Annotated in this window: 53 protein-coding genes (2 of these 53 running past the window's edge); 13 read left to right on the forward strand and 40 right to left on the reverse strand. The window is 66.6% G+C overall.

Going from position 1 to position 56353, the window contains the following annotated elements; translation table 11 throughout:
• Positions 1-1330, reverse strand: the 5' portion of a protein-coding gene (locus AC1DDO_RS15875) for an NAD(P)/FAD-dependent oxidoreductase (protein ID WP_476867218.1). The gene continues 461 nt to the left of window position 1, outside the view; only the first 1330 of its 1791 coding nucleotides appear in the window; the start codon lies at positions 1328-1330; its stop codon lies beyond the left edge, outside the window.
• Positions 1331-1533: 203 nt separating this feature from the next.
• On the opposite strand from AC1DDO_RS15875, the gene AC1DDO_RS15880 reads away from it, so the two are divergent.
• Complete coding sequence (locus AC1DDO_RS15880; RefSeq protein ID WP_476867219.1) at positions 1534-2871, forward strand: GAF domain-containing protein; 1338 nt, start codon at positions 1534-1536, stop codon at positions 2869-2871.
• A gap of 80 nt (positions 2872-2951) precedes the next feature.
• On the opposite strand, the gene AC1DDO_RS15885 is transcribed toward AC1DDO_RS15880, so the two are convergent.
• Both AC1DDO_RS15885 and AC1DDO_RS15890 read right to left on the reverse strand, forming a co-directional pair.
• A complete protein-coding gene (locus AC1DDO_RS15885) occupies positions 2952-3479 on the reverse strand; it encodes a PKD domain-containing protein (protein ID WP_476972234.1) in 528 nt (175 codons plus the stop codon).
• A gap of 395 nt (positions 3480-3874) precedes the next feature.
• A complete protein-coding gene (locus AC1DDO_RS15890) occupies positions 3875-4528 on the reverse strand; it encodes a DUF6318 family protein (protein ID WP_476867221.1) in 654 nt (217 codons plus the stop codon).
• A gap of 200 nt (positions 4529-4728) precedes the next feature.
• Between AC1DDO_RS15890 and AC1DDO_RS15895 the strand changes: the two genes are divergently transcribed.
• The 3 genes from AC1DDO_RS15895 to AC1DDO_RS15905 all read left to right on the forward strand — a co-directional run bounded on the left by AC1DDO_RS15895 (position 4729) and on the right by AC1DDO_RS15905 (position 6215).
• Positions 4729-5163: a pyridoxamine 5'-phosphate oxidase family protein gene (locus AC1DDO_RS15895; RefSeq protein ID WP_476867222.1), complete on the forward strand. Its 435-nt coding sequence runs from the start codon at positions 4729-4731 to the stop codon at positions 5161-5163.
• Positions 5164-5240: 77 nt separating this feature from the next.
• Positions 5241-5693 (forward strand): very short patch repair endonuclease, encoded by a 453-nt coding sequence (locus AC1DDO_RS15900; protein WP_476867223.1) that lies wholly within the window; start codon positions 5241-5243, stop codon positions 5691-5693.
• 147 nt (positions 5694-5840) lie between these two features.
• Positions 5841-6215, forward strand: a complete 375-nt coding sequence (locus AC1DDO_RS15905; RefSeq protein WP_476972235.1) for a hypothetical protein — start codon at positions 5841-5843, stop codon at positions 6213-6215.
• A 39-nt stretch (positions 6216-6254) separates the two neighbouring features.
• On the opposite strand, the gene AC1DDO_RS15910 is transcribed toward AC1DDO_RS15905, so the two are convergent.
• From AC1DDO_RS15910 to AC1DDO_RS15975, 14 genes are all read right to left on the reverse strand, one after another.
• A complete protein-coding gene (locus AC1DDO_RS15910; protein ID WP_476867225.1) occupies positions 6255-7661 on the reverse strand; it encodes a 5-methylcytosine restriction system specificity protein McrC in 1407 nt (468 codons plus the stop codon).
• Complete coding sequence (locus AC1DDO_RS15915; protein WP_476867226.1) at positions 7654-9885, reverse strand: McrB family protein; 2232 nt, start codon at positions 9883-9885, stop codon at positions 7654-7656. The genes AC1DDO_RS15910 and AC1DDO_RS15915 overlap by 8 nt, the downstream gene beginning before the upstream one ends.
• A 92-nt stretch (positions 9886-9977) precedes the next feature.
• Positions 9978-10235, reverse strand: a complete 258-nt coding sequence (locus AC1DDO_RS15920; protein WP_441410078.1) for a hypothetical protein — start codon at positions 10233-10235, stop codon at positions 9978-9980.
• Between the two features lie 73 nt (positions 10236-10308).
• Complete coding sequence (locus AC1DDO_RS15925) at positions 10309-10740, reverse strand: acyl-CoA thioesterase (RefSeq protein ID WP_476867227.1); 432 nt, start codon at positions 10738-10740, stop codon at positions 10309-10311.
• 98 nt (positions 10741-10838) lie between these two features.
• Complete coding sequence (locus AC1DDO_RS15930) at positions 10839-12911, reverse strand: ABC transporter ATP-binding protein (protein WP_476867228.1); 2073 nt, start codon at positions 12909-12911, stop codon at positions 10839-10841.
• Positions 12908-14641, reverse strand: coding sequence for an ABC transporter ATP-binding protein (locus AC1DDO_RS15935; RefSeq protein WP_476867229.1), 1734 nt, complete (start codon positions 14639-14641; stop codon positions 12908-12910). Before AC1DDO_RS15935 ends, AC1DDO_RS15930 begins: the two co-directional genes overlap by 4 nt.
• 340 nt (positions 14642-14981) lie before the next feature.
• Complete coding sequence (locus AC1DDO_RS15940; RefSeq protein ID WP_476867301.1) at positions 14982-16994, reverse strand: MDR family MFS transporter; 2013 nt, start codon at positions 16992-16994, stop codon at positions 14982-14984.
• Positions 16995-17124: 130 nt separating this feature from the next.
• Positions 17125-17610 carry a MarR family winged helix-turn-helix transcriptional regulator gene (locus tag AC1DDO_RS15945; RefSeq protein WP_476867230.1) on the reverse strand — a complete coding sequence of 162 codons (486 nt, stop codon included), beginning with the start codon at positions 17608-17610 and terminating at the stop codon, positions 17125-17127.
• Between the two features lie 223 nt (positions 17611-17833).
• Positions 17834-19537 (reverse strand): thiamine pyrophosphate-binding protein, encoded by a 1704-nt coding sequence (locus tag AC1DDO_RS15950; RefSeq protein WP_476867231.1) that lies wholly within the window; start codon positions 19535-19537, stop codon positions 17834-17836.
• Entirely contained in the window at positions 19534-20661 is a 1128-nt protein-coding gene (gene speB, locus AC1DDO_RS15955; RefSeq protein WP_441409972.1) for an agmatinase, read from the reverse strand. The genes AC1DDO_RS15950 and speB overlap by 4 nt, the downstream gene beginning before the upstream one ends.
• 118 nt (positions 20662-20779) lie before the next feature.
• Positions 20780-21121 (reverse strand): P-II family nitrogen regulator, encoded by a 342-nt coding sequence (locus AC1DDO_RS15960; RefSeq protein WP_441409971.1) that lies wholly within the window; start codon positions 21119-21121, stop codon positions 20780-20782.
• Positions 21118-22521, reverse strand: coding sequence for an ammonium transporter (locus tag AC1DDO_RS15965; protein ID WP_476867232.1), 1404 nt, complete (start codon positions 22519-22521; stop codon positions 21118-21120). The genes AC1DDO_RS15960 and AC1DDO_RS15965 overlap by 4 nt, the downstream gene beginning before the upstream one ends.
• Before the next feature lie 239 nt (positions 22522-22760).
• A complete protein-coding gene (locus AC1DDO_RS15970) occupies positions 22761-23540 on the reverse strand; it encodes a hypothetical protein (RefSeq protein WP_476972236.1) in 780 nt (259 codons plus the stop codon).
• An 88-nt stretch (positions 23541-23628) separates the two neighbouring features.
• The gene (locus tag AC1DDO_RS15975) at positions 23629-24204 is read right to left on the reverse strand and encodes a helix-turn-helix domain-containing protein (RefSeq protein ID WP_028275626.1); all 576 of its coding nucleotides are present in this window, start codon (positions 24202-24204) and stop codon (positions 23629-23631) included.
• Between the two features lie 285 nt (positions 24205-24489).
• Between AC1DDO_RS15975 and AC1DDO_RS15980 the strand changes: the two genes are divergently transcribed.
• A complete protein-coding gene (locus AC1DDO_RS15980) occupies positions 24490-26013 on the forward strand; it encodes a sodium:solute symporter family protein (RefSeq protein WP_476867234.1) in 1524 nt (507 codons plus the stop codon).
• Between the two features lie 91 nt (positions 26014-26104).
• Here the strand turns inward: AC1DDO_RS15980 and AC1DDO_RS15985 are convergent, their stop codons facing one another.
• Positions 26105-26341: a hypothetical protein gene (locus AC1DDO_RS15985; protein WP_476867235.1), complete on the reverse strand. Its 237-nt coding sequence runs from the start codon at positions 26339-26341 to the stop codon at positions 26105-26107.
• Positions 26342-26600: 259 nt separating this feature from the next.
• Between AC1DDO_RS15985 and AC1DDO_RS15990 the strand changes: the two genes are divergently transcribed.
• Both AC1DDO_RS15990 and AC1DDO_RS15995 read left to right on the forward strand, forming a co-directional pair.
• Entirely contained in the window at positions 26601-27788 is a 1188-nt protein-coding gene (locus tag AC1DDO_RS15990; RefSeq protein ID WP_476867236.1) for a VIT1/CCC1 transporter family protein, read from the forward strand.
• Entirely contained in the window at positions 27788-28723 is a 936-nt protein-coding gene (locus AC1DDO_RS15995) for a matrixin family metalloprotease (RefSeq protein WP_476972237.1), read from the forward strand. Before AC1DDO_RS15990 ends, AC1DDO_RS15995 begins: the two co-directional genes overlap by 1 nt.
• 121 nt (positions 28724-28844) lie before the next feature.
• Here the strand turns inward: AC1DDO_RS15995 and AC1DDO_RS16000 are convergent, their stop codons facing one another.
• From AC1DDO_RS16000 to AC1DDO_RS16015, 4 genes are all read right to left on the reverse strand, one after another.
• On the reverse strand, positions 28845-29621 hold the full coding sequence (locus AC1DDO_RS16000; RefSeq protein WP_476972238.1) for an SDR family NAD(P)-dependent oxidoreductase: 777 nt from the start codon (positions 29619-29621) through the stop codon (positions 28845-28847).
• Between the two features lie 28 nt (positions 29622-29649).
• Complete coding sequence (locus AC1DDO_RS16005; protein WP_476867239.1) at positions 29650-31026, reverse strand: MFS transporter; 1377 nt, start codon at positions 31024-31026, stop codon at positions 29650-29652.
• Between the two features lie 192 nt (positions 31027-31218).
• The gene (locus AC1DDO_RS16010; protein ID WP_476867240.1) at positions 31219-31926 is read right to left on the reverse strand and encodes a FadR/GntR family transcriptional regulator; all 708 of its coding nucleotides are present in this window, start codon (positions 31924-31926) and stop codon (positions 31219-31221) included.
• Positions 31927-31968: 42 nt separating this feature from the next.
• Positions 31969-32436: an SRPBCC family protein gene (locus AC1DDO_RS16015; protein WP_476867241.1), complete on the reverse strand. Its 468-nt coding sequence runs from the start codon at positions 32434-32436 to the stop codon at positions 31969-31971.
• Between the two features lie 39 nt (positions 32437-32475).
• Between AC1DDO_RS16015 and AC1DDO_RS16020 the strand changes: the two genes are divergently transcribed.
• Positions 32476-33249 carry a gamma-glutamyl-gamma-aminobutyrate hydrolase family protein gene (locus tag AC1DDO_RS16020; protein ID WP_476867242.1) on the forward strand — a complete coding sequence of 258 codons (774 nt, stop codon included), beginning with the start codon at positions 32476-32478 and terminating at the stop codon, positions 33247-33249.
• A 104-nt stretch (positions 33250-33353) separates the two neighbouring features.
• On the opposite strand, the gene AC1DDO_RS16025 is transcribed toward AC1DDO_RS16020, so the two are convergent.
• From AC1DDO_RS16025 to AC1DDO_RS16050, 6 genes are read right to left on the reverse strand one after another with little or no spacing between them, the layout of a single operon-like run.
• Positions 33354-34388, reverse strand: a complete 1035-nt coding sequence (locus AC1DDO_RS16025; protein ID WP_476867243.1) for a Gfo/Idh/MocA family oxidoreductase — start codon at positions 34386-34388, stop codon at positions 33354-33356.
• A complete protein-coding gene (locus AC1DDO_RS16030) occupies positions 34385-35170 on the reverse strand; it encodes a TIM barrel protein (protein WP_476867244.1) in 786 nt (261 codons plus the stop codon). Before AC1DDO_RS16030 ends, AC1DDO_RS16025 begins: the two co-directional genes overlap by 4 nt.
• Complete coding sequence (locus AC1DDO_RS16035) at positions 35170-36273, reverse strand: Gfo/Idh/MocA family oxidoreductase (RefSeq protein ID WP_476867245.1); 1104 nt, start codon at positions 36271-36273, stop codon at positions 35170-35172. The genes AC1DDO_RS16030 and AC1DDO_RS16035 overlap by 1 nt, the downstream gene beginning before the upstream one ends.
• Before the next feature lie 32 nt (positions 36274-36305).
• On the reverse strand, positions 36306-37223 hold the full coding sequence (locus AC1DDO_RS16040; RefSeq protein ID WP_441409957.1) for an ATP-binding cassette domain-containing protein: 918 nt from the start codon (positions 37221-37223) through the stop codon (positions 36306-36308).
• Positions 37224-37236: 13 nt separating this feature from the next.
• Positions 37237-38286, reverse strand: coding sequence for an ABC transporter permease (locus AC1DDO_RS16045; RefSeq protein WP_441409956.1), 1050 nt, complete (start codon positions 38284-38286; stop codon positions 37237-37239).
• 53 nt (positions 38287-38339) lie between these two features.
• Positions 38340-39338: a substrate-binding domain-containing protein gene (locus AC1DDO_RS16050; RefSeq protein WP_441409955.1), complete on the reverse strand. Its 999-nt coding sequence runs from the start codon at positions 39336-39338 to the stop codon at positions 38340-38342.
• A gap of 346 nt (positions 39339-39684) precedes the next feature.
• Between AC1DDO_RS16050 and AC1DDO_RS16055 the strand changes: the two genes are divergently transcribed.
• Together AC1DDO_RS16055 and iolB are read left to right on the forward strand one after the other, a co-directional pair.
• A complete protein-coding gene (locus AC1DDO_RS16055; protein ID WP_476867246.1) occupies positions 39685-40425 on the forward strand; it encodes a GntR family transcriptional regulator in 741 nt (246 codons plus the stop codon).
• 163 nt (positions 40426-40588) lie between these two features.
• Positions 40589-41485, forward strand: coding sequence for a 5-deoxy-glucuronate isomerase (gene iolB, locus AC1DDO_RS16060; RefSeq protein ID WP_476867247.1), 897 nt, complete (start codon positions 40589-40591; stop codon positions 41483-41485).
• Between the two features lie 27 nt (positions 41486-41512).
• Here the strand turns inward: iolB and AC1DDO_RS16065 are convergent, their stop codons facing one another.
• A complete protein-coding gene (locus tag AC1DDO_RS16065) occupies positions 41513-42742 on the reverse strand; it encodes an MFS transporter (RefSeq protein WP_476867248.1) in 1230 nt (409 codons plus the stop codon).
• Between the two features lie 179 nt (positions 42743-42921).
• Here AC1DDO_RS16065 and AC1DDO_RS16070 point away from each other — a divergent pair, with 179 nt between their 5' ends.
• Complete coding sequence (locus tag AC1DDO_RS16070) at positions 42922-43371, forward strand: MarR family winged helix-turn-helix transcriptional regulator (RefSeq protein ID WP_441409951.1); 450 nt, start codon at positions 42922-42924, stop codon at positions 43369-43371.
• Between the two features lie 106 nt (positions 43372-43477).
• Here AC1DDO_RS16070 and AC1DDO_RS16075 read toward each other — a convergent pair whose 3' ends face one another.
• The 9 genes from AC1DDO_RS16075 to AC1DDO_RS16115 all read right to left on the reverse strand — a co-directional run bounded on the left by AC1DDO_RS16075 (position 43478) and on the right by AC1DDO_RS16115 (position 54110).
• Positions 43478-44956, reverse strand: a complete 1479-nt coding sequence (locus AC1DDO_RS16075) for a sugar porter family MFS transporter (RefSeq protein WP_476867249.1) — start codon at positions 44954-44956, stop codon at positions 43478-43480.
• Positions 44953-45828: a sugar phosphate isomerase/epimerase family protein gene (locus tag AC1DDO_RS16080; RefSeq protein ID WP_476867250.1), complete on the reverse strand. Its 876-nt coding sequence runs from the start codon at positions 45826-45828 to the stop codon at positions 44953-44955. The genes AC1DDO_RS16075 and AC1DDO_RS16080 overlap by 4 nt, the downstream gene beginning before the upstream one ends.
• 81 nt (positions 45829-45909) lie before the next feature.
• On the reverse strand, positions 45910-46923 hold the full coding sequence (locus tag AC1DDO_RS16085; protein WP_476867251.1) for a Gfo/Idh/MocA family protein: 1014 nt from the start codon (positions 46921-46923) through the stop codon (positions 45910-45912).
• 16 nt (positions 46924-46939) lie between these two features.
• Positions 46940-47851: a sugar phosphate isomerase/epimerase family protein gene (locus AC1DDO_RS16090; RefSeq protein ID WP_476867252.1), complete on the reverse strand. Its 912-nt coding sequence runs from the start codon at positions 47849-47851 to the stop codon at positions 46940-46942.
• 89 nt (positions 47852-47940) lie between these two features.
• Positions 47941-49473 carry a CoA-acylating methylmalonate-semialdehyde dehydrogenase gene (locus tag AC1DDO_RS16095; RefSeq protein ID WP_441409946.1) on the reverse strand — a complete coding sequence of 511 codons (1533 nt, stop codon included), beginning with the start codon at positions 49471-49473 and terminating at the stop codon, positions 47941-47943.
• 37 nt (positions 49474-49510) lie between these two features.
• On the reverse strand, positions 49511-51439 hold the full coding sequence (gene iolD, locus AC1DDO_RS16100) for a 3D-(3,5/4)-trihydroxycyclohexane-1,2-dione acylhydrolase (decyclizing) (RefSeq protein WP_476867253.1): 1929 nt from the start codon (positions 51437-51439) through the stop codon (positions 49511-49513).
• A 39-nt stretch (positions 51440-51478) separates the two neighbouring features.
• A complete protein-coding gene (locus AC1DDO_RS16105) occupies positions 51479-52489 on the reverse strand; it encodes a Cgl0159 family (beta/alpha)8-fold protein (protein WP_476867254.1) in 1011 nt (336 codons plus the stop codon).
• Positions 52486-53490 (reverse strand): 5-dehydro-2-deoxygluconokinase, encoded by a 1005-nt coding sequence (gene iolC / locus AC1DDO_RS16110; RefSeq protein ID WP_476867255.1) that lies wholly within the window; start codon positions 53488-53490, stop codon positions 52486-52488. Before iolC ends, AC1DDO_RS16105 begins: the two co-directional genes overlap by 4 nt.
• Positions 53491-53705: 215 nt before the next feature.
• Positions 53706-54110, reverse strand: coding sequence for a tautomerase family protein (locus AC1DDO_RS16115; RefSeq protein WP_476867256.1), 405 nt, complete (start codon positions 54108-54110; stop codon positions 53706-53708).
• 260 nt (positions 54111-54370) lie between these two features.
• On the opposite strand from AC1DDO_RS16115, the gene AC1DDO_RS16120 reads away from it, so the two are divergent.
• Entirely contained in the window at positions 54371-54733 is a 363-nt protein-coding gene (locus AC1DDO_RS16120) for an ArsR/SmtB family transcription factor (protein ID WP_441409941.1), read from the forward strand.
• Positions 54730-55212 (forward strand): SRPBCC family protein, encoded by a 483-nt coding sequence (locus tag AC1DDO_RS16125; RefSeq protein WP_476867257.1) that lies wholly within the window; start codon positions 54730-54732, stop codon positions 55210-55212. Before AC1DDO_RS16120 ends, AC1DDO_RS16125 begins: the two co-directional genes overlap by 4 nt.
• Positions 55213-55412: 200 nt before the next feature.
• Here the strand turns inward: AC1DDO_RS16125 and sucD are convergent, their stop codons facing one another.
• A complete protein-coding gene (sucD, locus tag AC1DDO_RS16130; RefSeq protein WP_018776033.1) occupies positions 55413-56315 on the reverse strand; it encodes a succinate--CoA ligase subunit alpha in 903 nt (300 codons plus the stop codon).
• 12 nt (positions 56316-56327) lie between these two features.
• Positions 56328-56353, reverse strand: the 3' end of a protein-coding gene (gene sucC, locus AC1DDO_RS16135) for an ADP-forming succinate--CoA ligase subunit beta (protein WP_441409939.1). 1144 nt of this gene lie beyond the right edge of the window; the window shows 26 of its 1170 coding nt (coding positions 1145-1170); the start codon falls outside the window, past its right edge; the stop codon is at positions 56328-56330.

Below are 56353 nucleotides of genomic sequence, written 5' to 3' on the forward strand. Positions count from 1 at the left end.
GGAACAGGCCGGAGCCGTCGACGCCGAAGTCCAGGTCAAAGCCGGCAGCCTCGAGCTGGGAGTAGAAGTCCGCGTCCCGCCGGGCCATCTCGGCATAGACGGGGATCTGGGCCTCGGGCAGAATCCGGTACGGCAACGAGGCGAAGAGCAGATCGGCCTTCTCCGTCGTGACGCCGTTGGCCAACGCTTTTTCGGAGTACAGATCGCCCAGGGCCAGGTCCATGAGGGATTCGCTGCGGGCAATGTGCGTCGAGGACCGCTGGACCATGGTGACATCGGCCCCGTGCTCCCAGAGGTCGGCGCAGATGTCGTGGGCGGAATTGTTGGAGCCGATCACCACGGCCTTCCGGCCGGTCCAGTCTCCGCCGCCCGGGTGCTTGGACGAGTGGTACTGCTCCCCCAGGAAGGACTCGGCGCCGTCGAACGTGGGGACGCTGGGGTACCCCGAAACCCCCAGGGCGAAGACCAGCTGCTTGGGGCGCAGGGTGACCGGTGCGCCGTCGCGCATCACCTCCACCACCCACTCCTGGGACGTTTCGTCGAAGCGGGCGTTGGTGCACTCGGTCTTGGACCAGTAATTCAGTTCCATGATCCGCGTGTAGTTTTCCAACCAGTCGCCGATCTTGTCCTTGGCCGCGAATACGGGCCAGTCGTCCGGGAACTTTATGTAGGGCAGGTGGTCGTACCAGACCGGATCGTGCAGGTGGAGGGACTTATAGCGGTTGCGCCACGAGTCACCCGCGCGCTCATTCTTCTCGATGATGATGGTGGGCACTCCGAGCCTGCGCAGCCGCGCCGCCAACCCGATCCCGCCTTGGCCGCCGCCGATGATGACCGTGTAGGGCTGCTCTTCGTAGCCGAGGCGCGCCTCCTGTTCTTCCTTCAGTTCCAGCCAGGATTTGCGGCCTTGGGTGATTTCATGGGCGACGCCTTTTGGCCGGTTGGGTCCCTTCTTTTCTTCGAAGCCCTTGAGCTCCTGCATGGTGGTGAGCAGGGTCCAGCATTTGCCGTTCCGGAGGCGCAGATGCGCGTAGCCCCGCGCCTGGGTGGTCTCGAAGTTCACCCAGGCCTCGGTGTTGGCGACGTCCCCGGTGGCGTCTTCGGCGAGGGTCCAGTTGCTGGGCTGCACGTCATCCAGGGTCGCGTCGAGCATGCGCCGGATGTCTTCCTTGCCCTCAAGGGTCTTGAGGTTCCAGGTGAAGGAGACGAAGTCGCGCCAGTACGAATCGTCGTCGAAAAGTTCCAGTGCGGCGTCCGTGTTGTGGCCGCGCAGTGCCTCTTCGAACTGCGCCAACCACGCCCCGACAACGCCATTTGGTGTCTCAGGCATGATTCCTCTTTCCGTTGCTGACAGTGGGCCGCTTCCGTCGCGTGACGCCTAGACCACGCAGTGACCCGCATCACAAGTAAAGATCGCAGGGGGTTACAATCGGGTTACACGGAGCTCTCGAGCTGTCGGCCGGCACACGGCAGCCGACGGCGGCGAGGAACCAGCCGGGCGCGACGATTCGAGGGCGAGTTGGGAGAATGAGGATGCCGCAGGGCCATGGCTCCAGCACGCATCCCTCAGACCTCAGGTTTTCCGCGCCGGCGGAGTACGCCCGAATTCTCCGCGCGGCGCACGAGACCACCATGTCCGGCACCCCGGATTCCCGCCTGTCGCCGGCGCTCATCAAATCCTGGCAGCGCTCCCTCGCCTTGGGCATCAACCCGGACCAGCACCGTCCGCCGCACCGGCATGAAGTCTCCGAGGCGCGCTCCCTCAGCGCCGGCCATCGGCTGGCCGCGGTCATGCCTGCCCTGTCACAGCTGCTGGCCGATGAGACCGCGACCGGGCGCCATTTGCTCATTGTGACTGACCACGACGGAGAAGTGCTGTGGCGCGTTGGCAGCAAACAGGCGCTGCGGCTTGCCGACTCCCTGGAGTTCGTGGAGGGTGCCGACTGGTCCGAGGCAGGGGTGGGCACCAACGCCATCAGCGAAGCCTTGGTAACTGGCGCTCCGGCGCAGCTGTTCTCGGCCGAGCACCTGGTGCGGACCCATCACGACTGGGCCTGCACTGCCTCTCCGATTCGCGACCCCTTGACCGGCGAAATCGTCGGCGTCCTCGATGTCTCCGGCCCGTTCGAGTCGGTCACGCCGGACAGCCTGCGGCTGGTGCGTTGTGGAGTGCGGCTTGCGGAGGAGCTGCTGAAATCGGCCCCTGTTTCCGACTCCGAATTTAGGCGCCGAGGGCAGCCGTTCCGACGTGATGAGCGGACAACGCACGACGGCGGCGCCCGGTCACGGCTCATGCTGCGGCTTTTGGGGGACGCGCCGTCCGCGGCGGTCGACGGCGGTCCCCAGCGCCCGCTGACGCTTCGCCGCGCCGAAATCCTTGCCCTGCTGGCCTCTCGTGACCAGGGCTGGAGTGCAGATGAACTGGCTTGCGAGATCCATGGCGACGCGGGCACAGGCGCAGCGATCCGGACCGAGATGCACCGGATACGCAACATCCTGGGCGGGGTCCTGGAGGCGAACCCCTACCGGTTCTCTTCCACCGTTCATGCGGTGACGGACGCCTCGGCTGTGGCAGCCCACCTTCGGGAGGGCCGGGTTGCCGAGGCATTCGCGGCCTATCCGGCGCAACTCCTCACGCGGTCGACCAACCTGGCGATCGGGTTCATGCGCGACGAGCTCAACGCGGCCGTGGGGGCGTCCATACGCTCCAGCGGTGATGCCGGGCTGATGCTGCAGTGGTGCACGAGCGACATGGGGTCCGCAGATACGGCAACCGCGGCCGCCGCGGCGGCGCTGATCGGACCGGACGATCCCCGTTGCCAGCTGGTGAACGCCCGGATGGCCCGGGTAGACCGCGAGCTGCGAGCCTAGCCACCCAAGCCACGGACTGTGGCGCCCGTGCTTAGCCCGGGCTAAGGGCGGTGGCGGGGCGAACTTGAGGCGGCGGAGGCTTACGGCGGAGGCGGGGCGACGCCGGGGCAGCCTTGGCCTTGAGGGTTCTGCAGGCAGGTATCTGCGTAATTCCTGGTGATCGACCGCCAGACGCTGACGGTCTGTGGCGGCGAGCTGAATTGGCCTTGGCCGGGAATGGGCAGCGCCGGTCCGCCATTCACCGAGTACGTGCCCTGGAAATGCGTCGTCAGCACCACCGCGAAGTCGCCGGTCTGGGTGTAGATGTGGCTGGTCAGGGTCTTCTCACCCCAGCGGTCCTGCGGAAGGGGCGCCCCGGCGGCCGTTTGCGGCCCCAGCGAAGTGCCGTCTCCATAGCTCCACGTGTACTGCACCGGCTTCGCAATGATTGCGACGTCTTGACCCAGCATGTTCACGCTGAATGATTGCTCGGCGGCTTCCGCGTAGAGATTTGTCTCGGCACCCCGGAGCGTGTGCGGACTCGGCTGCGTGACGCTGCTGCCGGCGTTGATGGGAAGCTGTTGAAATTTCGTCTGAATCTGGGCGGCAATCTGGCCCAGGACATCCACGGGCTCCTCGAGGTAGACACAGCGGTCTGGCGAGATGCGGCTCCAATCGTTCGGTCCCGCAACAACTAGCTTCCACCACCATCGAACAGGGCGACCGTTTTGGCCAGCATTACATTCAGCCGTCGCCGCGAGACAAGGAAGATCGAAATTGTTGTTATCTATCAGGCACAGGTAGTCAAACCTGTACTGGAATGGGCTCTCCGGAACAGTCCCGGGCGCATCTACCCAAACTCCGAACGTCGAGTCATAACGCCAGACACCCACGCCCGTTTCGTTCCAAAAAACGTCGGATGCCCCCGCGTTGGCCGAAGGGCCAATGGTTAGGGAAAAAGAAATGACAGCAACGAATACAATCCCGATGCCCCACCGTCTTCGCGCTGAGGGCCGGAAGCGAATCATGCACCGATCCGGTCAATATCCATCGCCGTCCAACGACCGTCAGAGAAGCGGAGAATCATGATATCAGCGAGAACTTGTGAGGCCGGCACGGATTTCTCGACACTTGAGTCCGCTCGATACAGCGTTCCCGCCGATTGCTCCAACTGTGTGGTCACTTGGTAGCTACCCTGGGTTGTCTTGACGAAGTTGGTATAGGCCCCCTTCGCTTGGACCAACCCTCCCGCGATCCATCGTCCTTCGGAATTCCACTCCACAATTCCCGGGCGCACCTTGGCGCATAGCCTGCACGATGAGTCGGTCACCTCATCCATCAGCCGGAATTCCCCCGTCTGATATGCGTAATTCAGTAGCGTATACCAATGCTTTGCGAAGGCTATAGCGCCTTCCTTCGTCTCCGCCTTCGCGGCCTCGGGCAGAACTGGAATCGGGACGTTCTGCGCCTTCCCTGTCGCGTCAGCGGGTTTGTAACTGGCGCTGGGCGTGGGGGCGGCGCTTGGACTGGAGGCGGCGGGGCTTTGAGACTCTGACGGTGGAGTGCCTGTAGGCGGGGTGCCTCCCCCGCTGCACGCGGCGACCATGACCAGGGAGAACGACATCAGGGCGGCGGTGCACACGCGCCGCAGGCCGGAAAGCGAAGTGCGGGATGTCATGGTCAGCTACTCCCCCGATAGAAATCAAGACGCGCGAGTCCAAGCAATGCTTAAGGGTAACCGACGTCACATTTTGCACATTGAAGTTATCCACAGCAGGGTCCCTACCCTCGTCGGAGACCGCGGAATCCGGCAGTCCAGCTTGCGTTGAGTCCTTTAGCCCCTAGCGTCTCCCCTGCCGTCGCCAGAACAATGAACCCATGATGTTCGAACACGAAGACGGCAACCCCATCCTCAAGCTTGACGACGAGCAGTCCTGGAAACTTATCGACAGCACAAAACACGGCAGGCTTGTGGTCACCGTGGCTGGAGAACCCGACATATTCCCGGTGAACTACGCGGCCAGCGGCCGTAAATTGTTCCTCCGCACTGCCCCCGGAAACAAACTGGCGGAACTCACCATCAACTCGAAAGTGCTTTTCGAAACCGACGGAATCCTGTCCGAGGAGGCGTGGTCCGTGGTCCTACGGGGCACTGCGCGCGTCCTCGATCAATCGGCGGATATCGCCGAGGCCGAGGCCCTCGGACTCAAGCCCTGGGTTCCGACGTTGAAGGACTTCTACGTCGAAATTACGCCAACGTCGGTCAGCGGACGCCACTTCCAGTTCGGCGAACACCCCGAGCGGGAGATCTAACGCCCGACGCCGCGTCCCGGCCGCCCCCGCCGCCGGGTCCCGCCGCGCCCGCCCAGTCACCCGCCTAGACTTAAAGCATGGCGGACAAGCTGACCCCTGAGCGGCGCAGCTGGAACATGTCCCGCATCCGCGGCAAGAACACCAAGCCGGAAATGATGGTCCGCAGGCTGCTGCACGCGAAGGGATACCGCTACCGCCTGCACGGCAGCGCGCACGGCGGCAAACTCCCGGGCAACCCCGATCTCGTCTTCGCCGGCCGGCACAAGGTCATCTTCGTCAACGGCTGCTTCTGGCACTTCCACGAGTGCCGGGTAGGACAACACGCACCCCAGGCTAATGCCGAGTTCTGGGAAACCAAGCGCACGCGAACCCGGAACCGCGACGCCGCCCAGCGGCTCCAGCTCGAACACGACGGCTGGGAGGTGCTCACGGTGTGGGAATGCGAGCTGAAGGATTCCACGGCGCTGGAGCTCCGTCTGGACGCTTTCCTTCAGGGCCTTCAGGGCCCGATCCCGGACAAACACGCCTGACTACGTCCGATGACCAGCAGAAATCTGGCGTGTCGCGCGGCCCGCTTCCAGTGCACGCTGAACCGCCTCCGCTAATATTCGACACCGGGGACTATAGGCATTATTCGGACAGTACCGCTGTGTACTGCAAACACGGGAGAGCGCACGATGCCGCACTTGCTGATGTCCAATGACGAGCCCAACGCGGTTGCTGCGCCAGGAGAAGCCACCACTACTCACGCCAGCCCCACGGATTCCAGCCGCAGGGAGTCCGGTCCCACAGTTCTTGAGTTCCGCCGCCTCGGCCACACCACACACCGCGCCATCCGGCCGCGCCCGTTCCGCGGAGCCGACCCGGATCTGGAGCCGCTGCGCCGGCAGGCGATGTCCATCATTAGCGAGGTTCTCGCTGACACCAACCCGGACGAGGCGGACGTGCGGGAGAAACTGCGCTGGCACGTCACCAACAACCCGGGTAAGCCGGAAAAGGCCCTCCTGGACCACATGCTCACGGTCGCCGTCGAACAGGAAGAATCCGCCTAACTGGCTGGGCGGTTAGCCGCCGGTCAACGTGCCGAACGGCTAGCTGGCTGAACGGCCAATACTGGCCTGCCGGAGCACTTCGCCCCACGACTGTTGGGCAAGGTCTGCCACGGAGGCCAGGATTTCCGACGGCGGCAAGGACAGGTCCAGCGGGAACTCGACGATGTCGATGTCGGTATTGAGAATCCGGCGCAGCTTGATCTCCCCTGACCCGGGGTAGACAATCCACGCCGTCGGCACCCGCAGGGAGGTGCAGTAGGCCAGCATCCTGTAGTGGTCGCCTGAGAGCGACGCTCCCGCGTCGGCGGCGGCCTTGTACTTGGCGTCGTACACCATCACCGGCTGGCCGCCGAGGAAGTGGACGGCTCCGGGCTGGACCACAATCCGGTCCGAGTCGCGGACGGCCTCGTTCAGCAAGGCGTTGTAGCGAAGCCGCATTTCTCCAGGGAAGGCGGCCATGGCTTCCCGCAGGGCCGTCCCCACGAAGTCCTCGAACACCTTTGCCATGTCCACCACGAACGACGCCGACTGCTGCTTGCCGTCGCCCGCCTCGGCGGAGGCGTTCCGCAGGATCAGTTCGGAAAGCCGGAGAACCGCGTGGTAGCGGGTGTTCATCCGGCTGGGCCGCCACTGCGGCAGCGGCGCGCCGGACTGAAGGCGCGTCACGACGTCGAGCTTTCCCTTGAGCTGGCGCAGCCGGCTAAGGACTTCCGGCCGCACGCGCGGCACCTGGGACATCCGTTCCAGCGCGGCGCGCAGGATCCGGTTCTCCGCGATGTCCTCGGTGAACTCGTCATAGGAGACTTCCAGCGGCACCAGCATCCCGGGGCGGCGGGAAATCTGGTCCGACATCCGGATCCGGCCCTTGACGGTCCGGAGGGATTCTTCGACCATGAGGTACCCCTGCAGCACGCCGCGGCTGAGCGCCCGGTCCGCTAGCTGTGCCAGGGATTCGGCCAGGGCGCTCCACAGATCGGTATGCTCCACGGCGGCAACCGATTCGTCGCGGAAGCCTTGGTCCCCCGCGTAGCCGAGCAGGAACAGGAGCCGGTTCAGCCCGAGCCGTCCCTTCGGCCGCACCTCCAGCTGCACGGTCGGAGTGCGCACCGACCCCACGGTCCCGACGGGTTCGATCCGGTACAGGCCCATGCCCATCGGCGAGGCCTTCGCCAGGCCACTGGCGTTGACATAGGCGGCCGTGTCCGGATCAAGCCGCTCCACGACGCCGGCGGAGAGTTCGTCGAGGACTATGTGCCGGCACGGCTCGGCGCCGGCGCGTCCGGAGACACCCCGTCCCGATGCAACCTGTCCGGTCGAGCCCCGTCCGGTCGAGCCCCGCCCATCCGAAGAGGGCACGGACAAGCCGCGCCCGGACGCGCCCTGATCCACGGCGACGGCGCTGCCGGCCAACGCCATGGTGTCACCGGTCAGCGGCAGCCTAGGCATGCGCCAGGCGGGCCATCAGGTTTTCCAGTCCGAACCGTTCCTCGAGCTGGGCGCGGTTGAGCTGGCCGTGATAGTGCTCCTCCAGCAGCGGCATGAGCTCGTACTTCCAGATTCTGCGGAGGCCCTTGGGCGTCTGGGCCGACTTCTTCATGAAGTAGGAGGGCCCGATCATGAGGTCCCGGTCCCATTCGTCGATCGCATTGTTCAGGGCGTCAAGCAGCAGGGCCGGCGTCGTGTCCAGGTCGCGGGCCTGGAGGAAGCGCAGCAGCGAGCCCTTGACGGGTTCGGTCTTGGGATGGAGCTCGATGAAAGAGAACCGACGCCGGATGGCCGCGTCCATCATCGCGATGGAGCGGTCCGCGGTGTTCATGGTGCCGATGATGTAGAGGTTGTCCGGCAGGGTGAACGGCTCGTTGGGGCTGTACTGGAGATAGATGCGGTCATCGCGGTATTCGAGCAGGAAGTACAGCTCGCCGAACACCTTGGCGAGGTTCGCCCGGTTCATCTCGTCGATGATCAGGAAGTACGGCTTGTTCTCGTTGCCCGGCTTGGCAGCTTCCTCGGCGAGCCGGCGCAGCGGACCGGCCACGAGCTTGAAGGACACCTGGCCCTCGTCCGTCTTGTCCGGACGGAAGCCTTCGAAGAAGTCCTCATAGGCGTACGAGGGGTGGAACTGGACCAGCTTGACCCGCTCGTCCGTGGTGTCGCCGGCGAGTTCGGCGGCGAGGTGCTTGGCCAGGTATGTCTTGCCCGTTCCCGGCGGACCGTAGAGCACCAGCTGCCGGTTCTCCTCGAGGAGTTCAGCGATTTCCTGCAGCGGATCCAGGTCCATGTGCAGGGACGCGGCGAACTCCGGCGTCAGCGGCCGGAACCCGTCACGGGCCGGCTCGACGGCGGCATCCGGCTCGGCGCCGTCGCCCTCCTCGGCTTCGGCTTCTGCCGGCAGGAGCCCCTCGAGGGCCTGGATCACGCGCGTGATGTCCACGATGTTCCCGGAGGTGGTCAGCTGCCGCTGCACGTGGCGGGGCAGCCCGGTGACGTCGTGTTCCTCATCGAACCAGCGGACCTTGCGGCGGAGCCGGCGGTTGTCCTTTCCGTGCTCCGGCTCGCCAAGGACCACGCCGATCCGGACTTTGCCCGAGCTCTGGAAGAGGACAAGGTCGCCGGGCTTCATCACGGTCAGGAAGGCGAACACGGCCGTCTTGGTGTCCTCGCGCTCCACGTAGCCGAGGTGCTTGTAGTCCTCGTCAACGGCGTTCTGGACCAGCCCGGCGGTAACGCCGGGATCCAGCAGACGGAGGTGTTCGACGTCGAGCGTCACCGCTTCCTCCTCCCGCCACTCCGAAAGCAGCTCGGCGTTCTCGTGGTGGGTGCGCAGGAGCCAGGCCCGGCGGCCGGGATCACCGACCTTCCGCCACTGGCTCACCAGTTGGCGGGAGTACCAGTCGATCCGCTGCCCGGCCTGCTGGTCCAGGTGCAGGCGGATCCGGTGGATGTCCGCCGAAATGTCCTCGTCGCTGTCGCCCTTGGCCCCGCCCACCAGGGACGCGAAGGCGTCGCGGATCTCCTGGCGTTCGACGTCGGCCACAACGGGCTCGAAATAGCTTGGCCAGACCAGGAATTCAATGCTGCGGCGGATGGCCGGCTGGTCGTTCGGGGTGCCGGCGACCAGCTTGTGGAAGGCCAGCGGATCCTTGACCGCGGACTGGACGACGTTGGCCGGCCGCTGTGCGACGTGCTGCACGAAGCGGCAGAGCCACTTCAGGTGGTCCCAGATGGTCCAGTTGAATTCCGCGGTGCGGTCCCGGATGACGCCGTGGTCCGTCATGCCCGCGTAGAGCTCGTCGGGGAGCTCCAGCGGGGGCTCCAGCCAAGACGCCGCCTCGGCCACACGGGCCCGCTTCACCTTCAGCGACTTGACCTCGTGGGCCAACGGCAGGGACTGGAGGAACAGCAGCTCCACGGCCAGCTGCTTCGCCCCGCGGGTGGCATCTTCCAGGTTCTGGCGCAGGTTGGTCATCATCGGCGCCTTGGGGTCCGGGACGCCGCGTTCCAGGCGTTCCAGCAACTCCGCGGCGGCCTGGACGGACCAGGTTTTGGTGCGGCCATCCAGGGCGGAGGCCTTGCCGAGCAACCCCGGGCCCAAGACAAACCACGCCGCGTCTTCAATCTCCTTGGAGATACCGAGGGCACGGTGCAGGGCAGGTTTCTTGGTTGGGGTCATACGTTCAATTTACAGGCTTAAACTGAACGCGCGCATTTAACGCCGCCCCTAAGCTACCGTCCAGTAGATCTCGGGCGGCCTGTCTGGAGGGCCTACTTCGTTGCGGGACGGCGCTTCACGCCGACGACGAAATAGGTTCCCGGGCCGATGAAGTTCACCAGGGAGGCAACCCGCCACAGCGCCTTGCTCCCCCGGATTTCCTCGGCCGGCCGACGCGAGATATCCCGCTGGGCAGCAATGAGCAGCGTCAGCTGGACCACGGCCGCCACGATGGTTCCGAACCGTGCCATCGGCGAGAGCTCGCTCCACTTCTTCTTGCGGGAGTGCTTCTCGTGCATTTTCTTGCCCATGTTCACACTGACCAGGCCTCCTTAAGCCTCCGGATTGTTCATTGTAGGAGCCCCACTGGTGCCCGGGTAGAGGCTATGGGACCGGGTGGACGCGGGTATACGGGGCCAGCCGCTCCTTCTGCTCCGGCGTCAGCCGCAGCACCCGGCCCGTGGCCTCATTGACGAAGGCAAGGTGGCTCGAGGCCCGGACGCAGTCCTCCCGGGTGACGGGGTCCTGCACCAGGTAGTGGATGTCGAAACTGGCGCCCTTGACCGCCCCGATCCACAGCTGGACGATGGCGGGCACGTTCCGGTACTCAAGGGTCCTGACATAGCGGATCTTGTGCTCCACCACGAGCGCCAGCGTCCCCTCCGGTATTTCGTTGAAGAGCGGGACGAGGGGTTCGGTTCCGGGCAGCCCGGCCCCCTGGGGCGGTCCGAAGGCCGCGATCCGTGCTTCCTCGAGGATCCGGACGATCTGGACGTTGTTGATGTGCCCGTAGGCGTCCATGTCGCCCCAACGCATCGGCACCTCCACCTCCAGGCGCAGCGGCTCCCAGGCTGGGCCGGCCCCCGAAGGGCCCACCCCTGCCGCGCCCTCCGCGCTTGGGGACTCGGCGGCGCTCAGCTGCGCACCGCCGTCGCCTCGCCCGCCGGGTCCTCCAAGGCCGTCTCCGCGTCCTCGCCGGCGAACTGGGACATGTACAGCCGGTAGTACGCGCCGTGCAGTGCCAGCAGGTGGGCGTGCCGGCCCTGCTCGACGATCTGCCCGTCCTCCATGACCAGGATGGTGTCCGCGTCCCGGATGGTGGAGAGGCGGTGGGCGATGACGAAGCTGGTGCGCTCGGTGCGCAACGCGGCCATGGCCTTCTGGACCAGAGCTTCGGTGCGGGTATCCACCGAACTCGTCGCCTCGTCCAGGATGAGCAGCGACGGGTTCGCCACGAAGGCCCGGGCAATGGTGATCAGCTGCTTTTCGCCGGCGCTGACGTTGTTGCCTTCTTCGTCGATGACCGTGTTGTAGCCATCCGGCAGCGCGCGGACGAAGCGGTCCACGAACGTGGCCTTGGCCGCTGCCATGATCTGGTCCTCGGTGGCGTCCAGCTTGCCGTAGCGGATGTTCTCGTAGATGGTCCCGCCGAACAGCCAGGCGTCCTGCAGCACCATGCCGACCTTGGCGCGCAGCTCCGAACGGCTCAGTTTGGTGATGTCCACCCCGTCCAGGGTGATGCTGCCGGCGTTGAGCTCGTAGAAGCGCATCACGAGGTTGACCAGGGTGGTCTTGCCCGCCCCGGTGGGGCCCACGATCGCCACGGTGTGTCCGGGCTCGGCCGTGAAGGACAGGTCCTCGATGAGCGGCTTGTCCGGTGTGTAGCTGAAGGTGACGTGGTTGAACTCGACGTGGCCGTCGGTCTTCGCCGGAAGGTGCTCGGTGGCCGTCTCGGCGTCCTGTTCGTCGGCGTCGAGGAACTCGAAGACCCGCTCAGCGGAGGCGACACCGGACTGCAACATGTTGGCCATGCCGGCCATCTGCCCCAGCGGCTGGGTGAATTCGCGCGAGTACTGGATGAACGCCGTCGCGTCGCCCAGGCTCATGGCGCCGGAGGCCACCCGCAGCCCGCCAACAACCGCGATCCCGACATAGCTGAGGTAGGAGACAAACTGCATGACCGGCATGATCATGCCGGAGACAAACTGGGCCCCGAAGCTGGCCTTGTAGAGTTCCTCGTTCCGTTCGTCGAAGCGGGCCAGCATGTCGGCGTCGCGGCCGAACACGCGGACGAGGTCGTGGCCGGAGAAGGATTCCTCAATCTGGCCGTTGAGCTCACCGGTGTTCTTCCACTGGGCGGCGAAGAGCTTCTGGCTGCGGGCGCCGATGATGCCGGCGGCCACCCCGGAGAGCGGCAGGGCGATGAGTGCGATCAGGGCCAGCTGCCAGGACACGATGAACATCATGATCACGATGCCGATGACCGTCAGGGCGGAGTTCACGAGCTGCGCGAAGGCCTGCTGGAGCGCCTGCTGGATGTTGTCGACGTCGTTCGTGACACGGGAGAGGATGTCTCCGCGCTGGCGGGTATCGAAGTAGCCCAGCGGAAGCTTGTTGAGTTTCTTCTCCGTGTCATCGCGCAGCTTGCGGACCACGCGCATGACCAGCACATTGAGGACATAGCCCTGCAGCCACAGGAAGATGTTGGCGACGAAGTACATCACCAGCACCACGCTGATCAGGAACGCAAGCTTCTGGAAATCGATGCCGGCGCCCGGCACGACGTCCATCTTGGCGAGCATGTCAGCGAAGTTGTCCTGGCCCTGGGAGCGCAGTCCGTCGATGAACTGCTCCTTGGTGGCCCCGGCCGGAAGTTGCTTGCCAACGACTCCGGCGAAGATCACGTCCATCGCCTGACCCAGGATCCTCGGGGCAATGACGTTGAGGACGACGGCGACCGTGACCATTGCGAGCACGACGATGATGCCGGCGCGCTCGGGCTTCAGCAGCCCCATGAGCCGTTTGGCCGAAGGCCAGAAGTGCTGGGCCTTCTTCGCCGGCACGCCGAACATGCCGCCGTCGGCTTCGCCGGGCGTGTACTCCTCCTCGACGAAGTCGTCCTCCAGCACGTCGGTTGCGACGCTCCCGGCCGCGGTCGAATCAGTTGCCTCGGGCGGCGTGGTGGAGAGTTTCTCGTTGGTGCTCATGCCACTGCCTCCGCGGTCAGCTGGGATTCGACGATTTCCTGGTAGGTGCTGGAGGTTTCCAGCAGTTCCTCATGTGTTCCGCGGTCCACGATCCGGCCGTTGTCCAGCACGAGGATCTGGTCGGCGTCGGCGATTGTGGACACGCGCTGGCCGACTATGATCACGGTGGCATCGGCCGTCTTGGCCTTGAGTGCCCGGCGGAGCCTGGCGTCGGTGGCGACGTCGAGGGCGGAGAACGAGTCGTCGAACAGGAAGACCTTGGGTTCGGTGACGAGGGCGCGGGCGATGCACAGCCGCTGGCGCTGGCCGCCGGAGACGTTGGTGCCGCCCTGGGCGATTCGGGAGGCCAGGCCGCCCTTCTTTTCGCGCACGAAGTCCGCGGCCTGGGCGACCGTCAGGGCCTCCCACAGGTCCGCGTCGGTGGCCTCGGGCTTGCCGAAGCGCAGGTTGTGCTCAATGGTTCCGGAGAACAGGTAGGGCCGTTGCGGCACCATGGCCACGCGCTGCGTGACCTCGGCCCGGTCCAGCTGGGTGACGGGGACGCCGTCGAGCAGGACCTCGCCCGATTCGGCGTCGTAGAGCCGCGGCAGCAGGGCCAGCAGGCTGGACTTGCCGGCACCGGTGGAGCCGATGATCGCCACCGTCTGGCCGGGCTCTGCCGTGAAGCTGATGTTGCTCAGCACGGGTGCCTCGGCGCCGGGGTAGGCGAACGTCACGTTGCGGAACTCGACGCGGCCGGCCTTTGCTGCCGGCGTCACGGGGGTGAGCGGTTCGTGGATGGAGGGTTCGACGTCGAGCACTTCGCCGATGCGGTCGGCACAGACGGAGGCGCGGGGAATCATCATAGCCATGAAGGTGCCCATCATGACGGCCATGAGGATTTGCAGGAGGTACTGCAGGAACGCGGTCAGCGAGCCGATCTGCATCTCGCCGGCATCAACGCGCTGGCCGCCGAACCAGAGTACGGCGGCAGTGGATATGTGCAGGATCATGCCGATGGCGGGGAACATGAGCACGAACAAGGAACCGATCTTCAGCGAGACGTCGGTGAGGTCCTTGTTGGCCGCGCCGAAGCGCTCGGCCTCATGGGGTTCGCGCACGAAGGCACGGACCACGCGGATGCCGATGATCTGTTCGCGGAGGACACCGTTGAGCCGGTCGATCTTCTCCTGCATGGACCGGAAGAGCGGCATGAGGCGGACCACGAGGTAGCCCACCACCACGACCAGCAGCGGCACGGAAACCCAGACGAGCCAGGAGAGGTTGAGGTCCTCGCGCAGGGCCATGAAAATCCCGCCGATGCACATGATGGGCGTGGCCACCATGAAGTTCAGCGCCATGAGCATGAGCATCTGGACCTGCTGGACATCGTTGGTGCCCCGGGTGATCAGCGTGGGTGCGCCGAAGAGGTTGACGTCCCGGGCCGAGAAGCTGCTCACCTTACGGAAGACGCCGCGGCGCAGGTCCCGGCCGAACGCCATCGCGGCCTTCGATCCGTAGTAGACGCCGGCGATCGCCGTGGCCACCTGGACCAGGGCGACGCCGAGCATGACGCCGCCGGTGCGCCAGATGTAGTCCGTGTCCCCGCGGGAGACGCCCTCGTCGATGATCTGGGCATTGAGGCTGGGGAGGTACAGAGCCGCGATGGTGGACGCCAACTGGAAGATGACCACGGCCGCGATGTATGGCAGATACGGCTTTGAATAGCGCCGCATGAGGGTAACGAGCATGCCCACGAGTCCTTACGAAGACCGGACTATGGAAAGTCCGAACGATTTTAGAGGCAGATAAATGGAGTGAGTTGAAAAGCTGATTGAAGACTATCCCTTGGGTCCGACAGCCTTAGCCACCCAACTGTACGAAATCCCCCGCTCGGGTGGAACACGGGGCGCCGAATATCATCCAAACGGCGTACTTAACTGTCCGATTTGGCCGCTCGAGGGACTCGCGAGGGGGCCCCGCGAGAAGGCCCCGCGAGGGCCCCTTCACGAGGGTCCCCCATGGACCCGCGAGAAGGCCCCGCGGCTGCCCCTGGGGCGGCCACGGGGCCTTCGGAATACGGCGCCGGCGCTATTCGGTGCGGTGCCGGCCGTGGGTGGCGATGTACTCCGCGGCCGCCCGCTGCATCTTCCGTTGCTTGGCCAGTGCCCGGTGCAGGGCCCTGAGCTCCTCTGCAACGCGGGCCTGTTCCGCGGCGATCGCGCGCTGCTGCGCAGCCTGTTCGTACACTGCTCCCAGCGCGTCCGCCAGCTGCAGCTGCTGTTCTGCCAGCAACCGCTGGGTCTCCAGCAGCACAGGCAGCACGTCGGCGGCCTCGGGCCGGTCGTCGGCCAGCAAGGTCCGTGCCCGCTGCCGGGCGGCATCGGGGAAACGGGATTCGGCGCGCTCCCGGCTGAGGACCTCGATGAATTCCCGGTCCAGGTCCACGATGCCGGTACCGCCGGCGGTGGAAGCTGCCTTGGCGGCGTCGTCCGGGCTGTTCCGCAAAGGATCGCCCAAAGCCGTCGCTGCCGCGCCCCCGGCCGCTGCCACAGCAGCGTCCGCAGCGGCGTCCCCTGCGTCCCCGGCGTGCTCGGCAGGCTCCGGCCGGACGTCCACGGTGCGGCGCAGCGGACGTTCCTTGATGAACAGGATGGCAACCAGCGCCACGAGGCCGATGATGGCAGAGATCAGGAAGACCTCCGCGATCGCGTCGCCGTAGGCGGCCCGCATGATGTCGCGGATCGGTGCAGGCATGTCCTTGAGGTCCATGCTGGCGCCGGCAGATCCGGCCGGAACCTGGATTCCGGCGGAGGCGAGTCCCTCCACCACGAGCTCCTTGACCCGGTTGCCCAGCACTGCGCCGAGGACCGAGACGCCGATAGCTCCGCCGACGGACCGGAAGAAGGCAACGGAGGCGCTGGCCGTGCCGATGTCCTTGGCCTGGACCGTGTTCTGGACGGCGAGGACGAGGTTCTGCATCAGCAGGCCCAGGCCGACGCCGAGGATGGCCGTGTAGATCCCGGTCAGCCAGAGGTCAGTGGTGTGGTCCATGCTGCCGGCCAGGCCGAGGCCGCCGATCAGCGCGATGGCGCCGGCGATCAGGTACCGCTTCCACTTGCCGGTGCGGCTGATGAGCATGCCCGAGGCGACCGAACCGATCAGGTTGCCCGCGATCATGGGCAGCGTGAGGAGGCCGGCTTCGGTGGGCGTGGCACCGCGTGCCACCTGGAAGTACTGGCCCAGGAACGTCGAGGAGCCGAACATGCCCACGCCGACGGCCACCGAGGCGAGGATGGCGAGGGCGGTTGTCCGCTCCCGGATGATATTCAGCGGGATGATGGGCTGGGCCACGCGGGACTCCACCAGCACCAGCAGGCCCAGGAGCAGGACGCCGCCGCCCACCATGGCCACCGACTGCCACGACCACCAGTCGTAGTAGTCGGGGTTGCCGGCGAAGGAGACCCAGATCAGCAGCAGGCTGACGCCGGAGGTCAGCAGGATGGAGCCCAGCCAGTCGATCTTGGCGGGGCGCTTGACGTGCTGGATCTTCAAGGTGACCTGCAGCAGGATGAGCGCGACGACGGCGAGCGGGACACAGACGAAGAACGTCCAGCGCCAACCCAGCGGGCTGTCGACGATGAAGCCACCGAGCAGCGGGCCGCCGGCCGTACCCACGGCCATGACGCCGCCCATGTAGCCGGAGTACTTTCCGCGGTCGCGCGGCGGGATCATCGAGCCGATGATGGCCTGGGCCAGGGCGGTCAGGCCGCCCATGGCGATCCCCTGGATGACGCGGGCGGTCAGCAGCAGCGGGATGGTCTCGGACAGGCCGGCCATGACGGAACCGGCCACGAAGATAACGATGCTCAGCTGGACGAGGACCTTCTTGTTGAAGAGGTCCGCGAGCTTGCCCCAGATCGGAGTGGTGGCCGCGTTGGCCAGGAGCGCGGCGGTGATCACCCAGGCGAAGTCCGTCTGGGTTCCCTTGAGCTCGGACATGATGGTGGGCAGCGCGTTGGCAACGATCGTGCTGCTCAGGATGGCCGTGAAGAACGCCGCGAGCAGCCCGGTCAGGGCCTCCATGATCTGGCGGTGGGTCATCGCCGCAGGTGCTGCGGCGGCCTGGGGTGCGCGGGGCGCCCTCTGGGGAATCTCCGACTGGGCGTTCAACGGCGCGGTCTTCAACGGCGCGGTCTCCGGCCCCGTGGCGGCAGCGTGGCTAGCCATATATCTACTCCTCAACAATTTCGGTCGTTTTCGTGGGTCCGGCCGTCGTTGCCCGGGCTGAGGTCCTGAGGGACTCAGCAAGTTTTTCGAGGGTGCGCGCCGTCAGTTCGACGTCGTCCTGGCTCCAGTCCTGCAGCAGGCCCTGGAGGGCGGCTGTGCGCTGGTCCTCGATGACGCGCAGCTTCTCCGCGCCTTTGGCGGACAAAGCGATCAGTTGCGCGCGGCCGTCTTCGGGGTCCGGCCGGCGGACCACATAGCCGTGGTCTTCGAGTTCGGCGATGTGCCGGCTGAGGACCGGGGCGCTGACGCCGAGCCGCTCCGCAAGGTGCGTGGCCCGGGATTCGCCCTCCCCCACAAAGCGAAGGACGCCTTGAAGCGCCACCCCGGTGTCCTGCCCGCGCAGGCTGGCGGCGGCAACACAGCGGACGGCGCGCTGGAGGTCGAAGATCTGGTAGACGAGTTTGGCTGCAGCGTTGGATTCAACTGACATGTATGGACACCCCTCTTTTGTTTGCCCAAGGCAACTATATCTTAAAATGGTTACTTCGGGAAACTAACTCTGTTGAGAGGGGTGCCGGGCAGCCCCGAAATCGGCGCTAAGAGGGCGCTTAAAGACAAAACGGACCGGCCGGGTCCGCCCCTCACTGTGAGGGGCAGACCCGGCCGGTCCGCTGTGCCGTGCTGAGTTGTTGAGGGCAGTGCCGCCCGCCCGGCTACGTGGCCAGGTGGGTGGGGCCGAACATCTTGAGCAGGGTTTCGACGACGACGACGTTGGGGCCGTCCGCCGCGAAGCCGGCCTTCAGTGCGTCCCCGACGTCCTCTGGGGCGACCCGGACGGCCGGGACGCCGAAGGACTCGGCGAGCTTGACGAAGTCGGGCCGGGACAGCTCGGTGGCGGTGGCCTTGCCGAAGGCGCCCACCATGTATTCGCGCAGGATGCCGTAGCCGCCGTCGTCCACGATCAGCCAGGTGACCGGGATGTTGTGCTGCTTCGCGGTGGCGAGCTCGGAGATGGAGTACATGGAGGAGCCGTCGCCGGAGACGGCCAGCACCCGGGCCGAACCGCCGGGCGTGCCGGTGGTTTCGAGCCCGACGGCGCCGCCGATCGCCGCGGGGAAGCCGTAGCCGAGCCCGCCGGCGCCCTGTGCGGAGTGGAACTGGCCGTCGCGGGCGTCCCAGCAGCTCCAGCCCCAGTAGGCCGAGATGGTCATGTCCCAGAAGGTCTGCATGTCCGCCGGGACGGCCTCGCGGATGTCGGCCATGAACTTCAGTTCCTTGGCCAGGTCCTGGGATTCGAGCCGGGCCGTGACCTTGGCCAGGGTCTCCTTGACCAGGGCTTCGGGGGCGGTGCCATGCCAGTCCGCGCGCTCTGCGTGCGGTTCCGTCAGGGCGGCGTCAAGCGCGGCGAGGGCCTGGCCGGCATCGGCGCGGATGCCCAAGCCGGGGCGGTTGGACTCCAGCACCCGGGGTTCGGCGTCGATCTGGATGATCCGTCCGCGCGGTTCGAAGGTGAAGTAGTTGGAGGTCACTTCGCCCAGGGACGAGCCGATCACGATCAGCACGTCGGCGTCCTCGAGCAGATCCGTCATGTACCGGTCTTCGATCCAGGACTGCAGCGAGAGCTCGTGGTTCCACGGGAAGGCGCCGTTGCCGCCGGGCGTGCAGATGACCGGGGCGCGGAGTTTCTCGGCGATGGAGAGCAGGGACTTCTCAGCCCGCCCGCGGCGCGTGCCGCCGCCCGCGATGATGGCGGGACGTTCCGCGGTTGAGAGCCATTTGACCGCCTCGCGGACCAGCTCCACGCGGGGCGGGTTGTCGGCCGCTTCGGCGAGGGCATCCTCCACCGGGGGCACCATGATGGGATCCAGCAGGACGTTCTGCGGGATTTCCAGCCAGACGGGGCCCTGCGGCGAGGAGATTGCCTCGGTCCAGGCGTCCTGGATGGCGGAGGGGATGCCGGAGGCGTGCTGGATCAGCCGCTGGGACTTGGTGACGTTCGCGGCCGAGGCCTTCTGGTCATCGAGCTGGTGCAGCATGCCCTTGCGGCGGGCGCCCAGGCCCTCGAGCGGGATCTGGCTCGCCACGACCACCATGGGCACGCCAGTGGCGTAGGCCTCCTGCAGCCCGGCCAGGGACGTCAGCGCGCCCGGGCCGGTGGAGAGGAACAGGACGCCGACCTCGCCGGTGGCGCGGGAGTACCCGTCTGCGGCGAAGGCCGAGTTGTTTTCCACCCGGGAGGAGACAAAGTGCAGGTTGCCGCGGCCCATGGCATCGAACAGGCCCAGGGCGTGCTGGCCAGGGATGCCGAAGACGGTCTTGGCACCGAGGGCCTCGAGGGTTTCGACGACGAGGTCCCCGCCGTTGCGGACGTTGGTGCCCTTGGTCGGGGCAGCAGTACCGGGGTCGAAGTCGATCACTTGAGGGCCTCCGCGGGTGCTGTGATCCGGATGGACTCGGCCGGGGTGCTTGCCGACTTGTTGCTTGCAGCCGCGCTGCCGAAGCCGGCCGGACGGCGGGATTCCTGGCCGAGGGCCTGGGCCGCGTAGCCGGTCGGGGCACCGAAGCGGTCGCCTTCGACGGCGCGGTCCGCCATCAGGGTCACGAGTTCGTAGGCGACATGGCTGGCTGCCACGCCGGTGATCTCGGCGTGGTCGTACGCCGGGGCAACCTCGACGACGTCGGCCCCGACGAGGTTCATGCCGCGGAAGCCGCGGATGATTTCCAGCAGTTCGCGGCTGGTGAGGCCGCCGGCTTCCGGCGTGCCGGTGCCGGGGGCGTGTGCCGGGTCCAGGACGTCGATGTCCACCGAGATGTAGAGCGGACGGTTCCCGATCCGGTCGCGGACCTTGGCCACCGTCTCCAGGACGCCCTGGTAATAGACGTCCGCCGAGGTGACGATGCCAAAGCCGAAGCGGTGGTCGTCGTCGAGGTCCTTCTTGCCGTAGAGCGGGCCGCGGGTGCCGATGTGGCTGATGGCCTCGGTGTCCAGGATGCCTTCCTCGACGGCGCGGCGGAAGGGGGTGCCGTGCGTGTACTCGGCGCCGAAGTAGGTGTCCCAGGTGTCCAGGTGCGCATCGAAGTGCAGCATGGCGATGGGCTCGCCGGCGCGCTCGGCGGCGGCGCGCAGCAGCGGCAGGGCGATGGTGTGGTCGCCGCCAAGGGTGACCAGCTTGCTGCCCGAGGCCGTCAGGTCCAGCGCGTTCTGCTGGATGGTTTCGATGGCGTCGTTGATGTTGAACGGGTTGACCGCCATGTCGCCGGCGTCGGCCACCTGGATGTTCTCGAAGGGGCTGACGTCCCAGGCCGGGTTGTACGGCCGCAGCAGCCGGCTGGCCTCACGGACGGCGTTGGCACCGAAGCGGGCGCCGGGCCGGTAGGAGACGCCGGAATCGAACGGCACGCCGACCACCGTGACGTCCGCCTTGGCGACCTGGTCCAGGCGCGGCAGGCGGGCATAGGTGGCAGCTCCGGCGTAGCGCGGGACGCGGGATGAATCGATGGGGCCAAGGTTGCCATTGGCCTCGATGCGCAGCTCTTCCAAAAGAAGCCTCTCCTTCGAGGATTGACCGACGGTTGTGACAGCCATCATACACTCGAAGTTTCGCATTGCGCATCATTTGTTTACCAAAGCCCGGAAATCCGCGGCCCCGCGGGGCGCCTCACGCGATGGCCGAGGCGCCCCGCTCCCCCGTCCGGACGCGGACGGCGTCGCGCACGTCAATGATCCAGATCTTGCCGTCGCCGAAGCTGCCCGTGCGCCCGCCTTCTTCGATGGCGGCCAGGACCGCGCGCAGGGCGTCCTCGTTGACCAGGACCTCCAGCCGCACCTTGGGCAACAGGTCCGAGTTGTATTCAGCGCCCCGGTACACCTCGAGGTGCCCCCGCTGCCGGCCATAGCCGCTGGCCTGGCTGACCGTCAGTCCATTGACTCCGGACCGCTCCAGGGCTGCGCTGACGGCGTCAACCCGGTCCGGCCGCACAATGGCCGTCACGAGCTTCACGTCGACACCTTGCCGCGGGCGGCCTCACTTTCTGGCTGGGCCTGGGTTTGGACCGGGGCCGCGTCGGCCTTTGCGTGCGGGTCACCGGGGTGGAAGCTGCCGCCGACCATCAGGAGTTCGTACGCCGTCTCGGCGTGCTCCGTCACATCGATGCCGGAGAGTTCGTCGGCCTCGGAAACGCGCATGCCGATGGTCTTGTGGATCGCGAAGCCAATCAGCGTGGTCATGGCGGCGCTCCATGCGGTGACAATCAGCGCGGTGAGGATCTGTGGCCAGAATTGCGCCAGTCCGCCGCCATAGAAGAGGCCGCCGCCGGTCTTGGCGGACGGAAGCGCGAAGAATCCCAGGGACAGGGTGCCCCACAGGCCGCCAACGAAGTGCACGGCCACGACGTCCAGGGAGTCATCGAGGCCGATCTTGAACTTCAGCCCGACCGCGAGGGCGCAGACCACGCCCGCGACCGTGCCGATCAGGATTGCCCCGACGGGATCGATGAACCCGCAGGCGGGGGTGACGGCCACGAGTCCCGCGACGGCGCCCGAGGCGGCGCCGAGCGAGGTCGCATGCCCGTCGCGCAGGCGCTCGACAAACAACCAACCCAGCAGGGCGGCGCTCGTGGCGAGCAGCGTGTTGGTCCAGGCCAGCGCGGCCGTGGCGTCGGCGGCGAGTTCCGAGCCGGCGTTGAAGCCGAACCAGCCGAACCAGAGCAGCCCTGCGCCGAGCATGACGAACGGCAGGTTGTGCGGGCGGATGTTGGGGTCCTTCATGAATCCGAGCCGCTTGCCGAGCACCACCGCCAGCATCAGTCCGGCAATGCCGGCGTTCATGTGGACGACAGTACCGCCGGCGAAGTCGAGGGCAGAGATCTTGCTGCCGATGATGCCGGTGGGCCCGAAGATCCCGCCGCCCCAGACCCAGTGCGCGATCGGTGCGTAGACCAGCGTGACCCAGAGGGCGGCAAAGAGCAGCCAGGGGCCGAATCTGACGCGCTCGGCCACCGCACCGCTGATCAGCGCAACGGTGATGATGGCGAACGTGGCCTGGAAGCCGATGAATATCATGTCCGGCAGGCCTGGCGCCTTCGAGCCGATGGTGCTGGTCAGCCCGCTCAGGCCGAAGTTGGTGAAGGGATCGCCGACGAAGCCGCCCAGCGTGTCCGGGCCGAAGGCCAGGCCGTAGCCCCAAAGGGCCCAGACGACGGCGACGACGCCCATGGCGCCGAAGCTCATCATCATGATGTTAAGGACGGACTTCATCCTGACTAGGCCGCCGTAGAAGAAGGCCAGCCCGGGGGTCATTAGGAGGACAAGGGCGGACGCTGTCAGCATCCACGCTGTCGATCCGGGGTCAAGGACCTGCGGATCCACTTCCATTCCTACTGCAAGAACAGAGAACTTCATTGCGGGAGCCTTCCTCGAGTGCCGGCGCTCCGAGGGCGCCGATTCGGCGAGACCATGAGTCGTTGGGACTGTTGCAGTCCCCCCGCAGATGACGCTACCCACGGCGTGTTTCAGGAAGGCTTTCCGATTCTTGCGGGGATGTTACGGGACGGGTCCGGGCATTAATTTGCCGTTTCCGGCAGATTTCCGGAATGTGACGTACATCTCACCGTGGCCCGTCCCGCCACCAACCGTGCAGGTCAGCTGTACTTGAGGCTGAGCAGCAGGCGCTTCAGCTGGCTGTACTGCTCGGTGATCATCCAGGCCTTGGCGGAGTCGACGGAAGCGAACGCGGGGCTGCCAAAGAGCACCTTGGCCTCGGCTCCGCCGTTGGCAAAGCTGATGTAGGCGGAGCCGGAGTTGGAGACCGGCGGTGCGAAGTCGCGCTCCTTGCGGACGCTCATGTGGAAGTCGGACTGGTCGGCGAAGGAATCAAAGGCGAAGCCGAAGGCCAGCTGTTCGCCGTCGACATCCTTCAGCCCCGGCACCGGAGCGGCGTCCAATACGGTACGGGCCACCGGGCCGGAAGCATTGCTGGCGTTGGTGCTGCTGACGATCGACGCCAGTTCGTTGCCCGTGGCATCGGCGATGACGGCCTGCACGCCCTGCAGCTTGCTGGCGTTCCCGGCCGAACCTACCGTCCGGACCGACCAGGTGCTCGGGTACGAAAAGGACAGGTGCCCGTCCGGGAAGGTAAACACCTTCACGCCGGCCACGGCGCCCGCCGTCGGCGTGGCGGTGGCGGAAGTAGGCGTGGCGGAAGTGGAGGTGGCGCTGGCGGTGGGTGTGGCGGCCGGGGCGGAGGAAGCCGCCGGTGCCGCGTCGGATTCCTGCGATGCCGGGACCGTCGTCGCGGAGCCGGCGGGGCCGCTGCCCGTCTCGCCGGCCCGCTGGCCCGCCGCGGCGCAGGAGCTCAGGCCGAGTGCGGCCGCGAGCGCGGCGGCCAGCGCCAGGGACAGAAAGACGTTCTTGCGGTTCATGGAATCCCCCAGTTGAACTGACGCGAGCGGTTTCCGCTCGTCCTCTATGTTTCCAGATTGCCCGGATTGGCTACTTGCAGTCCTGCCCTCAGCGGCTGGCTGCGGGCACCAGCACCCAGAGCACCTCGACGGCATCGTCCGTGGGATTGACCCAGGTGTGGGGTTCCCGGCCCGGGAAGGTCACGGTGTCCCCGGCGCTGAGCTCGAATTCCTCGTTGGTGAGGATCAGCCGGATGCTTCCCTTGACCACATGCAGGACGTCGACGTCGCAGTCCACGGCATAGAGCTCGGACTCGCCGCGCCCGCGTGGTTCGATCACGGCCTGGATGATCTGGACCCGGCGCTCGGAGCGGGCAGTCAGCAGCCGCTCGACGATCCCCTCGCCGCCGAGGGAGATGCGGGGGCCTTCGTTCTGCTTCGTGAGGTGCGTTTCGGGGGCGGCGAAGAGATCGCCGATCGAGATGGACAGGACCTGGCACAGCGTCACCAGGGAGGCGACCGAGGGTGAGGTGAGGTCCCGCTCGACCCGGCTGAGGAATCCCTTGGTGAGCCCGGTGGCGTCGGCGACCTGTTCAATGGTGAGCCGCTGGGACTGCCGGGCGGCGCGGATCCGCGAACCGATGGCAACGGGAACGTTGCTCGGTTCAACTGGTAGAGCCTTCATTTAGGAACCTTTCACGGCCGGCCGCTTGGCCCCATTCATTGGAGCAATCCTAGCCGGAGCGGACCTTCGTGACGCGGATGCGGCGACGGCACGCAGGGCATCTTGACTGTTACCGGGGTCACAACATACTCTGTTGGGCAACATGTGTTGCCTAATGGGCAATACCGGAGGTTCCGACGGACATCCTCCTCCAACCCCGTCACGCAGCAGCAGACTTGCCGAACGCATCGTTGAGGCCCGGCAATCCCCGCACACGCTGCCAACCAGCTCCAAGGAGCCCTTAAAATGGACGCAAGTTTCGTCAACATCGCCATTGTGGTGGTGTACCTGATCGCCATGCTGGCGTTCGGCTGGTGGGGCAAGTCCCGCACCAAGAACAATAGCGACTTCCTCGTCGCCGGCCGCCGCCTCGGCCCGTTCCTCTACACCGGCACCATGGCCGCCGTCGTCCTGGGCGGCGCCTCGACTGTCGGCGGCGTCGGCCTGGGCTACAAGTTCGGCATCTCCGGCATGTGGCTCGTGGTCGCGATCGGCGCCGGCGTCCTGCTGCTGAGCCTGCTCTTCGCCCCCACCATCCAGAAGCTGAAGATCTACACGGTTTCGCAGATGCTGACCCTGCGTTACGGCACCAGGTCCACGCAGACCTCGGGCATCGTCATGCTCGCCTACACGCTGATGCTGTGCGCCACCTCCACGAGTGCGTACGCCACCATCTTCGTGGTGCTCTTCGGCTGGGACCGCGCGCTCGCCATCGCCGTCGGCGGCTCGATCGTGCTGATCTACTCGACCATCGGCGGCATGTGGTCCATCACCCTGGCGGACCAGGTCCAGTTCGTCATCAAGACGGTCGGCATCTTCCTCCTGATGCTGCCGTTCACACTCAACGCCGCCGGCGGCCTCGACGGCATACGCGCCCGTGTTGACGCCAGCTTCTTCCAGATCGACGGCATCGGCGTGCAGACAATCATCACCTATTTCGTCGTCTACACCCTGGGCCTGCTGATCGGCCAGGACATCTGGCAGCGCGTCTTCACCGCCAAGACCCCGACAGTTGCCCGCTGGGGCGGCGCCACGGCCGGCGTCTACTGCATTCTCTACGGTGCTGCCGGTGCACTGATCGGCCTCGGCGCCCGTGTCGCGCTGCCGGAGATCGACGTCGCCAACCTGGGCAAGGACGTTGTCTACGCCGAGGTCGCCACCCAGATCCTGCCGATCGGCATCGGCGGCCTGGTGCTCGCCGCGGCCGTCGCCGCCATGATGTCCACCGCCTCCGGCGCACTGATCGCCGCGGCCACCGTGGCCCGCGCCGATGTGCTGCCGTTCGTCGCCAGCTGGTTCGGCAAGAACATCAACACCGCCGACACGGACAACCCGGAACACGACGTCAAAGCCAACCGGATGTGGGTCCTCGGACTCGGCATCGTGGCGATCATCATCGCCGTTATCACCAAGGACGTGGTCGCCGCCCTGACCATCGCCTACGACATTCTGGTCGGCGGCCTCCTTGTGGCCATCCTCGGCGGCCTGGTCTGGAAGCGCGGCACCGGTCACGCAGCAGCGGCGTCCATGGCGGTGGGCACGGTCATCACGCTCGGGACCATGATCATCCTGGAGATCAACGCCGAGGTTCCGCTGGACGGCATCTACGCGAACGAGCCGATCTACTACGGCCTGGCGGCCTCCGCGGTCGTCTACATCGCGGTGTCACTGCTGACCAAGCCGACGGATCCCGCAGTCATGAAGAACTGGAAGCGGCGGGTTGCCGGCGAGGCATCCGAGGACGAAGCGATTACGGTTCCGGTGCACTAGGTTCCGCTGGTCTACTGGCCCCGCGTAAACGACGGCGGTGCCTCCCCTCATAGGGGAGGCACCGCCGTCGGGCTTTAAAGCCTTTGGTGAATCATTCATTCTCCTCGGACTCGAGGAATTCCTCCCCTTCGAGCGGCACCACTGGCTTCTCGTCTCCGAGGAAGTCCTCCGCGTCCAGGGGAACCAGCCGGTCGGCCTCTTCGAGGAGCTCCTCGTCCCCGGTCTCCGCGGCATCGCTCACGGGCGCGTCCTCGGCGTAGTCGTAAGCGGGATCGGACTCGAGGGACTCCCGGGCCGGCTGGATGGGATGTGATCCGGTGATATCCATGGTGCAACCTCCGTACGACTCGGTGGCGGCAAGCCCCGGGGAGCCCGCCCTGGGTTTCATTCGAACACCGCTGACACGGACGGTCAAGGTCCCACAAATGCCGCCGGAAAGCAGTCGCTGGCGGCCCGGTCGAGGCAATCCAGTTACGGCCTCCCTAAACCTCCCGCTGAGGATACCCAGCCGAAAAAACGCGGAAATACGCGGTACTCTGGAGTCGCAATGGGGCCGGACCACGCCCGACCAAACCCAGGAGTTTTTCGTGTCTCAGCACACCGAATCGAACCGCAACGATTCTTCGCAGCCACACTCGACACAAGCCTCTTCGGCCCGCACCACGGACCCGGCAGCCCGTTCCGGCCTGAATTCAGACCCAAGTCCCGCGGACATCAAGCGCTGGCGCCAATACCTCGCCGACGAGCGAGCCGAGGCGGCCGTCTACCGGGATCTTGCGCAGAATCGCTCGGGCGAGGAGCGTGCCATCCTGCTGGCGCTGGCCGAGGCCGAGGGACGCCACGAGGCGCACTGGCTGCAGCTGCTCGGCGGCCACGCTGGCAAGGACCGGCATGCCTCCCTCCGCAGCCGGTTCCTGGGCTTCCTGGCCCGCCACTTCGGCTCGGTCTTCGTCCTGGCCCTGGCGCAGCGGGCCGAGAGCCGCTCCCCATACTCCACTGAAGCGTTCGCCACGCCGGCCATGGTCGCCGATGAGCAGATCCATGAAGAAGTAGTCCGCGGACTGGCCACCCGGGGCCGGAACCGCCTCGCGGGGACCTTCCGTGCCGCCGTCTTCGGTGCCAACGACGGGCTGGTCAGCAACCTGTCCCTGGTCATGGGCATGGCGGCGTCGGGCGTGGGCAGCCAGGTGGTGCTCCTCAGCGGCGTCGCCGGCCTGCTGGCCGGTGCGCTCTCCATGGGGGCCGGCGAGTTTATTTCCGTGCGCTCGCAGCGGGAGCTCCTCGCCGCGACCCGCCCCACCCAGATCACGTTGGCGGCAGCCCCGCTGCTGGATATCGAGCACAACGAACTCCTGCTCGTGTACCTGGCCCGCGGGATGTCCCGGGAGGCCGCCGAGCACCGCGTCGCGGAGCGGATGGGCCTGCTGGACTGCGACTGCGATCCGAGCCTGTCGCTGCGGCCGGAACTGCCCGAAAGCGAGGACGAGCACGAGGCCGTCGGCACCGCCTGGGGCGCGGCGGCGTCGAGCTTCTGCTTCTTCGCCTCCGGCGCGATCGTGCCCATCATTCCGTTCCTGCTGGGCATGACAGGTGTGGCCGCCTTGGTGGTTTCGGCCGTCCTCGTCGGCTTGGCGCTGCTGCTTACCGGCGGCGTCGTGGGCCTGCTCTCCGGCACGTCGCCGACCACCCGCGGCCTGCGACAGCTGGCCATCGGCATGGGCGCCGCCGGCGTGACGTACCTGCTGGGCCTGGTCTTTGGCGCCGTGGTTGGTTAGTGGACGGCCCTGAATTTAGGGACCGCGGGCCGCGGCACAGCCGGCGCGCCACCGCGCTGCGGGTTGTCAGAAACCTTGCCGCAGCTGCCGTGATCGCCGGCGGGGCCTTCCTCACGGCCGGACTGGTCTACGGCGATCCTCGATTCACCGGCCTGTTCGAGGTCAGCCGCGGAACGGGACACACGGCCGGCCGGGACGTGCAGGCGGAGCCGCGGTCCGGGCAGGAGTCCGGCCAGCCTGCCGTGCCTGCCACCGGGGACCGGGCCGACACTCCCCCGCCCGGTCTCGAGGAGCAGGACCGGCCCCTCGGCGCTCCCCGGAAATCGGAGAGCGCCAGCACCTCGTACAAGTTCCTCGCAACGAACGACGACGGCTCTCCGGTGGGTTACTCGCCGTGCCGGCCCCTGCACTACGTGGTCAACGCCGCCCTGGCGCCGCGGGGTGCCGAACGGCTCGTTGAAGATTCCATCCGGACGATCTCGGAGGCCACCGGGATCAAGTTCATCAGCGATGGCCCCACCACGGAGACTCCCTCGCCAACCCGGGCGCCCTACCAGAAGGACGCCTACGGGGACCGGTGGGCGCCGCTGCTGATCGCCTGGACCACACCGGAACAGGCCCCGCAGCTTAAAGGCCCGGTGATCGGCACGGGCGGCAGCACCCACTTCAGTTTCGGCGACGGTCCCAAGAGCTTTGTCACAGGCAGCCTGGAACTGGATGCCCCGCAAATCGCCGAAGACCTGGACCGCGGCCAGGGTGGGGCCTATGCCACGGCCGTGATTCTGCACGAGCTCGGCCACGTGATGGGCCTGGAGCATGTGGATGACCCGGTCCAGCTGATGTACCCGGAGATCGGCGCCCCGGACGGGCTTGCCGACGGTGACCTGAACGGGCTCTACGAGCTCGGCCACGCCCAGTGCCGCAAGGATCTCTGACCGGCTGAAACGCCAGAAACACCCCTACACCTCCGGTTGCGCTATCACTCTTGGCGGCCATTCCGGGGGTTTAAGGCCTAGAGCTGATAGCGCAACGGGGGTGCGGGGGGCGGACTGGGGGTCAGGAGACCTGGAGGCCGCCGTTGATGTCGTACGTGGCCGCCGTGATGTACCCGGCGTCGGGGCCGAGCAGGAAGGCGATCAGGGCCGCCACTTCCTCGCGGCTGCCGACGCGGCCCATCATGATCCCTTCGGACATCTGCGCCTTGCGGTCCTCACTCAGGGTGCCGCCCATGATGTCCGTGTCGATGGGGCCGGGGGCGATGGCGTTGACGGTGACGCCGAATTCGCCCACTTCGCGGGCCAGGGCCCGGGTGAATCCGATGATGCCGGCCTTGGAGGCGCTGTAGGCGACCTTGGAGTAGGTGCCGCCGCCGCGCTGTGCGGAAATCGAGGAGATGCTCACAATCCTGCCGAGCTTGCGCTCAATCATGCCCTTGAGCACGCGCTGGGAGACGATGAAGGATCCGCGCATGTTGATGGCGAAGACCTTGTCCCATTCTTCGACCGTGGTGTCCATGAACGGCGTCGGGGAACTGATGCCGGCCAGGTTGGCCAGGGCCACGATCGGAGGCAGCGAGCCCTCGATCTCCGTGATGGCCCGGTCTACGGACGCGGCGTCGGACACGTCCGCGCCGACGCCGATGGCCTTGACCGCGCGGTTGGAGCCGATCTCGGCGGCAGCTGCGGCGGCGTCCTCGGCGTTGATGTCCAGGATTGCGATGGACCAGCCCTCGCTGGCCAGGCGGTCGGCGGCGGCGCGGCCGATGCCGCGGGCTGACGCGGCGCCGGTCAGGACGACGGTGCGCTCAGTGGGGAACGGGGTAATTGATGTCATTGCGAAGGTTCCTTCAGGGAGTTCGGGATCAGGGTACTTTGGCCGGGTCGACGACGGCGGCAGCCGCCGCGACGGCGGGGTCAAGAGCGGCGTCGCCTTCGGGGCGCTTGCGGGCGTAGAGGTAGGTGGCCGCGGCGGTGAGGCACAGGCAGAGGGAGAGGAACAGCAGGCCGCTCTGGTTGCTGCCGGTAGCGTCCTTGAGGAGCCCGACGGCGTACGGGGAGATGAAGCCGCCGAGGTTTCCGAGCGAGTTCACCAGGGCCAGTCCGGAGGCGGCTGCAGCGCCGGTCAGGGCGGCGGAGGGCATCGAGAGGAACGGGGCGATTGCGCCGTAGATCCCCATGGCCGAGAGCGTCAGGCCGATCATCGCGAGGAACGGGTTGACCGGCAGCAGGTAGCCGGCGGCGAGGAGTCCCACGCCGGCGAGCACCATGCTGACCGCTGTGTGCCAGGCGCGCTTGCCGGTCCGGTCCGCGCGCTTGCTCCAGAAGTAGACGAATACTGCGGCCACGGCGTAGGGGATGAAGACGATGAAGCCAACTTCGGCCGTGGAGAACTTGCCAAGGGCTGCGACGATGGTGGGCATCCACAGGCCCAGGCCGTAGATTCCGCACACCAGGCCGAAATACAGGGCGGAGTAGACCAAGGTGCGCTTGTCCTTGAGCCCGGCCATGAAGTTGTGCTTTCCGGACTGGGACTTGGCTGCCAGTTCAGCGTCCATGGTGGCGGCGAGCCAGTTGCGCTCGTCGACGTTGAGCCATTTGGCGTCCCGCGGCCGGTCCGTCATGAGGATGGGGGTCAGGAGTCCAAGCGCGATCGCCGGGATGCCTTCGATGATGTAGAGCCACTGCCAGCCCTGCAGGCCCATGATGCCGTCCATCTGCAGGAGGAGCCCGGATACCGGGGCGCCGAGCGCGTTGGAGACGGGCTGGGCGAGGATGAAGATGCCCAGCACGGTGACGCGCTGTGCGGCGGGGAACCAGAGCGTCAGGTAGAACAGGATCGCCGGGAAGAACCCGGCCTCGGCGGCACCGAGCAGGAACCGGACGATGTAGTAGGTGGTTTCCCCGTTCACCAGGCACATGGCGGTGGCGAAGATGCCCCACGTGATCAGGATCCGGGCCAGCCACTTGCGGGCGCCGAACCGGTACATGCCCGCGTTGCTCGGAACTTCAAGAAGGGCGTAACCGAGGAAGAAGATGCCGGCGCCAAGACCGTAGGCGGCGGAGGTCAGGCCGATGTCCTCGCTCATGGTGAGTTTGGCGAAGCCGACGTTGTTGCGGTCCAGGTAGGCAACGAAGTAGAGCAGGACAATCAGGGGCATGACGCGACGGCGGACCTTGCGGAGCGTGCGGTCGCCCAATTCGCCGAGTCCGGAGGACTTGGGGGCTAATGAAGTCATCATCGACCTTCTTACGTGAGTTCCTGCCCTGCGGCTGTGCCGGGTGAGGAAGTCGGTGGATTAGGGAGTGGAGATCCTGCCCGTTTGCGAGTGTTGCAGGATGTCTATTTGAGTCAGATGTCAGACATCTGATTCAAGAACTAGGCACGAGCTTAGAATGTGATTCGGATTACGTCAAGGGTCTGGGGGCGGACGTCAGGACTTGACGCCGCGGACGTACCGCTCGTAGTCCGCATTGGTCTGGTCCATGTGCTCATCCATCGCCTGCCGCGAGCGCTCGGCGTCGCCGCTCAGGATGCTGTCCAGGACCCGCTGGTGGTAATCGATGGCGTGCTGCTGGATCACGCCGACGGCCGACGTCTCGCGTCGGGTCATGTACAGCAACTGGCCCAGCTGGGCGAACAGGGCCCGGACAAAGGGGTTGCCGGAGGCCCTCAGGACGGCGTCGTGGAAGCCAATGTCCGCCTCGACGAAGCGGTCCAGGTCGCCGGACTCGTGGAAGCGCTTCATGTCCGCGATGCACTCGCGCATCTGCTCGGCGTGCTCGGAGGTGTAGCGCTTGGCGGCGAGCGCGGCCGCGCCGGTCTCCACCATGCGGCGCATCTCGATCAGTCCCACCGAGACCTGGTCGGCCGCGTTGCCGTGCGAGGCCGCCTTAAAGATCGCGTCCAGGCCGGTCCAGTTGTCCGTGGGGTTGACGAAGGTTCCCCGGCCGGCCTTCACGTACAGGATGTTTTGGGCGCGGAGTGCCTTGAGGGCTTCGCGCACCGTCAGCCTGCTGACGTCGTAGGCTTTGGCGATGTCGGCTTCCGGCGGAATCGTACTGTGCGGCTGGAGCTTTCCATCGAGGATTTCGGTCAGCAGGCCGTCGACGAGCTCGTCGACCAGAGTCCTGCGGCCCATCCCGATTACCACCTTCAGTCGCGTTTTGTGCTTCCATCCACATTACCCAAGTCCCGCAGGCCCGGCCATGTACGCCTCGAGCTTGGCCAGCGTCTGTTCCAGGTTGGCCGGATGGCGGCGCAGGTAGCCCGCCAGCCGGAGAAGGCTCTTGCCGTGGACCCGCCGCGCGTCCCATTGCTCTGTGACCATGGTGCCGGCGGTTCCGTCGGCACCGGTGGACGGCTCGAGCAGGTAGCGCCACACGTGGCCATAGAAGTGCCGCCACGCGATCCGGCGGCCTTCCTCGAACTCGCAGACCCGGTTGAGGATTTTGTAGTTCACCCGCATGTTCATGTGCATGCCGAACCTGGCGCCGAGGTACAGCCGCCGGGGCCCGCGCGGCTGGGCGCCCTTCACGGTGTCCGAGCCGTCGATCACGCTGTGAAGGGCGGGCGTGGCGAGCACCTCGAAGATGGCTTCCGGGGCGGCCGGGATGTATCGGCTGCGGGACACGAGATAACGGGCGTTCATCTGGCAATCCTAGTCCGCGATCATGTTGCAGAATGAGGCATGCAGACTTCCCGCAACCTCGCCGGCGCCCGGCCGCGCATCGGCGTACCTGTCCGCCTCAGCAGCTCCGCCGACCCTGACCCGCGTGTGGCGGAGGCCAACGGATTGTTCGAGTACATCGTGGAGCTGCTGCGGGAGGGCGGCGGCGAACCGGTGCTGCTCACCGCTGTGGAGCCGTCCGACGGCGGCCTCGCCGCGGAGTTGTCGACCCTTGACGGCGTCGTGCTTCCCGGTGGCGGCGACCTCGACCCCGGCCTCTACGGCGAGGAACAAACCGATCTTTGCTACGACGTCAATCCCGCCCAGGACGCGCTGGACGTTGTGGTGGCGCGGCAGGCGATCGACGCCGGGCTGCCCGTGCTCGGCATCTGCCGCGGGCACCAACTGCTCAACGTGCTCTATGGCGGGACCCTGGTCCAGGACATGGCGCCGGGGACAGTCGTGCACCATGAGACCGCGCCGGTGCACGGGGCCGGACCGTGGGCCTGGCATGAGGTCGGCGTGCAGGCCGGCTCCAGGGTGGCTGCCTTGTACGGGAGCGAATCCGGTGCCGTGAGCGTGAAGATCGCGTCCGGCCACCACCAAGCCGTGGCCCGGGTGGCCGAGGGTTTGACGGTGACGGCCGTGGCCGAGGACGGGACCATTGAAGCGCTGGAGGATCCGGAGCGCTGGGTGGCCTCGGTCCAGTGGCACCCCGAGGCGCTGGAAATCCCCGCCGGAGAGCGACTCGCCCCCTTCCGGGCCTTCGTCGACGCGTGCCGGGCCCGCCGCTAAGGCCGGCAAGCCAACCGGAAACCCCGGGGCCGCGGCCCCGGGGTTTCCGTTTAGCTGCATTCAGTTCACTGGGCCAGGCCCAGGGGCTGGGCTCAGGGCCAGGCTCACCTGGCGACGCTGAGGGCCACGCGGACCGGCACGCCGGTGGCGAGCGATTCCTGGGCGGCGTCTGCCACCCGGGAAGCCGCCACGGCGTCTTCCGGGGTGCAGGGGTTCTCCCGGCGGCCAAGGATCAGTTCCACGAAGGCGGCCATCTCGGACCGGTACGCCGCCTCGAACCGCTCGGCGAAGGTCAGGTGCGGCTTTCCGGCGGGGAAGGTGATCCCAGCCTCGGCGGAGGCCAGCGCCGTCTTGTCGTCCAGGCCCACCATGAGCGAACCCCGGGAGCCCTGGATTTCGAGCCGGACGTCATGGCCGGCCCCGTTGTAGCGGGTGGCGGAGACCGTTCCCACGGTGCCGTCGTCGAACGTCACCAGCGCGAGGGCCGTGTCCACGTCGCCGGCTTCGCCAATGGCCGGATCTCCGTTGTTGGAGCCCCTGGCGTACACCTCGACGATTTCGCGGCCCGTGAGCCAGCGCAGGATGTCGAAATCGTGGACCGAGCAGTCGCGGAACAACCCGCCGGAGCTGGCCAGGAACTCCACCGGCGGCGGCGTCATGTCGCACGTGACGGCGCGCAGGGAGTGGATCCAGCCCAGTTCGCCGGCCTGGTAGGCGCGGCGCGCCTCGAGGTAGCCGGCGTCGAACCGGCGCTGATGCCCGATCTGCACCACGCCCTGGCGCTCGCGGACATAGTCGAGCACCGGCAGGGCGTCGGCCACGTTCAGGGCCACGGGCTTCTCGCAAAACACAGGGATCCCGGCGTCCACGCCGGCCTTGATGAGCTCGGGGTGGGTTCCGGTTCCCGTGGCGATGACCATGCCGTCCAGGCCGGAGCCCAGCAGGGCCTGGACCGACGGGAGGAATTCGGCGCCCAGACCGGACGCCACGGCCCGGGCATGCACTTCGGCGACGTCCGTGAGCCGGAGCCGGACGTGGATCCCTTGCGGATTCAGGACCTCGTTGAGGGCGGCGATGTTGTTGGCGTGCATGACGCCGATCCGCCCAACTCCGACGAGGCCGAGTACGACGTCCCTCATGCCGCTGCCCTCGCGGTCACAGTGAACGCTGAGCGGAAGGCCTCCAGGGCCGCATAACTGTCTCCACTGGCCCATGCTTCCATGCCCACTGTCCCTTCGTAGCCGGCATCGGCGAGTGCCCTGGCGACGGCCGCGTAGTTGATCTCGCCGGTCCCGGGTTCACAGCGGCCAGGAACATCCGCCACCTGGATTTCGCCGATGTACGGCAGGGCGCTCCGGACGAGTTCGATCAGGTTCCCCTCCCCCATTTGGGCGTGGTATAGATCCAGCATGAGTCTGGCGTTCGGATGCCCGGCGGCCTGCACCAGCGCCAGGGTGTCCTTGGCACGGGCCAGCGGGATGCCGGGGTGGTCAAGGATGGTGTTGAGGTTCTCGAGGCAGAAGGTCACGCCGTGCTTCTCACCGAGCTTTCCGAGCCGTTCCAGGGTCCGGGCGCCGGTGGCCCACATGTGGCCGCTGGATCGGTAGACCGGCCGTGCCGCCTGGCCGTCGACGAGTTCGGCCGGGTGGACCACCAGCCGGCTGACGCCAAGCTCCAGTGCGGTGGGGATCAGGGTCTCGGCTGTCCGCACCACGTCATCCGCCGTGTCCGGGTCCACGAGGCTGCCGGCGGTGTATCCGGTCATGGACGAAAACACCGCCCCGGTGGCCTTGAGCGCGCCGATGTCTTTGGAGCGCGAGTCCCAGAGTTCGACGTCGAAGCCCGCCTCGTGGATCCGGCGCACCCGCTCCGTGAAAGGCAGGTCGGTGAAGACCATCTCGGCGCAGACGGCAAGCCGCATTAGAGGACCGCCTTCTCGTTGACGGCCACTGTGTTGACCGTTGCCGGGGCCCCCTGCTTGACCGACTCGATGCAGGCCAGGGCTACGGCCAGCGCGCGCCGGGCGTCATTGGCCACCGGGGTGAGGGTGAACGGCTTCGACGGCGGCACTGTTCCGTCGCGCCGGGCGCGCACCGCGTCGGCGAAGTCCACGAGTTCATCGGTGTAGGCCTGCCGGAAGAGTTCGACGTTCAGCCGTGGAGTGTCGGCGGACATCCCCTCGGCGGTGAACCGGCGGGCGGCGGTTTCGGTGGACCGTCCGGCCTGGACCATGCCGCGGGAACCGAAGACCTCGCCGCGGATGTCGTAGCCGTAGAGAGCGCTGAAGTTTGCCTCGGCGACGGCGATCGCGCCGTTGCTGTAGCGGATGGTCACGACGGCGGTGTCCAGGAAGCCCTGGTCCCGCAGTCCCGGCTCCACGAGTGCGTCGGCGACTGCGTAGACCTCCACAGGTTCGGCGCCTTCGTTGAACCAGTTGAGGGTGTCGAAGTCGTGGATGAGGGTCTCGAGGAAGACCGTCCACGCCGGGATCCTGGCGGCGTGGCCGATGCTTCCCGTGCCCGGGTCCCGGGTCAGTGAACGCATCAGCTGGGGCGTCCCGGCAATTCCGGCGGCGAGGTCCTTCTTGGCTGCCTGGAAGTCGTCGGCGTACCGGCGGTTGAAGCCGATCTGGAAGTGCACCCCGGCGGCGTCGACGGCGGCAAGGGCGGCGTCGAGTTCCTGGAGCCCCAGCCCTGCGGGCTTTTCGCAGAAGACGTGCTTTCCGGCGGCCGCAGCCTGCCCGATCAGGGAGGAATGGAACCGGGCGGGGCTGGCGATGACGACGGCGTCGATCTCCGGGTCGGCCAGGAGGTCGGCGGCGTCGGCGGTCACCTTCGCGGTGCCCAGGGTGCCGGCCAGTGCCTCGGCGGATTCCAGGTTGGGATCCGCGATGGCGGCCAGGACGGCGCCCGGGACCCGGCGGGCAATGCTCTCGGCGTGGAAAGCGCCCATCCAGCCGGAGCCGATCAGCCCGATCCGTACGGGCTGCGCGGCGTCGGACGGGGTGCGGTTGAGGTAAGCCAAAGGCCTGTCCTTTCTAGGATTTGGGACGGTACTTACGCGTACGTGTTACCGGTCGTCTGGGCCACGTCGGCGACTTCGCCCTGGACTTCTTTCACGATGTCGCCGTGGCCGCCGAGTTGTTCGAGTTCGTGGGCGAGTTCGGCGAGTTCGGCGCCGCCGGCCATTTGGGCGGTGAGTTCGTCCAGGGTGATGTCCTTCTTGTCGTAGTAGCCGATCGACTTGCCGCGTTTGAGCAGCAGGAACCGGTCCCCGACGGGGAAGGCGTGGTGCGGGTTGTGGGTGATGAAGATGACGCCCAGGCCGCGGTCGCGGGCCTGGAGGATGTAGCGCAGGACCACGCCGGACTGCTTCACGCCCAGCGCCGCGGTGGGCTCGTCCAGAATCAAGACCTTCGCGCCGAAGTACACGGCGCGGGCGATCGCGACGCACTGGCGTTCACCGCCGGAGAGCTGGCCGATGGGCTGCTCGACATCGCGCAGGTCGATGCCCATCGCGGCGAGTTCCTTGAGCGTGATCTCCTTCATCTTGTCGACGTCCATGCTCTTGAACGGGCCGAACCCGGACGTAAGTTCGGAGCCGAGGAAGAAGTTCCGCCAGATCGGCATCAGGGGCACCACCGCGAGGTCCTGGTAGACGGTGGCGATGCCCACGTCCAGGGCGTCGCGGGGGGAGGTGAATTTCCGGTCCTCGCCCATGACTTTCAGTGTTCCGGCGTCGTGCTGGTGCAGGCCGGCGATGATCTTGATCAGGGTGGACTTTCCCGCGCCGTTATCGCCCAGGACGCAGGTGACGCGGCCGTTGTCCACGGCCATGGTGACATCGGAGAGGGCGATGATGTTCCCGTAGTGCTTGGCGACCCCGTCCAAGGAGAGCAGGTGCACGGGGGTGTGGGTGAGGGGGTCTTTTTCGTTCTGCAGCAGGGTCTGCTGGTCGATCTCTTTGGCATTCATTTCCGGGCCCCTTTTACTTCAGTTCCGCGCGGCGCTTGACGATGAGGTTGACGATGGTGGCCAGCAGCAGCATCAGGCCCAGGAAGAACTTGAACCAGTCCGGGTTCCACTGGGCGTAGACGATGCCCTTGTTGGCCATGCCGAAGATGAACGCGCCGATCGCGCCGCCGATCGCCGAGCCGTATCCGCCGGTCAGGAGGCAGCCGCCGATCACCGCGGCGATGATGTAGAGGAACTCGTTGCCCACGCCCTCACCGGACTGCACGGCGTCGAAGGCGAAGAGGTTGTGCATGCCCAGGATCCAGGCGCAGAACCCCACGGCCATGAACAGGCCGATCTTGGTGGCCTTGACCGGCACGCCCACGGCGCGGGCCGCGTTCGCGTCCCCGCCGACGGCGAAGATCCAGTTCCCCACCCGGGTCCGCATCAGCACCCAGGTGGCCACCGCGACGAGCGCGAACCAGATGAACACGGTGATCTTGACCTCGACGCCGCCGATACTGATCGAGGAGGCGAAGACCGCATGGGCGGAGGCGAAGCCGTCCATGGACGAGATTGACGGTGAGGACACCGAGCCGCCGATCAGCCGGGTCAGGCCCAGGTTCAGGCCGGTCAGCATCAGGAACGTCGCCAGGGTCACGATGAAGGAGGGCAGCTTGGTCTTGATCAGGATCCAGCCGTTGATGAACCCGATCGAGAGGGACACCACCAGGGCCAGGCCTACGCCGACCCAGACGTTGGTGCTGAAGTTCCAGCTGAACAGCGACGCGGTCAGCGCCGAGGTGATCACCGCGACGCCGGTGGAGAGGTCGAACTCCCCGCCGATCATCAGCAAGGACACTCCGACGGCCATGATCCCGATCGTGGAGGAGCCGTACAGGATGGTCGCGAAGGCGTTGGGCTGGGTGAACGTCGGGGACACCAACGCGAAGAAGATGAAAAGGACGATCGCGCCCACCAGGGCACCGACCTCGGGACGTCCCAGCAGTTTCTGGAACGGACTGCGCTTGGCGACGCGCTCATCGGGCGCCGGCGACTTTGTCTTTGTCTGGGTGATGGTCATGATGATTCTCCTTGCTGCCGGGCCGGCACGGGGCCGGCCCGGCCAGCGGACTGTTAGCGGATACCCTGCTGGGCGAACTTCAGGACATCAGCCGCATTGCTCTTGTCTACGATGCTCGGGCCGGTGAGGACCGACTGTCCGCCGCCCAGCTTGAATCCGCCGCGCTTGTTCTGCCACAGCGCATCAACTGCGCTGTAACCCTGCAGCCACGGCTGCTGGTCCACGGTGAAAAGGACAGCTCCGTCAACGATCTTCTGGGCGAGATCCGCGTTCAGGTCGAAGCTTGCTACCTTGGCGGAGCTGCCGGCATCAGTGACCGACTTGAGGAGCGTGAGGGTGATGGGGGCGCCGAGGCCGATGATGACGTCGGCGTCCTTGGACGCCTGGAGCTTGGCGGTCGCCGTGGACTGAACGGCGGTCATGTCCTTGCCGTCGACGTACAGGATTTCCGTTCCGGGCACCTTGGCCTTGACGCCGGCGCAGCGCGCTTCAAGGCCAACGTGGCCCTGCTGCTGAATCACGCAGACCGGGTGCTTGTAGCCCTCCGCCGCGAGCCTGGTGCCGACGGCCTCGCCGGCCAGCTGCTCGTTGGAACCGAAGTGGGTGAAAGCGCCGAGTGCCTGGGAGACGCCTTCACCGGCATTGAGGCTGACGACGGGGATGCCGGCGTCGGTGGCCTTCTTCAGGACATCCTTCAGAGCGTCCGGCGTCGCGAGGGTGACAGCGATGCCGTCAACCTTCTGGTCGATGGCCTGCTGGACGAGCTGGGCCTGCCGGCCGGCTTCGGGATCGGACGTGTACAGGAGTTCAACGTTGTCCTTCGCCGATGCCTCCTCGGCGCCCTTGCGGACGATATCCCAGAAGGTATCGCCTCCCGAGGCGTGGGTGATGAGGGCGACCTTGAGCCGGGGCGTCGAGACGGCCTGGCCGCCACCGCCGGCTGCGTTGCCCGTGTCCGCGGGCTTGCCGCCAGTGCTGGAACAGGCGCTAAGGGCCATCATCGGAACGACGGCGGCCACCAGCGCCGCCTTCCGCCAGGAAAACTTCTTCACGATAAATCTCCTTTGATTCGGGCTACCCCGCACGCTTCATCACGCCGGTCCGTGAGCCTTCTCCACTGATCATGGTGACTCCGATCACAGTTGTCAATAGTTTGTCCTGACATTAGGATGTTTTGACGTAACGCAACGCGATTCAGTCGACATTTTGGCGGGGTCGATCATTCAGGAAGGGCCCACCAACCCCCTACTCCCCCGGCGTCGAACACCAACCCTTGGCCGCCCACGGCAGCCCTGCTACTATCAGAAAAAGGCAGTATGTCCTATCAAGCGAACATAGCCTGACATGCGCGGACAGGCCGGCACTACGGCCGCCGCGGAGCACAAGGGAGCGCGCCCAGTGGCGAATCAACTAAATCTGCGGATCGACCGTTCTTCCCCCGTACCGCTGTATCACCAAGTGGTGCAGGGCATCGAGGCCGCGATCCACACGGGACTGCTGGAGCCTGGCAGCAGGCTGGAAAATGAGATCGACCTGGCCGCCCAGCTCAATCTTTCCCGTCCCACCATGCGCAAGGCCATGGACGAGCTGGTCCGTTCCGGGCTCCTGGTCCGCAAGCGCGGCGTGGGCACCCAGGTGGTCTCCAGCCAGGTCCGCCGCCCGCTGGAGCTCTCGAGCCTCTACGACGACCTCAGCAACAACGGCAGCAAACCCACTACCGACGTGCTGAGCTTCTCGCATGAGGAGGCGGACGCCACGATCCGGACGGCGCTGCAGCTTCCAGCCGGCGCCAAGGTGTACCACTTCAGCAGGCTCCGGAAGGTGGGCGGCAAGCCGCTTGCCCTGATGGAGAACTGGGTGCGCGATGACATCACGTCCATCGACGAGGCAGGCCTGGCCTCGCAGGGCCTCTACGCCATCCTGCGCAACGGCGGCGTGAATTTCCGCCTGGCCTCCCAGCGGATCGGCGCCATGATCGCCAACGACTACCAGGCGCCGCTGCTTGAGACCACGCCCGGCTCTGCCCTGGTCACCATGGAGCGCACCGCCGTGGACGACACGGGACGCATGGTGGAAACCGGCCACCACGTCTACCGTGCGGATTCCTACAGCTTTGAAATGACACTGGTTCAAAGGTGACAGTTCAAAGGTGAGCGTTCAACGGTGAGCGTTCAACGGTGAGCGTTCAGCGCTAAGAGTTTAGAGAAACGGGTCCCATGGATAAGCGCTCAACGACGGGCGCTAACCATCCCGACAGCACACACGCGCCTTCCTCCGGCGCGACAACGAAAGGGCAGCTTCCATGGCCAATTGGGTCTATCCACTCGGCACCGCCGCCGAAGGCAAGTGGGACATTTCGATCGGGACGTCCGATTCCGCATTGGCGGTGGATGGCTGGGCGCACACCGGGCTGAAGGTCGCCACGCTGGCGGCCGGCGGCGCCGTCGGACTGGAGGCCGCGGCGGAGGAACGCATCGTGATCCCGCTCAACGGCTCCTTCGTGGCGACCGTGGACGGCCAGGACTATCCGCTGGCCGGCCGGGACAGTGTCTTCAGCGGCCCCAGTGATGTGCTCTACACGGGAACTGGCAAGGCGGTGACCATTGCCTCGGCCGACGGCGGCCGGGTGGCGGTGGCCACGGCCCCGGCCAAGGCCTCCTACCCGGTCCGCCTCGTCACCGCGGCCGAGACGCCGGTAGAACTGCGCGGAGCGGGCAACTGCTCCCGCCAGGTCCACAATTTCGGCACCCCGGCGGCGTTGGAAGCGGACCGCTTCATCGTCTGCGAGGTCCTTACCCCGGCCGGCAACTGGTCCTCCTATCCCCCGCACAAGCACGATGAGGAAAAAGACGGCGAGACCAGCCTCGAGGAGATCTACTACTTCGAAACCCGCGTGGCGCCCGGAGCGCCTCGGCGCCCGGGCGCCGAGGACGCCATCGGCTACCAGCGGGTCTACGCCTCCGATGAGCGGCCCATCGACGTTTCGGCCGAGGTCCGGACAGGCGATGTCGTCCTGGTGCCCTACGGCTGGCACGGGCCCGCCATGGCCGCCCCCGGCTACGACATGTACTACCTCAACGTCATGGCGGGACCGGGCCCGGTCCGCGAGTGGCTCATAAGCGACGACCCGCACCACGGCTGGATCCGCCAGACCTGGGAGGGCCAGGACCTGGACCCGCGGCTGCCGTTCGGCCGATAGGCCCGCTGCTGTTAGGCCGTTAGGCCGTTAGGCCGCCTGCAGCTCGGTCTCTGCCTCAGCCTCGGAGCTGTCGACGTCGGCCGGCCGGCCGGCGTCGTGCTTCTTGGCAGCCGCGGCCGCGAACGCCATGACCACCAGGCCCAGCAGGGTGATCCCGGCACCGGCCCAGATCGGCGAGGTGTAGCCGAGGCCGGCGGTGATTGTGACGCCGCCCAGCCAGGCCCCCAGGGCATTGCCGACGTTGAAGGCGCCAATGTTGGCGCCGGAGGCCAGGGTGGGAGCGCTGCTGGCGTACTTCATCACGCGCATCTGCAGCCCGGGAACCGTGGCGAAACCGAAGCCGCCCAGCAGGACCATGGTGGCGATGGTCATCGGCTGGTTGCCGGCGGTCAGGGCGAAGGCCACGAGCACCACCACCAGGACAGCGAGCACCACCAGCAGGGTGCGGTCCACATTCTTGTCGGCCGCCTTGCCGCCGAGGGTGTTGCCGATGAAGAGCCCGACGCCGAAGAGGATCAGCAGCCACGGGACGGTGGTGGCGGAGAAGCCGGTGACCTCGGTGAGGGTGAAGGCAATGTAGGTGAAGGCGCCGAACATGCCGCCGTAGCCGAGGATGGTGACCAGGATGGAGAGCCAGACCTGCCCGGACCGGAAGGCCCGGAGCTCGCCGCGCAATCCGCCGGTGGCAGAACCGTCAGCCGCGGCGCCGGAGCCGGTTTTCGGAACGAGGGCGAGGATGCCTGCCAGGGCAACGACGCCAACGACGGTGATCGCCCAGAACGTGGCCCGCCAGCCCGCGGCCTGGCCCAGCATGGTGCCGAACGGGACACCCAGGACATTGGCCGCCGTGAGGCCGGTGAACATGATCGCGATCGCGCCGGCCTTCTTGTTGGGCGCCACCATACTGGCGGCCACCACGGCACCGATGCCGAAGAATGCCCCGTGCGCCAGCGCGGCAATAATGCGGCCGGCCATCATCAGCCCGTAGTCGGGGGCGAGCGCCGAGACGAGGTTGCCGGCGATGAACAGCACCATCAGCACGGCCAGTACCGGCTTGCGCTCGAATCGCGTCACGGCCGCGGTGAGACCAAGCGCTCCCACCACGACGGCGAGCGCGTAGCCGGAGATGAGCCAGCCAGCGGTGGCCTCGGTGACGTGGAAGTCTGCGGCCACTTGCGGCAGCAGGCCCATGATGACGAACTCGGTGAGTCCGATGCCGAACCCGCCGAGGGCGAGGGCTATCAGGCCAACAGGCATGGAGGTGCTCCTTACAAAGCTGTACGGAAAGGGGTATGACGCGTAAGCTAGTAATTGCAGACGCGTTATTTATTGATGTACAACAAATTGTTGCACAAGCAGATACAGCGCGCAAGCAACTATTATTTGATGTGTCCGGCACCACCCCGCCGGGCACGCGAGCTGAAGGGAATCAGCAGATGGGCATCAAGGACGACGCCGTCGAGGTCCGGGCACAAGGCTGGCGGACCCTGGCGGCCCTGCACGGCCTGATCGAGGCCGAGCTGGAGCGTTCCCTGCAGGCCGAGGCGCAGCTCTCGGTGGTGGAATACACCGTGCTGGACGCGCTCAGCCGGCAGGACGGCTGGCATATGCGGATGCAGCAACTGGCCCGTGCCACGGCGCTGAGCGCGAGCGCCACCACGCGGCTGGTCAACAGGCTCGAGGACCGCGGGCTGCTGACCCGGATCCTGTGCGCGGATGACCGCCGCGGGATCTACACCGAGCTCACACCCAGCGGCATCACACTGCTCGAGCAGAGCAGGCCGGTCCACGACGCCACGCTGGAGCGGGCGCTGGCCGAGGCCCAGGAAGTGCCGGAACTGGCACCCCTGGTGGACGCCCTCCCCCGGCTGCACGTAGGCGTCTAGCGCTGCCACGCCTCGCCCGAAACGCAGTAAGAACGCAGAAGAGCCCCGCCCCACGGACATCCGAGGGGCGGGGCTTTCGGTTTGTACGGCTGGACGCTTTGTACGGTTAGACGGTGATGGGTTGCTTGGCGGCGGCCTGTTTGAAGAAGTGTTCCAGGTCCTCCAGGCTCTTGCCCCGGGTCTCCGGGACCACGCGCTTCACCCAGACGATGGCGGCCATCTGGAGCGCGACGAAAATGAAGAACGTCGCCGAGACGCCAATCCAGGACACCATCTGCGGGAAGAAGAACCCGATCAGGAAGTTGATCATCCACAGCACAAACACGCAGATGCCCATGGCGATGCCGCGGACGTGCAGCGGGAAGATTTCGGCCATGGTCAGCCATGTCACGGTGCCGATGCAGGCCTGCATCGAGGCGAGGAAGGTGACCATGAACAGCAGGACCAGGTAGCCGCGGAGGATGCCTTCCGGGATGAGCAGAGAGATGACGCCGATAGCCAGCAGGGACGTTGCCGTGCCGGCCAGGCCGGCGATCAGCATGGACTTCCGCGGAAGGCGCGACATCAGGGACATCCCGACGACGACGGCGACCACCGAGGTTACGCCGTTGACGACGTTGGCAATCAGGGCGCCCTGGTCTCCGAAGCCGGAGCTGGAGAGGATGGAGGTGCCGTAGTACATGATGGCGTTGACGCCGCTGATCTGGTTGATCACGGCCATGCCCAGTCCGACTACGAAGATCCGCCGGATCCACGGCACCGTGAGGTCACGGAAGGTGCCGAGCTTGGATTGGTAGTCCTCCCGGGCGGCCTGCCGGACCTCGTCGAACTCGGTGGACACGTCCTCCGCGGCACGGGTCCGGCGCAGCACGTCGAGGACTTCGCCGAAGCGGCCGGCGGAGGCCAGCCAGCGCGGGCTTTCCGGCAGCAGGAGCATGCCAAGCCATAGGATGACCGCAGGCAGCGTGGCGATGACCAGCATCCACCGCCACACGTGAGAGGCCTCAGGAAAAGCGTTGCCCAGCACGGCGTTGAACGTGAAGGCCAGGAACTGACCGGTGACAATCATGAGCTCGTTTTGCGTCACGATGCGCCCGCGCTGGGCTGACGGGGACATTTCGGCCAGGTACACCGGAACGATCACCGACGCGCCGCCGACGGCGAGGCCGAGCAGGGTGCGGGAGGCGACGAGCATTTCGGTGCTGGGCGACAGGGAACAGGCGATGGTGGCCACCGCGAAGATGATCGCGAGCCCCATGATGGTCCTGCGCCGGCCGAAGCGGTCCGAGAGCCTGCCTGCCGAGATGGCGCCGAACGCCGCACCGAACAGCAAGGTGGAGGTTACAAGCCCTTCGGTCAGCGGGGTGAGGCCGAGGTCCCGCTGCATGAACGGCAGGGCGCCGTTGATCACTCCGGTGTCATAGCCGAAGAGGAGACCGCCGAACGTGGAGAAGAGCGCCACCCGCCGCATGAAGCCCTTGGGATTGGACGCTCCGCCCGGAGCCGGGTCCGTCAACTCCCTTGAGGCGGGCTCTGTTGTGTCCGACTGTGTAGTGGCGGATGTCGTTCTGTCCCCCGCCCTCATAGGCTCGCCTTCGCGACGCGCTGCTGCATCGTCTCCAGCTGGTAGCGGGAGACCTCCGCGGCGTTGTCGTCCTCGGCGAAGACGCTGGAGACCATGACCGTGTCCTCGCGGTCCAGGAAGCCGATTTCCTTCAGACCGCCGAAGAACTCGTCCCAGTTGACGTCGCCGTCGCCGATCTTCAAATGCTGGTGCACCCGCACCGGGTTGCCGGGCGGGTTGGTGATGTAGCGCAGCCCGTGCGAGGCGTGGTGATTCATGGTGTCGGCGACGTGGACCAGGCGAAGCTTGTCCCCCGCGGCCCTCATGATCTCAAGCGGCTCGTTCTTCATGTGGAAGCTGTGCGAGGCCACGTAGACCAGGCCAACGTTCTTCGAGTTCAGCCCGCGGATCACCCGGATCGCGGCGAGGCCCTCCTCGACGAAGTCATCCGGATGCGGATCGATCAGCAGGTCGATCCCCTCCCGCTCGATGATGGGGAGCAGCTCCTCCATGGAGCGGTAAAAGGCGCGCTCGGATTCCTCGGCCTTCTCCGGCCGGCCGCTGAACTCGGTGTTCATGGTGCCCACGCCGAGGTCCACAGTGATCTGGATGGCGCGCTTCCAGTAACGGACGGCGGCCTCGCGGGCGTCCTCGTCCGGCCCGGACCACCGCAGCACGGGCAGCACCGAGGCGATTTCGATTCCCGCGTCCTTGCAGGCCGACTTCAGCTGGCCCACCAGCTCGTCGTCGGCCTTCGGGTGGTTGAAGAACGGGATGAAATCGGCGTGCGGGGTCATCTGCATGTACTTGTAGCCGAGGTCGGCCACCACGCGAGGGAACTCAAGGAGTCCGTGGCTGTGGTGGAACGGCGTGGGGTCAAGGGCGATTTTCACGGTGGACACTCCATTGTGGATCTGGTGGGCGTGCGGCCGGCCGGCTGCCCTGCAATACAGGGCGGCCGGCCGACAGAGGTTCTAGCGGTAGAGGGCGGGCTTGGCGTTGAGCTTCACGGCGACTTTTTCGCCGTTCTTCTGCGCCTCGACGCCGGCCTCGCAGCAGGCGGCGGTGGCGTAACCGTCCCAGGCGGTGGGGCCGCCGATCTCATCACGGAGGGCGGCGTCCACCCAGGACTGGATTTCGACGTCGTACGCTGCACCGAACCGCTCCTCGAAGCCGGGGGTGACATTGCCGCCCCAGCGGCCGTTGCTGCGGGTGTACGGGCCCTGGTCGCCGCCGATGCTGACGATGCCGTCCTCGAAGGAGGCCTGGGTGGCCACCTCGTAGCCGAACTTCGCGTTGACGTAGATCTCGACGTCGGCCAGGACGCCGGACTCGGTTTCGATCAGCACGTGCTGCGGGTCGTGCTGCCCGGCCGGGGCGTTCCGTGTGGCCTTGCCCAGGCGGACCTGGACCGAGGTGATTTCCTCGCCGGTGAAGTAGCGGATGGCGTCGAATTCGTGCACCACGGAGTCGTTGATGAGCATCTCGTTGGTGAAGCCCGCCGGGGTGGTGGGGTTGCGGTGCTGGTGGTGCAGCATGAGCAGTTCGCCGAGTTCGGAGTCGCGGATGATCTTGCCAAGCGCGGCGTATTCGGCGTCGAAGCGGCGCATGAAGCCGACCTGGATGCGCTTGTGGCCCAGCAGCTGCTCGGCCTCGACAACCTTCCAGGACGACTCGGCATCCGGGGTGAGCGGCTTCTCGCAGAGGATGGGGATGTCCTTGGCGATCGCCTTGAGCAGGATGTCCTCGTGCAGGAACCCGGGGGTGGCGATCAGCACGGCGTTGACGTCGCCGTTGTTGAGGGCTTCCTCGGCGTCGGCGAGGGCGACGGCGCCGGGGATGCCTTCGATCGCGGCTTGGGCGCGGGCGAGGTCGACGTCGACGACGGCGGCGACTTCAGCGCCGTGGATGCGGGTGTTGAGCCGCTGGATGTGGTCTGCGCCCATACGGCCGGCGCCGATGACAGCTACGCGGAGGGTCTTGGTCATGATCTTGTCCTCAGTTCTAGTTGACGGCCGTGCGGGAGCCGCAGGAGAGCAGGTAGTTCCGGGTGCGCTTGGCGATCGGCATGGGCACGTCGAAGGCGACGGGGTACATGTCCTGCTCCACAATGCCAAAGATCGGCCGGTTCAGCGCCTCGACGGCTTCGATGACGGCGCGCAAGTCCGGCAGGCCGTTCGGCGGCTCGGTCATGACACCGGCCAGGTTGGCGGCAGCCCAGGTCATGTTTTCCGCGTTGACCTTTTTCAGGATGTCCGGGTTGATCTGCTTGAGGTGCAGGTAGCCGATCCGGTCCGGGTAGTTCTTGATCAGCTCAAGGCTGGAGGCCCCGCAGTATTCGGCGTGGCCAGTGTCCAGGCACAGGTTGAGGTACTTGGCGTCCGTCGCGGCGAGCAGGGTCTCGATGTCCTCCTGCGCACCGACATGGGAGTCGGCGTGCGAGTGGAACTGCTGCTTCAGGCCAAAGTCCTCCAGCAGCGTCTTGCCCAGGCGGTTGTGGCCGGCGAACAAGTCGCCCCACGCCTTCTCGGTAAGGTTGCCGCTTTCGACGGCCTCTCCCGTGACGTCGTCGCGCCACATGGCGGGAATGACCACGATGTGTTCGCCTCCCATGGCCGCTGTGAGTTCGGCGACCTTGCGGGCCGGCTCCCACGCCGTTTCCCACTGGTCCAGCCCGCGGTGGAACGCTGTGAAGACCGTTCCGGCGGTGACCTTCAGGTCGCGGGCCTTGAGCTCCTCGGCCAGCCGGGTGGGATCGTTCGGCAGGTAACCGTACGGTCCGAGTTCGATCCACTTGTAGCCGGATTCGGCGACCTCGTCGAGGAAGCGTTCCCACGGGGTCTGCTTGGGGTCATCCGGGAACCAGACGCCCCAGGAGTCCGGCGCGGTGCCGATGATCAGCTTGTTCTCAGCCATTTCCATTCCTTCTCATCGATTGCTCCGCAGGTGCCCTTTTGGACGCTCAAAACGGCAGTTACGAAGCAATCGATCATGGTTGTTGGGGGTCAGTTGGAGGGGAAGTTGTAGGAGGCGCCGGAGGCGTGGGTGGGTTCGGGCCAGCGGGAGGTGACGACCTTGCCGCGGGTGTAGAAGGACACGCCCTCGGGGCCGTAGATGTGCTTGTCGCCGAACAGCGAGGCCTTCCAGCCGCCGAAGGAGTGGTAGGCCACCGGCACGGGCAGCGGGACGTTGATGCCGATCATGCCCACGGTGACGGAGCGCTGGAACTTCCGGGCCGCGGCTCCGGAGGAGGTGAAGATCGCGGTGCCGTTGCCGTACGGGTTGGAGTTGATCAGGGCGATGCCGGCGTCGAGGTCCTCTACGCGGACGACCACGAGGACGGGGCCGAAGATTTCCTCGGTGTAGGCCGTCATTTCGGTCTTGACGTGGTCCAGGACGGTGGGGCCGACCCAGAATCCGTCCTCGTGGCCGGGGACCACGAGGTCACGGCCGTCCACCACCATGGCCGCGCCCGCGGTTTCGGCCTCGGTGACGATCTTCACGATCCGTTCCTTGGACGCCGGGGTGATCACGGGTCCCATGTCGGCGCCGGGGGCGGTGCCGTTGTTGACCTTGACGGCGAGGGCGCGTTCTTCGACCTTCTTGACCAGCAGGTCCGCGGCGTCACCGACGGCGACGGCGACGGAGATCGCCATGCAGCGTTCGCCGGCGGAGCCGAAGGCGGCGGCGGCGAGGTGGTCGGCGGCGTTATCGAGGTCGGCGTCGGGCAGGATGATCGCGTGGTTCTTCGCGCCTCCGAGGGCCTGGACGCGCTTGCCGTGGGCGGTGGCGGTCTCGTGGACGTACTTCGCGATCGGGGTGGAGCCGACGAAGGAGATGCCGTCCACGTCCGGGTGCGTCAGCAGGCCGTCGACGGTTTCCTTGTCGCCGTGCAGGACCTGGAACACGCCGTCGGGCAGGCCGGCCTGCTTCCAGAGCTTGGCCAGGAGCATGGAGGCGGAGGGGTCGCGCTCGGAGGGCTTGAGGATGAAGGCGTTGCCGGTCGCGATCGCCATCGGGGCCATCCACAGCGGCACCATGACCGGGAAGTTGAACGGGGTGATGCCGGCGACGACGCCGAGCGGCTCGCGGAAGGAGAAGACGTCGATGCCGGTGGAGACCTGGTCCGAGTAGTCGCCCTTGAGCAGCTGCGGGATGCCGCAGGCGAATTCGATGACCTCCAGGCCGCGGCCGATCTCGCCCTTGGCATCGGAAAGGACCTTGCCGTGCTCGGCAGTGATCAGCTCGGCGAGCTCATCCACGTGCGCCGCGACCAGTTCGCGGAACTTGAAGAGCACCGCGGTGCGCTTGGCCAGGGAGATGTCGCCCCAGGAATCGGCGGCGGCGCGGGCGGCGGCGACCGTGGCGTCGAGGTCTTCCCGGTTGGCCAGCCGCAGCTCGCCCGAGACGGCGCCCGTGGCGGGGTTGTAGACGGGCTGGGTGCGGGTGCCGGTGCCTGCGGTTTCGGCGCCATTGATGAAGTGCTGGATGGTTTTGGTGCTCTGGGTCTGAGTGCTCTGGTCAGTGGTGGCAGTCATGGGACTCTTCCTTGAGTGATTGAAGTTCGAAGGGGGATCAGCCGAGCAGCTTGCGCTGGCGGCCCTTGTGGTCGACATAGGTCTGGAACGCCTGCTTGGTGGACTCGAGCTCGGAGACCTGGGAGACCGGAACGTCCCACCACGACTCGGAGCTGGGGGCGTCCAGCAGCGGGTCGGATTCGACGTGGATGACGATCGGTCCGCCGTTTTCGGGGGCGGCCTTGGCGTCGCGGATGGCCTGTTCGAGCTCGGCGATGACCTTCCCCCCCGGTTCGATCCGGATGACCTTCACGCCCAGGCTTTCGGCGTTCAGGGCCAGGTCCACCGGGAGCCGGTCGCCGTCGTCGAAGCTGTGCTGTTCCTGATCCAGCGCACGGTACTGGGTGCCGAAGCGCTGGGAGCCGAGGGACTCCGAGAGCGAGCCGATCGAGGCGTAGCCGTGGTTCTGGATCAGGACGACGATCAGCTTGATCCGCTCGGCGACGGCGGTGACGAGTTCGGTGTGCATCATCAGGTAGGAGCCGTCCCCCACCATCACGACGACGTCGCGCTGCGTCCCGCCTTTCGCGGCTTCGGCCAGGGCTGCGCGCTTGACGCCTAGTCCGCCCGGGATTTCGTAGCCCATGCAGGAGTAGGCGTATTCGACGTGGTAGCCGAACGGGTCCCGGACCCGCCACATCTTGTGCAGGTCGCCCGGGAGGGAACCGGCGGCGCAGATGACGACGTCCTGGGCATCCATGGCGCGGTTCGTGGCGCCGATGATCTCGTTCTGTGCCGGCAGCGGCGTGAAGCGGGTGTCGAAGGCTTCGTCCACGGTGGCGTTCCAGCGGGCCTTCTCATTCGCGATCTGCTGTTCGAGGTCCGCGCCGATCCGGTAGCCGCCGAGGGCCTGGTTCAGCTTGGCCAGGGCCTTGCGGGCGTCCGCCACGATCGGCAGGGAGGTGCCGTGTTTGTAGGCGTCGATCGGGGCGACGTTGATGTTGATGAACTTCACGTCCGGGTTCTGGAACGCCGTGCGGGACGCGGTGGTGAAGTCCTCGTAGCGGGTGCCGATGCCGATGATGAGGTCCGCTTCGGCGGCGATGGCGTTGGCCGCCGTCGTGCCGGTGGAGCCGATCGCGCCGAGGGAGAACTTGTGGTCCCACGGCAGCACGCCGACGCCCGCCTGGGTGTTGCCGACCGGGATTCCGGTGAGCTCGGCGAACTTGGCCAGTTCCTCGTTGGCGTAGGCGTAGAGCACGCCGCCGCCGGCGATGATCAGCGGTCGCTTGGCGGCGCGGATGGCGTCGGCGGCGCGGCGGATGTCCTCGTCGTCGGCGTCCGGGCGGCGGATCCGCCATTCGCGCTCGGCGAGGAATTCCTCGGGCACGTCGAAGGCCTCGGCCTGGACGTCCTGCGGCAGCGAGATGGTGACGGCGCCCGTCTCGGCCGGGTCGGTGAGGACGCGGAGGCCGTGGTGGAACGCGGAGAACAGCTGCTCGGGCCGCGAGACGCGGTCGAAGAACTTGGACAGCGGCCGGAAGGCGTCATTGACGGTGATGTCGTAGGCGTAGGGCTGCTCGAGTTGCTGCAGTACAGGGTCGGCGGCGCGGGTGGCGAACGTGTCGGACGGCAGCAGCAGGACCGGCAGCCGGTTGGTGGTGGCCAGCGCCGCACCGGTGAGCAGGTTCGAGGAACCCGGGCCGATCGAGGTGCTGATCGCGAAGGTCTGGCGGCGCCGGGTGTGCCGGGCGAAGCCGACGGCCTGGTGCGACTGGGCCTGCTCGTTGCGGCCCTGGTAGTACGGCATGATTCTCGGGTCGAGCTGCTGGTACTGCTTGAGCGCTTGGCCGACGCCGGCGACGTTGCCGTGGCCAAAGATGCCGAACGTGCCCGGAATCAGGCGTTCCCTGAAGTCCTGGCCGCCGACCGAATCGACGGTGTACTGCTTGGACAGGTATTCCACGACAGCCTGGGCGACTGTCATTCTGCGTGTTCCTGAGGCAGTTCTCATTCCCATGGGAAGTTACTCCGATGCTTCTTCGGTACGGGTGGGTTCGGTGTGGCCTGAGTCGGTGTGGCCTGAGGCGGTGCGGCCTGAGGCGGCGTGGCCTGAGTCGGTGTGGTGCAGCAGGGAGGCGGCAGTTGCCACGGCTCCGGCCACGTCGCCGTCCTGGGGATAGAGCAGGGTCCGGCCGACAGTGAGGCCCTGGACGCCGGGCAAGGAGAGGGCCGCCTGCCAGCTGGCGAACACATCGTCCTGGCTGCCCTCCGGGTCTCCGCCAAGGAGCACGGTGGGCATGGTGGTGGACGCCATGACGCGTTCCATGTCGGCCACCACCGGGAGCTTCATCCAGGTGTAGGCGCTGGTCGCGCCGAGGCCTTCGGCGATGGCGACCGACTTGATGACGGCGTTGGTGGAGAGGTCGTTGCGGACCTTGCCGTTCTCGCGGACGGAGAGGAACGGTTCCACCATGGCGATCAGCCTGCGCTCGGCGAGGGAGTCGATCGCCCGCGCGGTCGCTTCGAGCGTCGCCACCGTGTCCGGGTCGCCGAGGCAGATGCGCGTGAGCATCTTGCCGCCGTCGGCGCCCAAGGCCTCGAGTGCGGCCGCCGTGTGGCCGGTGAACCGGTCATCGAATTCGTTCACCAGTCCGGAAAGCCCGCCGCGGTTCATCGAGCCGAAGAGCAACTTGCCCTCGAGCGCGCCCAGCAGGAGGAGGTCGTCCATGATGTCCGGCGAGGCCAGCACACCGTCCACGTCCGGGTTGGCCAGGGCAATCTGGAGGCGGTCCAGGAGCTGGCGTCGGTCAGCCATGGCCACGGGATCGTTGCCCACCGCGAGTGCCCCGCGGGCCGGGTGGTCGGCCGCGACAATGAAGTTCTGCCGGTGGGCCCGGACACCGGGGTGGCGGCGCCGGGCCTTGGCGGCACGGGCGATCGCTTCGGGGTCTTCGAGCCGGATAATGCTCAGGCGCTCGTAGCGGCGGGGATCATCGTCCACCGCGAGGGCGGCGGAGGCTGTATGGACACTCACAGTGTTGCTCCTTCGGTGGCGTAGGTACCCGGCACCAGGCGGCCGCGTTCGGCAAGCAGGCCCGTGACTTCCTCCGGCGTCGGCATGGCGTCGGCGCAGGACAGGCGGGAGGCGACCAGGGCGCCGGCGGCGTTGGCGAAGTCCAGGACCTGGGCCAGCGGCCAGCCGGAGAGCAGCCCGTGGCAGAACGCCCCGCCGAAGGAGTCGCCGGCGCCGAGTCCGTTGACGGTTTCCACCGGTACGGGGGCGGAGACAACACGCTCGGTGCGGGTCTTGGCCATGACCCCTTCGGGGCCAAGCTTCACGACGGCGATTTCGACGCCGGCCGCGAGCAGCCGGTCGGCCTGTTCGTCCGGGGTTCCCTCGCCGACGGCGACCGCACATTCCTTGTCGTTGCCGATCGCCACGGTGACGTGGGGCAGGATCTTGGCGACCTGTTCCCGGGCCTCTTCCTCGGAGGACCAGAACATCGGCCGGTAATCGAGGTCCAGGATGGTGAACTGGCCCGGCTTCAGCCCGGTCCGGGGCCGCGCCTCGTGGGCCGCCAGCTGGGCGCTGCGGCTGGGTTCCTGGCAGAGGCCGGTGACGGTGGACCAGAAGATCCCGGCGTCCCGGATGGCGTCCAGGTCCAGCTCCTCGGCCTTGATCTGCAGGTCAGGGGCGGTGGGGAACCGGCCGTAGAAGTAGAGCGGGAACTCGTCCGTGGCCGGCTTGATGGCGCAGAACGTGACCGCGGTGGGCCATTCCTTGACAGCGGTGACGAAGGAATCGTCCACGTTGAACTTGTGAAGTTCGCGGTGCAGGTATTTGCCAAAGGCGTCGTCGCCGGTCCGGGTGATGACGGCCGCGCGTCGGCCGTGGCGGGCCGCGGCGACTGCCACGTTGGACGGTGATCCGCCAAGGTACTTTCCGAAGGACGTGACATCCTCCAGATCCACCCCGATGTCGTTCGGGTAGATATCAACGCTGATGCGCCCGATCGTGAGCAGTTCGTGGGTCACGGTGATCGCGGACCTTTCTGGTGTGAACTCGGTACCTTTGCGCAGCCTGAGCTTCGGCGCTGGGCGGTCGGCGTGAGCCGGACCACATCCACTACTTTGCCTTAGAATCTATGTACTGTCAAAGGTTTGTACTGACATATTTACAACATGACACGGAGGGCCTGGAAGGCTCAGCAGCGCGGGCGCCGCAGCGTCCACAGAAGCGCCCTTTTCGACTATTTGCCGGGGACTCCGAGTTCTCCGGTGACGTACTGGGCCTGGCCAAAGCCGAACGACCAGTCCCCCGCGGTATTTTCGACATATCCGATGAAGACGTCCTCGCCGGCAACCCCCGCGGCCGCCAGCCGGTCGGCGATGGCGGCGAACAGGGATTGCTTGGTGGGCTGGCTGCGGCCGGCCTGGGTGAAGATCTGGATCATCACCACATCCGGCGTCCGCTCGAAGCCGAGCCCTGCGTCCTGGGCGACAATTTGCCCCGCGGGATGTTCCGTCAGCACATGGAAGTAGTCGCGCTCCGGAATGCCGAATTCGGCCACGATCGCAGCATGGATTCCCTGACTGAGCCCACGGAGCTGTTCCGGGGTGCGGCCTTGGTTGACGTCAATTCGCACGAGGGGCACTCGCATCTCCTTCGATAGTTTGTCCTGACATACTAACAAAGTAATTCGAAGGCATGCAAGGATGTCCTGCCCGGCACACAGCAACGCGGGGTCACGTAGCGCCAATCCCGGACGCCGGAATGGGCGCTACGTGACCCCGCGTTGGGGTATTGCGCAGGCAGGCCGCCAGGAGTACCGTAAACAATCTAGAGGTTGATCAATGAATGCGTTGAATACCTCGAGTGTTGAATACCTTGGCAATAACGAGGAGGCACCCACCCATGGATTCCAGCGACGACGGCGAGCTCGACGCGGCCTTCCTGGCCCTCGCCGATCCTGTCCGCCGCCGCATCATTGCCCGGCTCAGCCGGGGTCCGGCCACCGTCAACGAACTGGCGGAGCCATTCGCGATCACCAAGCAGGCGGTCTCGAAACACATCCAGGTCCTGGAGCAGGCACAGCTTGTCACGCGCACACGTGACGCCCAGCGCCGGCCCGTGCACCTGAACCCAGCACGGCTGGAAGCGCTCACCGCATGGATCGACCAGTACAGGCTGGTCCGCGAGGGGCAATTCCGCAACCTTGACGCCGTGCTTGAAACCCGCGCCGCCCGGGGCGGCACACAGGCAAAGGATGCATCATGAGCAATGCACTGAAACTGACGGTCCCCGAGGGGCTGCCCTTTATCGAATTCGAGCGGGAGTTCGACTTCCCCCTAGCCGAGGTATTCCGGGCCCACAAGGACCCCGAACTCGTTGCCCAGTGGCTCGGCCCGCGAGGGCTCCGGATGGAGATCGGCCACTACGACTTCCGCACCGGCGGGAGCTACCTGTACCACCACGTTGCCCCGGACGGCGCCCGCTACGGCTTCAGCGGGGTCTTCCACACGGTTCGCGAGAACGAGTTCGCCATCCAGACCTTCGAGTTCGACGGCTACCCGGACGTGGTCAGCATCGAGTTCCTGACCTTCCAGGATCTGGGCGGCGGGCGCACCCGGCTGACGGCCCGCGCGGTCTACCCCAGCATGGAGGCCCGCGACGGCATGGCCCAGTCCGGGATGGAGACCGGCATGTCCGAAGGCTACGAACGGCTCGAAGAAGTCCTCGCCGGGGCAAAAGTCTAGGAAAACAAAGAACGACGCCGTCAGGCCACCTTCACCGGGAAGGTGGCCTGCCGCCGTCGAACTCAAAGTCGTCGTCGTCGTTAAACACAGCAACGCGGGGTCACTTCGCGCCCATCCCAACCAGTGGAATGGGCGGTAGGTGACCCCGCGTTGCTGTGGTGCTGTCTTGCTGAGGTGCTGTGATGCTTGGTGCTGCGGACCTAGAGGGTCGCGAAGACCTCGCGCAGGAGCTTGGCGGTCTCGGACGGCGTCTTGCCGACCTTGACGCCGGCAGCCTCGAGGGCTTCCTTCTTGGCCTGGGCGGTGCCGGCGGAACCGGAGACGATGGCGCCTGCGTGGCCCATGGTCTTGCCTTCCGGGGCGGTGAAGCCGGCCACGTAGCCAACAACCGGCTTCGTGACGTGTGCCTTGATGTAGTCGGCCGCACGCTCTTCGGCGTCGCCGCCGATTTCGCCGATCATGACGATCGCCTTGGTCTCCGGGTCAGCTTCGAACGCCTCGAGGGCATCGATGTGGGTGGTGCCGATGACCGGGTCGCCGCCGATGCCGATGGCAGTGGAGAAGCCGAGGTCGCGCAGTTCGTACATCATCTGGTAGGTCAGGGTGCCTGACTTGGAGACGAGGCCGATGGGGCCCTTGCCCGTGATGTTGGCCGGGGTGATGCCGACCAGGGCCTCGCCCGGGGTGATGATGCCGGGGCAGTTCGGTCCGATGATACGGGTGACCTGCTTGCCATTGGCATCGACCTTGGACTGGGCCAGTGCCCAGAACTCGGCCGAATCCTGGACCGGCACGCCTTCGGTGATGACCACGACGAGGCCGATGCCGGCTTCGATGGCTTCGACGACGGCGTCCTTGGTGAATGCCGGCGGCACGAAGACGATGGAAACGTCAGCGCCGGTCTCGGCCATGGCTTCCTTGACGGTGCCGAAGACGGTGATTTCGGTGTCGCCATGCAGGACCGTGGTGCCGGCCTTGCGGGCGTTGACGCCGCCAACGACGTTGGTGCCGGCCTTGAGCATCAGGGCGGTGTGCTTGGTGCCTTCGCCGCCGGTGATGCCCTGGACGATGACCTTGGAGTCTTTGTTCAGATAAATAGACATAGTCCGGTCCCTCTACTTCGCTGCGTTGGCGAGCTCGG

This window comes from Arthrobacter sp. 10N43, assembly GCF_056394525.1.

Excerpts from the sequence above, each read along its gene's own strand:
- AC1DDO_RS16125 (WP_476867257.1), top strand. The coding sequence starts at position 54,730 with ATGAGCAATGCACTGAAACTGACGGTCCCCGAGGGGCTGCCCTTTATC.
- AC1DDO_RS15880 (WP_476867219.1), top strand. The coding sequence starts at position 1,534 with ATGCCGCAGGGCCATGGCTCCAGCACGCATCCCTCAGACCTCAGGTTT.
- AC1DDO_RS16015 (WP_476867241.1), bottom strand. The coding sequence starts at position 32,436 with ATGAACGCCCGTTATCTCGTGTCCCGCAGCCGATACATCCCGGCCGCC.
- AC1DDO_RS16045 (WP_441409956.1), bottom strand. The coding sequence starts at position 38,286 with ATGACCATCACCCAGACAAAGACAAAGTCGCCGGCGCCCGATGAGCGC.
- iolD (WP_476867253.1), bottom strand. The coding sequence starts at position 51,439 with ATGACAGTCGCCCAGGCTGTCGTGGAATACCTGTCCAAGCAGTACACC.
- AC1DDO_RS15940 (WP_476867301.1), bottom strand. The coding sequence starts at position 16,994 with ATGACCCACCGCCAGATCATGGAGGCCCTGACCGGGCTGCTCGCGGCG.
- AC1DDO_RS15925 (WP_476867227.1), bottom strand. The coding sequence starts at position 10,740 with ATGCGTTGGGGCGACATGGACGCCTACGGGCACATCAACAACGTCCAG.
- AC1DDO_RS16075 (WP_476867249.1), bottom strand. The coding sequence starts at position 44,956 with ATGAGGGCGGGGGACAGAACGACATCCGCCACTACACAGTCGGACACA.
- AC1DDO_RS16120 (WP_441409941.1), top strand. The coding sequence starts at position 54,371 with ATGGATTCCAGCGACGACGGCGAGCTCGACGCGGCCTTCCTGGCCCTC.
- AC1DDO_RS16095 (WP_441409946.1), bottom strand. The coding sequence starts at position 49,473 with ATGACTGCCACCACTGACCAGAGCACTCAGACCCAGAGCACCAAAACC.
- AC1DDO_RS16040 (WP_441409957.1), bottom strand. The coding sequence starts at position 37,223 with ATGAATGCCAAAGAGATCGACCAGCAGACCCTGCTGCAGAACGAAAAA.
- AC1DDO_RS15910 (WP_476867225.1), bottom strand. The coding sequence starts at position 7,661 with ATGCCTAGGCTGCCGCTGACCGGTGACACCATGGCGTTGGCCGGCAGC.
- AC1DDO_RS15970 (WP_476972236.1), bottom strand. The coding sequence starts at position 23,540 with ATGAACCGCAAGAACGTCTTTCTGTCCCTGGCGCTGGCCGCCGCGCTC.
- sucD (WP_018776033.1), bottom strand. The coding sequence starts at position 56,315 with ATGTCTATTTATCTGAACAAAGACTCCAAGGTCATCGTCCAGGGCATC.
- AC1DDO_RS15965 (WP_476867232.1), bottom strand. The coding sequence starts at position 22,521 with ATGAAGTTCTCTGTTCTTGCAGTAGGAATGGAAGTGGATCCGCAGGTC.
- AC1DDO_RS16065 (WP_476867248.1), bottom strand. The coding sequence starts at position 42,742 with ATGCCTGTTGGCCTGATAGCCCTCGCCCTCGGCGGGTTCGGCATCGGA.
- AC1DDO_RS15915 (WP_476867226.1), bottom strand. The coding sequence starts at position 9,885 with ATGACCCCAACCAAGAAACCTGCCCTGCACCGTGCCCTCGGTATCTCC.
- AC1DDO_RS16005 (WP_476867239.1), bottom strand. The coding sequence starts at position 31,026 with ATGATGACTTCATTAGCCCCCAAGTCCTCCGGACTCGGCGAATTGGGC.
- AC1DDO_RS15900 (WP_476867223.1), top strand. The coding sequence starts at position 5,241 with ATGGCGGACAAGCTGACCCCTGAGCGGCGCAGCTGGAACATGTCCCGC.
- iolB (WP_476867247.1), top strand. The coding sequence starts at position 40,589 with ATGGCCAATTGGGTCTATCCACTCGGCACCGCCGCCGAAGGCAAGTGG.
- AC1DDO_RS16090 (WP_476867252.1), bottom strand. The coding sequence starts at position 47,851 with ATGGCTGAGAACAAGCTGATCATCGGCACCGCGCCGGACTCCTGGGGC.
- AC1DDO_RS15975 (WP_028275626.1), bottom strand. The coding sequence starts at position 24,204 with ATGAAGGCTCTACCAGTTGAACCGAGCAACGTTCCCGTTGCCATCGGT.
- AC1DDO_RS15920 (WP_441410078.1), bottom strand. The coding sequence starts at position 10,235 with ATGGGCAAGAAAATGCACGAGAAGCACTCCCGCAAGAAGAAGTGGAGC.
- AC1DDO_RS15945 (WP_476867230.1), bottom strand. The coding sequence starts at position 17,610 with ATGTCAGTTGAATCCAACGCTGCAGCCAAACTCGTCTACCAGATCTTC.
- AC1DDO_RS15985 (WP_476867235.1), bottom strand. The coding sequence starts at position 26,341 with ATGGATATCACCGGATCACATCCCATCCAGCCGGCCCGGGAGTCCCTC.
- AC1DDO_RS16070 (WP_441409951.1), top strand. The coding sequence starts at position 42,922 with ATGGGCATCAAGGACGACGCCGTCGAGGTCCGGGCACAAGGCTGGCGG.
- AC1DDO_RS15980 (WP_476867234.1), top strand. The coding sequence starts at position 24,490 with ATGGACGCAAGTTTCGTCAACATCGCCATTGTGGTGGTGTACCTGATC.
- AC1DDO_RS15935 (WP_476867229.1), bottom strand. The coding sequence starts at position 14,641 with ATGCTCGTTACCCTCATGCGGCGCTATTCAAAGCCGTATCTGCCATAC.
- AC1DDO_RS16020 (WP_476867242.1), top strand. The coding sequence starts at position 32,476 with ATGCAGACTTCCCGCAACCTCGCCGGCGCCCGGCCGCGCATCGGCGTA.
- AC1DDO_RS16030 (WP_476867244.1), bottom strand. The coding sequence starts at position 35,170 with ATGCGGCTTGCCGTCTGCGCCGAGATGGTCTTCACCGACCTGCCTTTC.
- AC1DDO_RS15895 (WP_476867222.1), top strand. The coding sequence starts at position 4,729 with ATGATGTTCGAACACGAAGACGGCAACCCCATCCTCAAGCTTGACGAC.
- AC1DDO_RS16000 (WP_476972238.1), bottom strand. The coding sequence starts at position 29,621 with ATGACATCAATTACCCCGTTCCCCACTGAGCGCACCGTCGTCCTGACC.
- AC1DDO_RS16085 (WP_476867251.1), bottom strand. The coding sequence starts at position 46,923 with ATGACCAAGACCCTCCGCGTAGCTGTCATCGGCGCCGGCCGTATGGGC.
- AC1DDO_RS15905 (WP_476972235.1), top strand. The coding sequence starts at position 5,841 with ATGCCGCACTTGCTGATGTCCAATGACGAGCCCAACGCGGTTGCTGCG.
- AC1DDO_RS16010 (WP_476867240.1), bottom strand. The coding sequence starts at position 31,926 with ATGGGCCGCAGGACTCTGGTCGACGAGCTCGTCGACGGCCTGCTGACC.
- AC1DDO_RS15890 (WP_476867221.1), bottom strand. The coding sequence starts at position 4,528 with ATGACATCCCGCACTTCGCTTTCCGGCCTGCGGCGCGTGTGCACCGCC.
- AC1DDO_RS16025 (WP_476867243.1), bottom strand. The coding sequence starts at position 34,388 with ATGAGGGACGTCGTACTCGGCCTCGTCGGAGTTGGGCGGATCGGCGTC.
- AC1DDO_RS15930 (WP_476867228.1), bottom strand. The coding sequence starts at position 12,911 with ATGAGCACCAACGAGAAACTCTCCACCACGCCGCCCGAGGCAACTGAT.